Origin of the sequence: Microcoleus sp. Pol7_B2 (genome assembly GCF_036701035.1) — a bacterium.
Taxonomy (GTDB): Bacteria; Cyanobacteriota; Cyanobacteriia; order Cyanobacteriales; family Microcoleaceae; genus Microcoleus.
The window spans coordinates 1-57,671 of record NZ_JAUBQB010000021.1 but is presented as its reverse complement, the minus strand read 5'-3'; the positions used below and the strand labels follow the sequence as shown (position 1 = coordinate 57,671).

Sequence of the window (57,671 nt, the reverse complement as noted above, 5' to 3'; positions counted from 1 at the left end):
ATGCCGTTAATTTAGCTTCCCGCGTGGAAGGATTGACAAAGCTTTATGGAGTTGCTATTGTAGCTAGCGTCCAAACCCTTTGCCGGATAGACGATCCTCAACATTACAAGTGCCGATTTCTCGATCGCGTTCAAGTCAAAGGCAAACAAACACCTGTTGCTGTATTTGAAATTTACGATGGCGACTCGGCGGCAATGATCGAACTAAAAGCACAAACTCAAACTTATTTTGAACAGGGGATTTTTTTTCACTACCAGCAGCAATTCGCGCAAGCAAGGCAAATGTTTCTGCGCGTTTTGCAAATCAACAAGTATGATAAGGCAGCAGCTTTTTATGCAGAACGCTGCGAGATGTTGATGAAGAATGCAGTCATTATGACTCTGGAAGGAATTGAAATTTAGCTAATTGGTAATGGGGCATTGGGCATTGGGCATTGGGCATTGGGCATTGGGCATTGGGCATTGGGCATTGGGCATTGGGCGGAAAAGAATTAGGAAATGGGCATCCGCTAAGATAGTGAACAGTGAACAGTGAACAGTGAACAAATAACTTAATTTATGCGCTTCAAATCCCTTGATGTTTTTCGCGGAATTGCGATCGCCTCGATGATTCTAGTCAACAACCCCGGCAGTTGGGAACAGGTGTATCCACCGCTAAAACACGCAGAATGGCACGGCTGCACCCCGACAGACTTAATATTTCCGTTTTTCTTGTTCATCGTTGGCTGCGCGATGTCTTTCTCGCTGTCTAAATATATTCAAAATTATGCAAAAACTGGTAGAGAAACCTCAAAAATTACACAAACAAAGGAAAAATCAGAATCCGCCAAAAATCCTCTTCCTTCTTCCTTATTCCTTCTTCTCTCTTCAAATATTTACTGGCGAATTGCCCGCCGCGCCGCGATTCTATTTATATTAGGATTGCTGCTAAATACATCTTCGATCGCCCTTGACGTACTTCTCAACAGCGCCCCGCTTGAAAACTTCGGTAAAATCCGCATCATGGGAGTATTGCAGCGCATCGGCTTAGCTTATTTCATCAGTGCGATCGCCATTCTCAACCTTTCCCCCCGCCATCAAAAACTGCTCGCGGTTGCCGTGCTTTTGGGCTATTGGGCTGCATTAACCGTAGTGCCTTTAGGGGGGTACACTGCCGGCGAACTCACGCCAGAAGGAAATTTAGCAGGATATGTCGATCGGCTAATTCTTGGCAGCCAGCATCTTTACAAAGGCGGCCCCTTCGATCCAGAAGGACTGTTGAGCACCTTACCCGCAGTTGTAACAGTCCTGATCGGCTACTTTACCGGAGAATGGCTGCGTGTGCAGCCAATCAAAACCCGCACCAGTATCAACTTAGCCATCTGCGGCCTCAGTTGCGTGGTAATCGGCCACTTGTGGGGATTGTTATTTCCGATCAACAAACAACTTTGGACAAGTTCTTATGTAGTTTTTACTGCTGGCTGGGCCTTGCTATTGCTAGCAGCTTGCTACGAAACAATTGAAGTGCGGGATTGGAAATGGGGGAGGCCGTTTGAAATCATGGGATTGAATGCAATTTTCCTGTTTGTTGCTTCCGGTATAGTTGCCAGAATTATCTTAAAAACTCATATCGGTACTGGTGCAAATGCTCCAACCACTTACACTTGGATTTATAAAAACTGGTTTGTGCCGTGGGCGGGGTCGCTGAATGGTTCTCTAGCGTTTGCCGTGACTGCGGTATTATTTTGGTGGTTAATTTTGTATGGAATGTACCGCCGTGGTTGGGTGATAAAAATTTGAGTCAAACAGTTGAGTAATACCAAATTCGGGTTGGATCTCCCCTCAGCCATTAACATAGCTTGCGATATAGCTTAAGCGGGCGAAGTTTCTGGGAACCATCATAAATGGGGTAAATAAGCCGGGTTTGGTATAACAAGTAGGTGGTTGGCAAGTAATGAGTAACAAAACTTAACCCTCAAAGGCTCTTGATTATAATACTGTTTATAATACATTTATAGAAATTATGCAAAAACAACGTATTTCTGTCATTACGAGCCAAGGGAAGTAATCGGAACCGTTTGTTTTGAGCCTGATAGTGCGTAAGTCCTGATTTACTTACATCTTTGTTGATATCAATTCCCTGTTATTGGAGCAGGGGTTGCAATCCGAGGATGTGAGTTAATTAATAGTACGTATACTATCGCAGGAAGATAAATAGCCTCTATTAGTTAATAAATTAGTTCAACAGCTTGGCGTAAAAAGCCTAACCTTTTCACTTGATATAATGGTTTCATGTTTTTTCCGCAAGCCCTACCTAGACGTTAACTACGCTACGAACGGCTGAAGAAATAGAGCGTATATACATAGATGGGGAATGTTTGCTGTCTTCAGGGTGCGTAATTTGTTAGACTCTTTGAAGTATACCGCCAATTGTACTATTAGTCTTTGTGTGACGAATTATGCCTACTTTTGTTGAAAACCTTGCCAGTTTTTTACCGATTCGTGTCTTAAATTGTTTTGCTGCAGATCCTACTCCTCTTGCTTCTCCGGCTAGTGGGTCTTTTGAGGCAGCAGTGTTATTTGTTGACATCTCTGGTTTTACTGCTCTTACTGAACGTCTTGCTCAAAAAGGTTCTATTGGAGTTGAAGAATTAACGACTCATTTAAATGCTTATTTTGGTCAATTAATTGAATTAATAATAGCACATAAAGGAGATATTATTAAGTTTGCTGGCGATGCTATGTTGGCGATTTGGCCGGCGGAAAGTTTGTCTTTAGATCTAGCGACTTATTGTGCGGCGCAATGTGCTTTGGCGATTTTAAATGATTTGGGTGAATATCAAGCAGCCAATGCCCAGTTGCGATTGCATATTGGTATTGGGGCGGGTAACTTAAAAGAGTTTTACATCGGCGGAACGAATGGCCGATGGGAGTATCTTGTGGCGGGGGAACCTATTGCTCAAGTGGCGCTTGCAGAAACTGCTGCGGGTATAGGTGAAGCTTGTTTGTCCCTGACGGCTTGGGAGTTAATCAAAGACCAGTTTGTGGGAGAATTATTAGCTTCAAATGTGGTGCGTCTGGAGGGATTTAATCTTTTAAAGTCTGTTGCGGATAGAAGGTTTCTAAATCTAGTTGAGTCGGCTCAGTTCGCGATTTATGATGAGATGCAAGAACGACTGGAAAGATATGTAAGTTTGGGGGTTTTGCAGCGTTTAAAAGTAGGTCAAACTGATTGGTTAGGCGATTTGCGACGAGTGAGTGTGATGTTTTTAAATTTGCCTGAGATGGATTATGATGCGGAGGGGGCTTTAGATTTTATTTCAACTACACTTAATGCTATCCAAAATATTTTGCAAGTTTATGAGGGGACGTTAAATAAGTTTTTGGTGGATGATAAAGGTAGTACATTGGTGATTGGTTTTGGTTTGCCGCCGTTTGCCCATGAGGATGATTCGGTGCGTTGTGTGATGGCGGGAATGGCGTTATTAGAAAACTTAAGAAGTTTAGGATTGCAACCGAATATAGGGATCGCGACTGGTACTTGTTATAGTGGTGTAATTGGCAGCGAGCAACGTCGAGAATACACGATTATCGGGGCGGTTGTGAATTTAGCGGCGCGATTGATGCAGGCGGCGAAAGACGGAATTTTGTGTGATAAAGGGACGTTTGAGTTGGCCAAAGAAAAAATACAGTTTGAATCGTTAACTCCGATTAAAGTTAAAGGTATAGAAGAAGTCGTTCAAGTATTTTGTCCGCTTGGGGATGTGCGTAAAGATTTGCCTTGGTGGATGGCAGGAAAAACGGAAAAGTCGATTGTGGGGCGGGAAAAAGAACGGTTGTTGTTAGGAAATAAATTAGAGCAGTTGAAAGCGGGTATTTCTGGGGTGGTTATGATTTGTGGGGATGCAGGAATTGGGAAGTCTTGCTTGATAGAAAATTTGCTTTTGCAGGCGCAAGAATTGGGGGTCGGAAGTTTGGTTGGTGCGGGGGATGCGATCGCTCGATCGAAGCCTTATCATGCTTGGAACGAGGTATTTAGTCACTTGTGGGATTTGTCTTTTTTACCCGATTTAGAGGCGAAAAAACGTCAGGTTTTAGATTTATTGGAGGATGAACCGCAATGGTTGGAAAAAGCGCCACTTTTAAATGGGGTTTTGGGTTTAGATTTGCCGGATACAGAGGTATCGGCTGGGTTGGTGGGGCAGCAACGGGCGGAAGCGACGCGGGATTTGTTGGTGCAATTGTTGCAGGATTCGGTCAATCGCTCTCCTAAGTTGCTTGTTTTCGAGGATGCCCATTGGTTGGATTCGTCAAGTTGGGCGCTGATTTTGGCGGTGGCGCAGAAGGTGAAGCGCTTGTTATTGGTGATAGGGACGAGACCAATGGGTGAGCCGATGCCGGAGGAATACGATCGAGTGCTGATGATAGAAGGGGTAGAACAGTTGCATTTGGAAGCAATGCCGGCTACAGATACGCGACTGTTTTTGTCTCAGCGTTTGGGGGTAAAAAGTTTGCCCGATCGCGTGGTGGAGTTAATTGAGAAAAAAACAGAAGGAAATCCGTTTTTTAGTGAGGAATTGGCTTATGGTTTGCGCGAGGCGGGGGTGATAGAAATTCATGATGGGGAGTGTCGGATTGCTGCGGGGGTTGGTAATTTGAGTGAGCTAAAGTTTCCTGCTACGGTGCAGGGGGTGATTGCTTCGCGGATCGATCGGCTTTCTCCTAGTGAACAGCTTACATTGAAAGTGGCGAGCGTGATTGGTAGGTCTTTTGGATTTCAGTTGTTGCGAGATATTCATCCTATTGAGGAGGATAAGCCTGAGTTGCCTAATTATTTGATGAAGTTACAGCGGTTCGATCTTACCCCGATGGAGACGCCAGAGCCGGATTTGGGGTATATGTTTAAGCATATTATTACTCAGGAAGTGGCTTATGGTTTGATGTTGTACTCGCAGCGCCGGCAAGTTCATGAATTTTTGGCGTTGTGGTATGAAAGAAGTGATGAAGAGTTGTCGGGGTTTTATGCGATTTTGGCACATCATTGGAGTAAAGCGGGGGTTGCAGAAAAGGCGATTTTTTATTTAGAAAAGGCGGGGGAGCAGGCGGTGCGGGCGCACGCTTTGCGGGAGGCGCTGGGGTTGTTTACAGAGGCGTTGCAGTGGTTAGAAACCTTGCCGGGTACGGTGGAGAGAAAAGAGCAAGAATTGCGGTTGCACATAGCTTTGGGTGCGCCGCTAACGGCAATTAAAGGTTATGGTTCGCCTGAATTAATTAAAACTTTTACCAGAGCGCGGGAATTGGCGCAAGAACTCGGAGAAACAGCGAATTTTTTTCCGATGTTGTGGGGGTTATTTGCAGCCCATATTGGGCAAGGAGATACAAAAACCGCCGGAGAATTAGCACAACAACTTCTTTGTCTAGCCGACAATTCCCAAGATTCGGCAATGCAGGTAACTGCTCATCATTCTATGGGTGCGAACTTGCTTTATATGGGAGATTTAGTTCAGGCTCAATTTCACCTAGAACGGTCTTTATTCTATTACGATGATCAAAAACATTCTTCCCTTGCTTTTATTTATGGACAAGATTCGGGGGTAGCGAATTTTGCTCTTCTATCAATATGCTTGTGGTTACGTGGTTATGGTCGGCAAGCTCTTGAGAAAAAGGAACAATCCTTGAGTTTAGCTAGAAAGATAGGACACCCGTTTTCTTTGGCCCTTGCTTATTTCTATGAAACTCAGATTTATCACTACTTACAAAATCTACCTAGTACCCAAAAATATGGGAAAATGACAATTAATTTCTGCATGGAAAACGAGTTTTATTTCTGGGGGACTTTGACGAGTATTGTCGTGGGTTCGGCAAACCAGCAGTCAGGACAAATCGAGTTAGGTTTGACACAAATGCAGCAAAATTTAACAGCTTATTTAAGCCTGGGGACAAGATTAGGACAAATTTATTATATGATGTTGACGGCTATCGGTTATCTGAATGCTGGTTTGGTGGAAGAATGTGTAAGCTTGATTGATAAAGGTTTGGAATTAGCAGACCCAACGGGCGCTTATTGGAAAGCCGAACTCTACCGGATCAAAGGTGAAGCGTTAATTATGCAATCAAAAGATGCAGAGGCGGAAATTTGTTTTCATAAAGCGCTTGAAGTTGCTCGCTCTCAGGGTGCCGTGTCTTTGGAACGACGGGCGATTATAAGTTTAAGCGAATTTTTACACCGCTGTGGCAAAACCGAATCTGCACGGCTATCTATGACACAGCTCGATCTAAATGCTGAAGAATTTGACCCAGTGGATCGTAAAAAGGGGATGACATTGCTTGCAGCGATCGGTTATTGTTGAGCTATGCAGCCAGATGGCTGCTTAAACTATAGTTTTCCCATCTTTTCACTAGAATTATAACCATGACTCAACCCACTCTCAAAGCGACTGAAAGTTTAGATAATGTTTCTAGTCAGTCGGATAAATCACATTTTCCGCAGGCGATGTTGTCTGTGAGTCGAGAAGAATTTGATGCTTTGCAATTGACGGTAAAACAAGGGCTAACAGAAATCTCTACTGAACTGCCACCAGATTTAACAGGATATGTCTTTATTGTGGGACCGGCAGGTTCGGTTGATTCGCCCCCCAAAAAACCCAATTCTCCACACATTGTTGACCCCAGTACAAATGGCTGGACTCCTCTATATAACGGCGATGGAATGCTTTACCGCATTGGGTTTGAAAATGGCAAGGCTCATTTGAAAACACGCATTGCCAAACCCCTTAGTTATTGGGCAGATAAATATACTTATGAAAATTCCAACTATGCAAATTTAGGCTTTAAAGATTTTGGCATTGCCCGTGCTTCTCTAGCTTTGGGGGTTACTTCCCAACTCAGTGTTACATTAACGCCTTTTAAAAAATACCAAGCCGATCCTTATCGTTTGTTAATTACTGTGGATATGGGCCGCTCTTACGAAGTTGACCCAAACACTATGGAAGTGGTACAGCCAATAGGTTTAATTAAAGATTGGAAAGCTGTGAACCCGCTGTTTCCCAAGCAACCTTTTCCGCTGAGTATGAGTTGCGCTCATCCGTGTTTTGACTATAGCACGGGAGAGTTATTTACAATTAATTTAGGTCGCTCAATCTCTTCATTTTTACCAACTTTGCGACAATTTCTTTACCAGCTACGGATTTTAACGAAACCTTTGAAGAAATCTTTAGGGTCAAAGAAGACAACCAGTCCTCTGGATGGGTTCATAGAATGGCTGAGCAACTTATACAAAAATATCCTCAAAGCGTTTTTAAGTTTAGGCAAAGCGATTTATCAACTCCTCGAAAAAATATACAAAACTGTCCTGCAAATATTGAACGCCTTTGCTAAGGATGATTTTGTTGAATTAGTGTGTTGGCGGGGAGAAGAAAACTTTGACAGGTGGAAAGTCGTTTTACCCAATGGCAAGCCGATTAAAGTCAAACAAACCTTGCACCAGATGGGTCTGACTAAAAATTACATTGTTTTGGCAGATACAGCGTTTAAAATTGCTTTAGAAGAACTTTTATTTGCTGAACATTGGGAATTAATTGAAGAAATAGAATTTTTGATTCGAGAGTTAACAGACATTCCCCAATTAGCAGATACAAAAGTGTGGATTGTTCCTCGGGAAAAATTAATACCTGGAGAGAAAACAGTCACAGCGCACGAAGTTATTATCCCTCGCGAAATTGCTCATTATGTCGTTGAATATGAAGATGCAGATGGCATTGTTATACATACGGTTCATAGTTGTGCTTGTGATGCGGCGGAGACAATTCGCCGTTTTGATAAGTCAGTCTATAGCGATGTCGAAATCAATAACCGAATGCGAAGTTTACCCGGCGTTTTAGTGAGTGGAATGGACGTGGGTATCATTGGATGTCATGTTATTGACCCTGCAAAACTCCCTAGTTCTGATGCTGTGAGATCCTGTTTAATTGAACGTGATTTTAGTTGGGGAGATCCGGTGTATGCCTATAGGGAAATGACGCTGAAGCAGCCCGAAAAAATTGATGATATTTACTGGATCTTTTTTGGAGCCTGGGAAGAACTGTTGCCGCAGTTTGTTGGGGATATTTATAAGGATTATAAATATCGTAAATTCCCCATCAGTAAAGTGAAAGCCATCAGCCAAGAAGGCAGAGCAAGTACGTTATGTCGGGTTCATGTTGAGCGCAAAAAGAATGGTCAGCAAGGCTTAGAAATTGAACTGACCACGCCAGATTATTATGAGTTTCCAGCAGGCCACTTTGCCAACTCTCCCCAGTTTGTGCCGCGTCAGGGAGGGGATAGCAGTTCAACAGATGGTTATCTGATTTGTGTGGTTCTTTCGGATCGTAATGATGGCTCTAATAACAGTGAACTTTGGCTGTTTGATGCCGCAAATTTAAAGAGTGGCCCCAAATACAGGCTGTGTAGTGAACAAATCAATATTGGGTTTACAATTCACACAACTTGGTTGCCAGAAGTAGTTTCGCCGCCAAAGTCAGATTACAATGTGCGAGAGGATTATGAGCCTATGGTGCTGGAAGTTGTGAATAAATATTTGCAGTCAAGGAATCTAGAAACAAAGAAAATGGGTGAGGATATTCGAGCGTTGTTTGATGAAATTTACCAGCGATTTGAGGGCAAATAAAAATCTTTAAATTCAGCAATTTTTGCGAATTTTTTTTCTGGTAATTTTCGGGGTAGGGTTGGGTTTTCACACGGTAAACCCAGCCTAATCTGTACACCACTACAAGTTTTTATGTGACCATGAATACTCAAATGAACCCTGCTTTTTCAGAGATGACGAAAAACTACCCTCTGTATGTACCACAAGCAGTAATGGTGGCGAAGCGGTGTGAATTAACCGAGCTTGAGCTAAATATTATTGAGGGAAAATTACCGGAGGATTTGCAAGGTCATGTGTTTATTGTGGCACCGGCCGGCTCGGTTGATTCTCGTGGTTTACCCTATCCTGATGGAACTCCAATTTTCAACGGCGATGGCATGATTTATCGCATTGATTTTAATACTCAACAACCAGCAAAAATCACGACACGAATTGCAAAAACTCCCTGTTATTATGCCGATGAAGCAACAAAACGCCGAAGCGAATATCACAAATATGGGTTTCAAAATCACGGACTCACTCGTTTTTCTATGGCCTTGGGAGTTCGCAATCAATTAAACACGGCATTTGTAAAATTTAAAACCTCTGAAGATACAAATGACCGGCTGTTAGTTACTTATGATGCCGGTCGTCCTTATGAAATTGATACGGAAACTTTGGAAGTTGTAACGCCGGTGGGTGCTAATGCAGAGTGGCGGCCTGAAGTTTCTTTATCTATGCCATTTGGGCCAGTCTTGAGTACGGCGCATCCTTTTTTTGATGCGGAAACCCAGGAAATGTTTACGGTGAATTATGGCAGATCAATGGGGAATTTCATGCAAGCAATTCCGTTTATTTATGAGGCAGAAAAGCTACCTCATGCCATCAAAAAACTTTTAGAATTGATTTTCAATTTTCTCAATACCCTAAACGTTATTAAGTTTTTACTTAACTGGATTGCTAAAATTATTTGGGAGGCTTTTAAGTTAATTAGTAGCATTTTTGAAAATGTTTTCAAATTTAAAATGCAAAATTTCGTTTATTTAATGCGCTGGAATGGTAGCGGCCATATTGAACGATGGAAATTGGTTTTGCAGGATCGTTCCCCGGTGGTTATCCACCAAAGTCTGCATCAAATAGCTGTGACTCGTAACTATGTGATTTTGATGGATACAGCGTTTGGTGTTGGGATAGCGGAAATTTTTACTAACCCACTTCCCAACAGAAAACAAACAGAAAAATTTCTGAGAGATATTTTATCGCGTCCACTTTCTCCCGATTCTTATGTGTACATTGTCCGCCGCGAACGACTGATAGGAGGACAGCAACCGGCTTATTCTAAACAAGAAGTTGAAGTTGTGGCAAAACAAGTAGTAATTCCTCTTGAAGCCTTTCATTTTGCGGCTGATTATGACGATTCAAACGGAAAAATAACGCTCCATATAGGACATATTTGTGCTGCGGATTCGGGGGAGTGGTTGCGTATTTTTGACTCTGGGGCTGATAGCGCAAAAACACCTGTACCGTCACGCTTGTATGGAATGCTCAGTGGTGAGGCAGATATTAGCCGGCTGGGACGTTATGTTATTGATGTAGAAAGTGGACAAGTGGTTGAATCAAATGTCATTTCAGATGATAAGTTAACGTGGGGTATGGCGCTGAACACCTATTGCGATACATTGCCATCTGGTAAAACTGCTGAAAAAATAAAAAATATATACTGGAATTCGGATGGATTCTGGCCTGAATTGCTAACAAAATTTATTTTAAACTTGTATAAAGACTATAAATATCGAGTGGTGTCAAATGAGGATTTGCTAAAACTTTTAGATCGACAGGAAGGAAAGCCCGCTTGTTTGTTGCGCCTCGACACTCAAGAAATGAAAATAGCTGATGCGTTTGTGTTTATGCCAGAAATTGAAGCCGATAATAAAGCCCAAGGATACATGATAAACTCCCCGCAATTTGTCCCGCGTGCAGGGGGAAATGGAGATTCGACAGATGGCTATATTGTCTGTACAATTTACTTGAAAAACTCGTCAGAAATTTGGGTTTTTGATGCAAAAAACTTGGTCGGGGGGCCGATTTGTAAGTTAGGTCATCCTGAATTAAAATTTGGGTTTACGCTACACACAGCTTGGTTACCAAAAATTGCTAAACGCACAGCAAGTTACAATATTTCTGTTGAGGAAGATTATAAAGATGTAGTTGCACAGCAGCCGGCAGAAATTCAAGAATTATTTGAGAAGGAAATTTACCCGCATTTTAAATCGAAAAACCCCTCAGTTTGAAGTCTGATAAGGACAGATTGACATCCTCCCCCGCGTCAGCCCACGGGGATTCCTAAGAATCGCTTACTTAGGTTTCTGCTTCGTAATAGATCGCCCTTGGATCGGAAATCCGATCGCACCCCCGCCACAATTTCCCCAAATGACCGCCCCAATCCCTTCCAACTAAAGGATTTTGCCGATTTCTCGATCGCGCGCCACCCCTCCCTAACTATAAATGAACCCAAATCGCTAAAATTAAAAAAAGATACGTAATAGGCAGGCCCGGTCAATGATCCCAACCGTTATAGAACAATCCGGTCGCGGCGAACGCGCCTTTGACATTTACTCGCGACTCCTGCGCGATCGCATCGTCTTCTTGGGCCAACAGGTTGACTCAGACTTAGCCAACCTGATCGTTGCCCAATTGCTATTTTTAGACGCCGAAGACCCGGAGAAAGATATTTACCTCTATATCAACTCCCCAGGGGGTTCGGTAACAGCAGGTATGGGCATTTTTGACACCATGAACCACATCCGCCCCGACATTTGCACTATTTGTCTCGGTTTGGCCGCCAGCATGGGCGCTTTTCTGTTGAGTGCCGGCGCTAAAGGCAAGCGGATGAGTTTGCCTCACTCCCGGATTATGATCCACCAACCTCTAGGCGGAGCTCAAGGACAAGCAACCGATATTGAAATTCAGGCCAAAGAAATTTTGTACCACAAGCGCCGCCTGAATGAACATCTTGCCAACCATACCGATCAGCCCCTTTCCCGCATTGAAGAAGATACCGAACGGGATTTCTTCATGTCGGCTGAAGAAGCAAAGGACTACGGATTAGTCGATCAAGTGATCGATCGCCGTCCTTCCGCCAGCCGCCCGATCGCCGCTGTCGTCTAAATGAAAAATTAAAAATCAAAAATGAGGGAATATTCTTCATTTTTGATTTTTAATTTTTAACGGTCATATAGCAGTTTTCAGTAGAGTGAATTACAGATGCTGGGGTGCATGATACGGCGTCATAATTAAGTCCTTACTGTATTTCATACAATTGAAAACTGCTATATGTAGCTTTTTCTAAAAAAACATCACACCTAGAAACCCTACATAATTACTAGGGCAAAGATTCGAGATATTGTAGGAAGTCGAGCAATTCTACTTGATTTAAGAAATGGCGCGCTTCTTTGCCATAACCTTGTTTGAGATAATCTTTTCCTTGGTTGGGAGTCCAGCCCAACCGCTTGATTTCCTCAGTGGTTCTGCTGTAGATTTCCAGATATTCTAGAAAATCTACTAACTGTTCGCTAGAAAGCTCTCTCTGGGACGACTTGCCGTAATTTTGTTCGAGACAGTCGCTTTCCTGTTTTTTCTTCCATTGCAGGCGTTTGAGGATGGCGTCTATTTCGGCGATCGTATCAGAATTATCCTCGATCGCATCGCTGGGGATTCCCACTGCGATCGGTTGCAATTCCCTGACTTCGGCCGCACCCTGTAGCAGTTCACTTTGGCTAGAAGTCGGCACCTCCAGTTCCTGAAGTGGTTCGCCGTAGCTAGAAGAAAGCCAAGCATCCGAGTCTAACTGCTTTGGTACAAATCCAGTAGCCTCCGCGCGATCGACCGTTGGCGGCAACGGTTCCGGTACAGGTGCGATCGGCTCTTCATTTAATTTCGCTTCAGTCTTGACAAAATTGCTTTGATCTGTTGGCGGCAACTTGTCAGCAACAGGCATTTCTAGAACCGGGAGAGCAACACTTGTGGGCCCAACAGGAACCGGAACAGCAGCAGGAGGGGGAGGGGGAACAGCAGCAACCGGGGAAACAGCAGCAGGAGGGGGAACAGCAGCAACCGGGGAAACAGCAGCAGGAGGGGGAACAGCAGCAGCAACCGGAGCCGGATCAACACTCGCGATCGCACGCTCGGGCGCAGCAAATCCGAGGACAGCGATCGCTCGCAACCGGGCGCGGTCTTCCGCATCCTCAACAGACTCAGCAGCCGACATAGCAGTAGCAAGAGTTTTGCCGTCAACCTGAACCAGACAGCGAACAACAAACTTACCGTTATGAACAGTCAGCAACTCACAGATTAACTGTCCAGCGGGATAAAGGGCGCGAAATTCAGCAAACATAATTTTTTGACCCCGAAACCAGAAGGGGCTTATGACTTAAGTGTAGTACAGCCCAAAGAAAACAATTTTCTGAAAGCACCTATTCAACATACAATAAATTAAAGGTGAGTCATCCGCGCAACCTTTCACGCCACTAAACCCCATCCCACATCCGGCAGTTTAAGCTAACAAGCACCGGGCGTCATTTCTACCTATAGGAGATGGCACAGCAACTAAGCAAAAGTAGTAAAAGTCTCCGGTTTTGTGTACCTTGCACTTTCTACAGCACAGATTGCTCCCGACTCGCTCGTTGCACCTCGGTCCGCAAGGACAGATCGCGTGCAAAAAAACAAGGGCATCGCAGCAGCGAGCTACTAGCAATTTTGCCTTAAAGATCCGGTAAATTCTTTGCTAAAGCAAGAAGCAAGAGGCACTTCAAAAGGAAGAAGGAACAAGGCAGAAGGAAGAAGGCAGAAGGAAGAAATGCAAATTTTATCCCTCTCCATCCCTCCATCGGCTCATCCTCGACTCAAGCCGTCGCTTTCAGTATCGAGCCATCTTTTAAGAACCGACAGGGGCTTTCTAATTTGCGAAGTGCTCGGCGCTGTTGACCTAAAAGCAAACAAACCAACGCTAAAAAATTGTATTGGGGAATAGCGTGCGGGACATTTGTCTGCACCGTCAGCAGTCAGTTCAAGACAGACAGCAGACAATTAGCACGAAGCCGGTGTCGGGAGAGAATCTCAAAAAAACGTCGCGATCAAACAAGGTGGCTGTGCTCGCGTCTCCACCTATCAACCCGCGCATTTGTTGGGAAGCAGGCACTGCGAGGGCCCGAGGGAGTGCGGCTGATTTCGCCAAAATTAGACTAATTGCTGGAAACAAGAGGATCGATCGCTACATGGAATTTTCTATCGCTGCACTGCTGGCAAATTTTACAGAAGACAAATTAGTGGCCCCTAAAGCATTGGAGAAAAAACTCGACTGCAACGACGCCACCAGTCAACTCAAACTTCAAATCGCATTAGAAGCTCTAGAGAAAATTGGCATATTAGTCAAAGACAAAGGCCGCTATCGCCGAGTAGCTGAAGACGACGTAGTAGAAGCAAAACTGCGCTGTTCGAGCAAAGGATTTTGCTTTGCAATTCAAGACGCCGAAGGCTCAGAAGACGTTTATGTGCGGGAAAGTCACCTCTCGACAGCTTGGAATGGCGATCGAGTCTTAGTCAAAATCATCAAAGAAGGTAGCCGCCGCCGATCGCCCGAAGGCGAAGTCATGCTCATCCTCGAACGCGCCAACCCCTCGGTACTGGCACGAGTCAAGCAAACCGCCACCCCCACCGGCCGCGTCAGCTACAGAGCAATCCCCCTGGACGATCGCCTGTTGTTTGAACTAGACTTGCTCGCAAATGGCACAAATCTTCAAGAGGCGATCGACCACCTAGTACACGTCGAAGTCAAGCGCTACCCCCTCGGCACGCACCGCCCAGTCGGCAAAGTAGTACAGGTACTCGGTTCCGACGCCGAAGCCGCTGACGACCTCGACATCGTATGCTGCAAACACGACTTGCCGCGATCGTTCCCCGCCGCCGTCATCAAAGCAGCCGAAAATTTGCCCAGCAAAGTCAAAAAAACCGACATCAAAAAACGGCTAGATTTGCGTAACATTCTGACTGTTAGCTTCAGCAAAAACGTACCGGGAACAACCAACAGCGAAAACAATGTTCCTCAAGCCCAGGAGGAAAATCTCTCCGAAGGAGGAGCCGAAAACGAGTTTGATCCGACCTCATTCCTCTCCGATCCACCAGTGGAACGCGCTTTGTCGATCGAAACCCTGAAGCCCGGCCGCTGGCAAATAGGAATCCACATCAGCGACGCCGCCGAGTACGTGCAGCCAGAAACCCCGATCGACCGCGAAGCCCGCAAGCGAGGCACCGCCGCCCATCTGGGAGAAAAAATCATCGCCGTACTGCCAGAAACCCTCAACGAGCGCTGTTCTCTGCTGCCAGACACAGAACGGCTGGCATTTAGCATACTGCTAACCCTAGACGAATCAGGAGAACTCCTAGAATACGAAATTCAAACCAGCGTCATTCAAATTGACTACCACCTCACCTACGAGCAAGCTCAAGCAATTCTCGAACCAGGCGATGCCGAAGAGCACCCTTTATCCTCCGCCCTCCGTCCTTTCCTCGATCAAATCGGTGCCGCCTCACAGGCTGCCAGACAGACAAGGCTCAAGCGAGGAGCTTTTGAACTAAATTTGCCCGACGCTAACTCTCACTTCGACGACGAAGGCGAATTAGGAGCTTTTGCAGTCGCTACCCCTGCTCAGTCGGCTGTCTCCGAGTTAGTCGTACTCGCCAACCAAGCTGTCGCCACCCACCTGCAAGCCTTGGGAGTCCCAGCAATTTACCGCGTCCAGCCGATGCCAGATCCGGCAGACATTCAAGAGTTCATCAAACTCTCCAACAACCTCGGAGGCGAACTGTATCTCGAAACCGAAGAAGAAGTTTTACCCTTGGACTTTCAGCGATTTACCCAGCAGTTTGCCGGCCTTAAGTCCGAAAGAGTTCTCACCTACCTGCTAGAAGACACCATGAAGCCCGCTGTTTACAGCACAACTCCCAAGCCGCACTTCGGTTTGGCGTTGTCAGAGGGTTACACGCGCTGCACTTCGCCGCTTTCCCGCTACGCCGATTTGTTGATACTGCGGGTGTTGCAAGCGGTGTTCGAGCAAGGCCGCAGCAGCCGCACAACACGGGCTAAGGAAAAAGTTGACTTGCACCATTCCTCCTGTCACGGTCAAATTACTTGGAATGTTCTCCCCCCAGATTTGCACCACGAATTTGAAACAGAGTTTGCATCGGCCGTGGTACACCTGACGGAACGCGAAAGGGTTGCTGAGGATGCCGAAAGCGATTTGCAGGGATTGAAGAAAACCGGATTGATGAAAGAACGCACTGGCCAAACTTTTCAGGGTTTGATTACAGGTGTACAGTCTTACGGTTTCTTTGTGGAAATTGAGGTGCGGCCGCCGGAGAGCGACATCTTGCGTGTTGAAGGATTGGTGCACGTTTCTTCGCTAAAGGATGACTGGTACGAGTATCGATCGCGCCAGCAAACTCTAGTGGGTCGCAAAAACCGCAACCAGTACCGTTTGGGCGATCGGGTAGAAGTTCAAGTCAAGAGTGTTGACTACTACCGCCAGCAAATTGATTTAGTTGCAGTTGGCGGCGGCAGTCAAGCTTTTGATGATGATGAATAATCAGTTGACAGTTGACTGTTGACTGTTGATTTTCCTCAATACTTAGTTGTCATTGTCTAGCAACTAAGTATTTAGAGGGGGGCGGCAAACTATACTCAGCAATCATCAATAAATAATTAATGACTAATATCAAATCCGATAGCATCGGATTTTTAAAATCTAGTCAATAGTTAGCAATCACGGACGGTGCAACCGGAATTTATATAATTTCTCTGCGTTAATCTGTGTTAATCTGCCTGTATCTGGGGTAAAAAAAGATAATTTATTAACTGCAGATGACAAGGGATGGAGGCTGATTCACGCCGATTAATAGAAGAGAGATAGGAATAATTCCGATGCTAAGAGATTTGATATAACAACTAATTACTAACAGTCAACAGTCAACTAACAAATAACTAATGACGAATAACTACCCCCTCATTGTAGGAGTTACCGGTGCATCGGGACTGATTTATGCCGTGCGAACTCTAAAGTTTCTGCTGGAAGCCGATCGCGCGATCGAACTGGTCGCTTCCAAGTCTACTTACATGGTTTGGCAAAGCGAACAGAACACCCGAATGCCTGCAGAGGCGACGCTTCAAGAGGAATTCTGGCGGGAACAAGCAGGAGTAGCCACAATGGGTAAACTTCGGTGCCATCCCTGGCAAGATGTCGGTGCTAATATTGCTAGTGGCTCCTTTCGCACCCAAGGGATGATCGTTATTCCCTGTAGCATGAGTACGCTGGGCAAATTGGCGGCTGGCTTGAGTTCGGATTTGCTCGAAAGAGCGGCCGACGTTCAGCTCAAGGAGGGGCGAAAATTGGTACTCGTGCCTCGCGAAACGCCTTTTAGCTTGATTCACCTGCGGAATTTGACTACCTTGGCGGAAGCTGGAGCTAGAATTGTACCAGCGATTCCTGCTTGGTATCACAATCCGCAAACTATTGAAGATTTGGTAGACTTTGTGGTGGCTCGCGCTTTAGACCAGTTGGGGATTGATTGCGTTCCTCTCAAACGCTGGAAGGAAGAAGAAGGGAGTTAGTTGATAGTTGACAGTTTGTTATTTGTTATTGATGATTTGTTAGTTTTAATTAGCAATTACCAATTAGCAATTACCAATTAGCAATTACCAATTAGCAATTACCAATTACCAATTACCAATTACCAATATTTTTAATATGCGACCTGTATTTTTGCTAGTAATTGTGGTGGGGTTAACTATTTTTGCCCTGCAAAATGTGGAGCCGGCATTATCGCTGGTGTTTTTGGGAGTTCGATCGCCTGCTTTACCTTTATCTATCTGGATTCTGCTGAGCATGGTGGTGGGAGCTCTCACATCTTTATTGATTTCTGGTTTGCTGGCTTTTTCAAATTACCTATCTGCAACGCGAGTCCGCACCGGCCGCGACAGTCGCAGTCGTCCCGATACTTTCCCCGAAGACGGGAGGACACCTTACACGCCACCTCCCCCTCCTAGAAAACAGGGAATTGACCCGGATCTGAATAGGGAAAATAGCCAAACTCAGGCTCCTGGTTCCTACCGAACAGAGTACGGCACATCGTCTGGTTACAGTGCCCGGACTTTCCAGCAAGAAACTCCAAACCCCGATGGGGCGAAGGATTACGCTCAACCGGGGACTTATGCAGCAGCAGACGATGAGGACGATTGGGTCTCAGATAGCTCAAAATCAGGCTCTCAAGGGGGTGATGACGATTGGGGGGACGATCGCGGTTTTCCCGATCGACCGCAGGTAAATGATGTTCCAGCGGCAAATCCGAGGGCTTACGAAGCTCAGCAGGAACCGAAAAGCAAATCTTGGGCTGGCTCAGTATATTCTTACGGCTATAGAGATCCGAGCCAGTCTGGGGTGGGGCAAACTGAGTCGGTATACGATGCGGAGTATCGAGTGCTGGTTCCTCCGGGAGGGGAGATTCCTAAACCCGCTGATGAAGCACCAATAAATCCTCTTGCAGAAGCAGAGGAGGATTGGGGACTGGATGAGGGTGATGAGTTTGATGACGAGGATAGCCCCAGTGGCGGCTCGATTAACCTGAAAAAATAGAAAAATATCGGAGGATTTGGCCGTGGAGGGGTTGAGGGGAGTAAATATCTATCTTGTCGGGATGATGGGTGCGGGGAAAACAACGGTAGGGCGGATTTTGGCAAAAAAATTAAAATACCGTTTTTTTGATACTGATGAACTAATTGTTCGAGTTGCTAATCAGTCAATTGCTGAGATTTTCGATCGAGAAGGGGAAGAGGCTTTTCGGGAACTAGAAACTAAAGTGCTCGGCGAATTGTCTGCGTATCAAAATTCGGTCGTGGCTACGGGCGGCGGCATTGTGACCCGATCGATGAATTGGGGTTACTTGCACTACGGTGTAGTAGTGTGGCTGGATGTGCCTGTAGATCAATTGTACGATCGACTGCGTTCGGACACCGCTCGACCCCTACTGCAGGAGGGCGAGATCAAATCTAAGCTGCAAAGCCTTTTGAAAGAGCGAGAGCGTTTCTACACTCAAGCAGATGTCCGAGTCTATGCTGGTGTGGGGGAAAGGCCTGAAGCAGTGGCGACTAGGGCGATCGAGGAAATCCAAAAAGTTATCAAACCAGAAACCGGGCCTGATCTCAATTGATACATTCAGAAACCGGGTTTCTAAGAAAATAACAGGTTTCTGAGGACTTTTGATACCAGTTAAAAAAATAATGCAACTATACGCAACCTCCAAACCACAAGCTTCATCAGTCATTCCCAAAATCTAAAATCTAAAATCTAAAATGGTATGACTTCGGTGAAAATACTGGTTTTTGTCACAGTGTGTCCGTTTAACCACCCCATATTCTGAAATCCACCGGGTTTGAGTGGATGTGAGGCGTAACTTTTATAAGTATGAGGATGTGGCGATCCGGAAATTTTATACAAGAACTAATGGCAGACTCATCTGATGCGCTAAATTCGGCTATTGAGTTCTCCCTAAAAATAAAAGGGCCCCACCGCTGAAGGGCTGTAGGGCGCAAGGACAGTTAAACGCTAACTTGATTGTCGGGAAATTTAACATCAATGCTATCCTCCTATGTGACGATTTTACGATCGTCCATTCACTCATTAACTCTCCCGTATCAAAAAATGTAACCCAGCACCGATCGAATTCCACCTGCCCTATTCTAAAAACAATACCTCATGCATTCTGACTAGCAGCTCCCTAAAGCTGCTTTTTTATTGCGATAAGTTTTTGGGTGCGGGACTTGCGGGATCTTGGCAATAACATTTTGAGCAAAAGTCGCTACAGTTCAATACTGCCCTGGGGGTTTTCAGTTCCACCCCAGGTTTGTCGGTAATTGGTAATTAGTAATTAGTAATTGGGAATTAGTAACCCGCAACGGGGAATCGGCAATTGAGATGCTGTACCTCACCAGGCTTGAAAACTGCTATGATTACGGCGCGGAACGGGGAATTAATCTGGTGGGGGATTGAAAAAAAATAAGCTGTATTTATTGATGGGCGATCTGATAGTTTGCGGCTAAATATCCGTTGCGAGTTATAGAATTTGGTTGGATGAATTTCCCGTTCCTCATTAAGAGAATACGAGCCTGCCTGTCCTTGACCAAAACTCGATCGCTCCGCCCAACCCCACACCTGTTAAAGAAATGGTAGCTAATACCGCAAAAGCCCGCCAATTCTTCCAACCAGACATTTGAATATCGAGTCTTGCCAAAGCTCCCGCTGAAATCAAGAGTAAACAAGTAGCAAAAAGGTGCATCCAGGCAAAAACTACCACTGCCACAAAAGCTCCTACAATAATAGAAAGAAAAGCACCGATATCACTCGAAAACCACCGCAAAATTAAGGCCTTTATGCCTCTCAGAGGGAACGCCAAGGCGACAGCCAAAACTAAAATTGAAGCGATGGCTAGAAACCAAGTCAGGTGCGGTGGAACATCAAACTCCGATAATTTCCAGCCTAAAGTGAAATAAGTAACAAAAAGTAGAGTTAGGGAAACCCAAGAGTTTTTTTTCATCCAATGGCACAATTAGGAGAACCAGGCAAAAAAAAGATGATGATCCCGATGAGTTTGTACAGTGTCTAGAGGTTAGTAGAAATAGCTTGCACCGGACAAGTGGGGATGCACTGCTCGCAAACGATACACCGCGATCGAGCAAAACTTAGTTTAAGGCTTTCTGGGTCAAGGGTCAAGGCTTCTGTCGGGCAAACTCCCGTACACAAACCGCAGTGAACGCAGATATCTTCGTCTATGAGTATTTCCCGACTGGCTAGGGAAACGCCGATATTTTGCGATCGCATCCAGTCGATCGCCGCTTCTAGTTGGTCGATGTCCCCTGATAACTCTAGCACCAGTTTGCCCACTTGATTCGGAGCCACCTGAGCACGGATAATGTTGGCTGCAACATTAAAATCCTTTGCCAGTCGATAGGTGACAGGCATTTGGATCGATCGTTGGGGAAACGTCAGTGTTACCCGTTTTTTCACCCTGCAAGTCCTCGGTAATTTACAAACAATCTTAGTTATCTTATGTTTTAGCGCACTTAATCTAATTACTGCCTTTAGCAGAAATTTTTATGAGATGGGTCTGATTATCTCAAAATGTGCTATAATCTGAATCTATTATTTAAAATAAAAACATAGAAATCAAACCGCAATTTATTTTATGACCCAGAATTCCCCCCAGTCAACTGTCGCCCCCGCCACCAAAAATCCCGAAACAAAAGTCGCCACGCGCCTCAGAAACTTATTGATCGTGTTAACCGCGATCGCCCTTTCAATATCCATTTTCTTCGGGCTGCAAACCCAAACGCCGTCAAGCAGTCTCACCGACATGGCAAAAGCTTCAACGCCATTAGAAACAGCTTTGGTAAATGGCAAACCGACACTCATGGAATTTTATGCTAATTGGTGCGGTAGCTGTCAGGCAATGGCTAAAGATCTGAGCGAAATAAAACAGAAATACGCCGAACCGATGAATTTTGTGATGCTGAATGTAGACAATGACAAATGGCTGCCAGAAATCACAAAATATCGAGTAGATGGCATTCCGCACTTTGTCTATTTGAACGATAAAGGCAGCCCCGTTGCGGAAACGATGGGTGAAATGCCGCGCAGTATTATGGAAGCTAACTTAGAAGCTTTAATTGCAGGAAAACCTCTGCCACACGTCCAAGCAGGCGGTCAAGTTTCTAATTTTACTCCCCCCACAGGGCCTGTGAAAACAAGTAGCTCTGACCCCCGCGCCCACGGCTCTCAAGTACAGTAAAAGAAGTCATTAGTCAGTAGTCAGTAGGAATAAGAGGCGTTGCTGATTTACGGTATGAAAGGCTAAATATGCCAGTCATAGAAACCAGTATCGACAAAGCTTGGGGATTTTTAACTGGTTTTTTTCATACCCTGATTAAGCAACGCCAAAACGAGAGCGATCGCACCTCGGTTCAGGAAGGGCGATCACTCTTGGGGATGTGATTTAAAAAATGGTGATCGCCTAGTTAAAACTCAATACGTCGTTTTCTTGGGTTGTGGTTGTTTGCCACGAGAACCGCTGGTTTTTTTTACAAACATTCTCCCTGGGTATCCCAAGGAATGTTGGCGAAAAAAACCCTGAGTTTCTCCAGATTTATGATAATCTCTTCAATTCGTTCTTTTGACTGGGTATCAGGTGAAGTAATTTCATGCAGATGCTTAAGAGACTCTTTACATTTTATTTTTTTATACCCTGATTAAGCAACGCCAAAATGAGAGCGATCGCACCTCGGTTCAGGAAGGGCGATCACTCTTGGGTATGTGATTTAAAAAATGGTGATCGCCTAGTTAAAACTCAATACATCGTTTTCTTGGGTTGTGGTTGTTTGCCACGAGAACCGCTGGTTTTTTTTACAAACATTCTCCCTGGGTATCCCAAGGAATGTTGGCGAAAAAAACCCTGAGTTTCTCCAGATTTATGATAATCTCTTCAATTCGTTCTTTTGACTGGGTATCAGGTGAAGTAATTTCATGCAGATGCTTAAGAGACTCTTTACATTTTGCTTCAACTGCATCCGCACCTTGATCAAAGGCTGTGGCTGTCTCTTGCCAATACTGGTCGATTCCTCCTAAGAATTTATCAACAACACCCTGTTTTTTGAATTGTTGGTGAATTTCTTTTGCTAACCGCTTCTGCCAAGCTTCCCCAAATAAATTCCACACCAAAGAAGCCAGTCCAGCAGCTAAACCGATCCCTAGAACTATGGGGCCACCAATCGCAGCTACGAAAGAAATTACTGTTGCCGTGCCACCACCGATACTAATACCAAGTGCTGACAAAAGACTGACTAATTTCGCTACTAAGATATAGCTGCCAAGATTGCCAAGGCCTGCTGCCCAAGCGGCTAAGGCACCATAAGTACCTAAACCTGCTATCCCACCAAGAAAAGCTCCTTTTGTATCGAAGGGAATAGATACTACTATTCCATCTTTGTTGGGAAGTTGAGGCACTGGGTATTTTTCTAGAAAAGCGTCAATCTCAGCCTTGAGTTTTTCAGAATTGACACTAATCCGACTTTCTAAATGACTTTGCAGCAGATCGACTAAATAACCGGGAGCGTATTCTTGAGCCTCTTTCTTTTTGTCGTATCTCTGGCGAATCATTTGTTCTATAAACTCTACATCGATCTTTTTGGCCGCATAGGTCTGAAATGATTGGCGGGTATCTTTCTCTAATTCCTTAATTTGTTTGCTCACTTGACTGCGTTTTTGCCGCATTTCTCGCTGACGTTCAGGTTCATTTTTCTCCGCTTTGTCAAGCTCCTTTCGATACTCCTCTATTTGGGAAACAGTTGTTTGATATTGCTCAATCGAGTTAGCGTATTCTTGGTTTTTGTCCTTTTTGACCGCATTAATTTCGCGGTCTATACGAGATATGACTGGTTTAGGAAGAGTCTCGCAGAGGAGGTGAGTTAAATCATCAAAGAGACGCTGACAGCGCTCCGGCTTTTCTGACCAGAAAGTAAACAAACGCTTTTGCACATCTTCCTTGGTAATATCCCGCTTTGTTAGCTTCCGACGAAACTCTATAGCAGTTTCATCAAGTTCTTTATACAGTCTCGCTGAAGCTTTATTGAGAATTTTGGGAAGCTCATCGTCAGGGATACTCGGATCTGCGTGTGTCGCCACAATAAAGAAATTTCCTAGCGTCGGAAAGTCGTTGCACTCATTCTCTGGGGCCGGCAACAAACGCAGCAAATTCCGAAGTCGCACCATATCTTGACCATTGATGTGACCCTTGGCAGGAGAAGCATAAAGCAAGACATTAGCAATCTTGGTGGCACTATTAGCTTTCTCAACATCCTTTGATACTTCATCTTGTTTATCAGAGTAACCGGGAAGGTCAATCAGGTTACACGCTCTTAACAAAAGAGCATCTACATAAACTATAGCTGTATGTCCGCCGTCATTGCTGTCGTCAGAGTCATCATATTGGTGTACGCCATATTTTTCTAGCAGATCAAAGGAGCCAAATTGCAAAAAATGCTTCTGACAACGCTCCCGATCCTCTAAATATAGGAAGTCAAAATTTAGCTGACCCTTTTCATCTTGCCAAAATTTCTCATCAATAATTCCCACGTTTCCATCAAACCATTCGGGGCGACTTTCCACATGACAAACAATGGTAATGACTCTTGTTGCAGGCTGATAGCCTGTTGGCAATACTTTTTGACCTAAAAGAGTATTAGCAAGATAGGATTTACCAGAATCAAAGGCTCCTGTCAAGACAACATTTGGTTTTTGGTAATACTGGTTAATTTGTTCTTGCAGAGCGTTAGGTTTACGTAGTTCCGTTGGCAATTCTAGCCAAGGTAAAAAAGAATTTTCATCGATATACTGATTAAGTAAATTTAGCCGGCGATAAAGTTCAGCGTAGGGACTACCGGGTTCAATTCCTGGAAGGGGAGGTATTTCGTCTGACATAGCAGTTGCAATGTCAACCCCTAATATTTGCAGCCATTTTACTGCCATGCCCATCGGAACTTTTGCAGGGAAATGCTCATAATTTTTAACCTGATCTACAGAAATGCCGATCCCGCTGGCAACTGATTCTTGACTGATACCTTTCTGTTCCCGATAGCGTCGAAAATTAATGTTCATAGCATCCTGCTACCCGCTAGTTTAACCAACAAGAAGTTATTTGTTTTTTATAATTATCTTCTGATTATGAATTTATCGTAGTAATAAAATGTCATATTTTATCAGCAATTGAGACGAGCGATATGTCAGAATTGGTCAGAAATATCAGAAAATGTCATAAAAAGTCTGATAAAATAAGAAAAACCCCTACACCACTCGACCAATGGACGTTAAAGAAGTCTTGAGATTTGCCGAAAATCTGGTTTTCGCCAAAACAGGAGAACACTTAGACGATCTGCAAGAAGCTATCTTGCGCGGTGCATGGAAAGGTCAAAGATATTCTAAAATTGCAGAAGAATCTCACTGCACTGAAGGTCATGTCAGAAATGTGGCCTCTGAATTATGGCAAGTTCTCTCTGATGTCTTAGGTGAAGAACTCAATAAATCAAATTTTAAAACAACATTAGAAAGATGTCGATTCTCCATTGTTTCATCAAATTTCGCGAAAGACTTTGGATCAATTAATAACATCAACGTTTGTGGAGACACTTTGCAACCTCCAGAAGTTACAAAAACCCGATCGCCCTCAACCCCCACCTCAGACATATCCCAACCCCAAACCAGACTAGACTTAGCAGACGCACCTCATATTTCATCATTGTGCGATTCGCCTGATGGCGATAGCTTCGCTTCACGCACATCCGAACTCGCCACCCTCGAAAAATCGATCGTTCAAGACAAGTGCAACTTTGCAGCCATATTAGGAATAAGCGGCATCGGCAAAACCGCACTTTCCCTCCACCTCATCCAAAAAATTCAGCATAACTTTGAATACGTCATCTGGCGAAGTCTCCGCCACTCCCCACCGTTAGAAACTACCCTAAAAAATCTCCTAGAATTTCTCTTAAATAAACCAGAAATTGAACTCCCTACCAGCATTGCCGATCGCCTTTCCCTATTAATGGAATATCTGCGAAAAACCCGCTGTCTCATTATCCTCGACGACGTGCAAACCATTCTCAGCAGCGGAAAATTAGCAGGAAATTACCGCCCCGAATGCGAAAATTACAGCATCCTATTCAGACAAATCGGAGAAACAACCCACAACAGTTGCTTAATCCTCAACAGTTGGGAACCACCCAGAGAAATTACCGCGTTAAAAGGTGAAAATTCACAAGTTCGCAGCTTACAACTCAAAGGCATTGGTACAGCAGCAGCCGAAATTTTCAGACAAAAAAGTTTACTCAATCCCGAAACATGGGAAAACCTAATTAACACCTACCGAGGCAATCCATTGTGGTTAAAAATAGTCCCCACTACCATTCAAGAAATATTCCGAGGTAGGGTTGCAGAATTTTTAAAATATGATATGCTATTTTTAGGGGAAGAATTGGCTGCAAACTTGCACCCGCAGATAAATCGTTTGTCAGAATTAGAGAAAAACCTCATCTCCCGCCTCAGCCGCGAAGCAAATTCAGTTTCAATAGAGCAATTACTACAAGATGCCGATTTATCGCCCTCTGAGTTATTCAACGGGCTGCAATCTTTGGGGAGGCGATCGTTAGTTGAAATAGAAGAAGTGGAGAATGAAACGCTATTCAGCGTTTGTCCTGTGGTGAGACAATATGTAATATCAAATCTAGTTAATTAGCCACGAGCTCTGTAGGAAGACGGCAATGCCGTGTCCTCAAAATGGGAGACACGGCATTGCCGTCTTCCTAGCCGCAGCTATGATTTAATATGAAATTATGAATACTGCTGAACCTTCATTAACTAAAACCGAATTAAGAAAATCGCTCCTCAACACTCGCAAATCCCTATCAGCACAAGAATGGAGACAAAAGAGCGATCGCATCTGCAATCATCTCCAAAACTCGCCCCTATTCACCCAAGCAAAAACAATCCTCGCCTATTTCAGTTGTCGCCAAGAACCAGATTTAAGTCCCCTATTTGTAACTCCCCGCAAATGGGGATTTTCCCGCTGTGTAGGCAAAGAGCTATCCTGGCACATCTGGCAGCCCGGAGAGGCTTTACATACTGGAGCTTATGGCATACTCCAACCCCTGCCGGATGCTCCTAAAATAGACCACTCAGAAGTAGATTTAATGCTCGTACCCTCAGTAGGCTGCGATGTGCGTGGCTATCGCTTGGGCTACGGCGGTGGCTATTACGATCGAATGCTTAGTTTAGCTGAGTGGGAATCAAAAGTTACGATCGGCATTATCTTTGAATTTGCCTTGATCGCCCAGCTACCAGTTGACTCCTGGGACAAAGCGCTGCACGGAATTTGCACGGAAAGCCATTTGACAATCGTACAGCAAAAATCAAGAAGGTCGATCGAGCAATAAATTTTCAGAAATTATCCCTAGATCCATGTTTATATATATTCTATTTAGGACTTGCACAAGTCTTTTTGAATCTAGAATCTAAAACCTAAAATCTAAAATACTATGGCCCAGCGCTACGTTCGAGTTAAAACAACACAAGGACACATCCATTACGGTTTACTGCAACTAAGCCACAGCGTTCAAGTATTTGATGCACCGCCCTGGTTAAAAGGACAACCAACCGATTTGGAACTTTCACCAGATACTTACCAAATTCTCGCCCCGTGCTCTCCCTCAAAAATTGTAGCCGTAGGCAAAAATTATGTCGATCACGCCGCCGAGATGGGAACCCCAGTACCCGAAGAACCCCTGTTGTTTTTCAAGCCTCCGAGTGCCGTCATCCCAGCAGGTGCAGAGATTCGTTATCCGCAGCAGTCGGAAAGGGTAGACTACGAGGGAGAATTAGCCCTGGTAATTGGCGAACATTGTACCAACTGTACTCCCGAACAAGCACACAGCAAAATTTGGGGCTATACTATCGCCAATGACGTAACAGCTAGAGATTTGCAAAAGCGGGACAACCAGTGGGCCAGGGCAAAAGGGTTCGATACATTTTGTCCCTTGGGGCCTTGGATTGTCCGCGAACTGAGTCCTGCAGCACAGTTGCAGACTTTTATCAATGAGAGCGAGCGACCGGTACAGTCATCCCAGATCGATCGCATGGTTTTTTCCCCAGACTTTCTCGTCTCCTACATCAGTCAAATAATGACCCTAATTCCCGGCGATGTGATACTGACTGGAACGCCACAAGGAGTAGGGCCGCTACAAATAGGCGATCGAGTCCGCATCGAAATTGAAGGCATCGGCAGTCTTGAAAATACAGTAGTTATTAGTAATGGGTAAGTGGTAATTATCACCAACAACTGTCAAGTGCCAACAGCCAACTGCCCATTGACTAACGTACCTGCATATAAACAGCATCCGAAAGCGGAGGAATCTCTGCATAGCGTCCCAAGAGCGACTGCACGACTGCATAGACAAATGCAGCAAAAGCGCCCAAAAACACCATGTTATAAAGAGTTTCCGCAATAAATGCGACTTGGACGCCGTTAGAAAAAATCGGCAAAACCAGGCCGCACAGCATCAAAACAATGTCTAAAAGAATCGCCTGCATCGCATTAAAACGAATGAAGTGACTGATGTTTTCGTTTCTAACTACTCCTAAATACAGGGCAAAGAAGATAATCAAGCTAGCAAAGGGCAAACTATAAATTTGCATCAATGGAGCTAGCGGTATCAACAACAGTTGCAGGACAGGAAACTGTGTAAATAGAAACCTGCCAAAGGCAAGCCCGTCAATCAGCGGGAGCAAATAAGGCAAAGAAGCAAAAATCCGGTCTCGAACAGTTGTAGACCCGCGCCAAGTCATAATGAACTCTCCTGAGTCGATCGATTAACTATGAATTTCATTAAACTCAGGATAACGCAGCAGCAGGGTTTGTGTTTCGACTCTGCCGGAACTTGCTTTTCACTCATCAGGGAGCAGCCTCAACTACCAACGGCAGGCTTTCTTATTTAATATTGGCAATGACGAAGCCCATTTGACACTCGTACCGATCGGGCAAATTTTCCGTAGGTTTAGCAACTGGATGTCCGCAGCGAAGCTCTCCACCGCTCCAGCGCGGTTGGCCAGTGCGATCTGCCAGCAAACAACTTTGGCAAACACACTGAGGGGCAAGCATCTGATTTTCCATTAAAATGACTAACATTTGATACCTCCGGCAGGTTTCACACCAGTAATTTCATTGTATGTCAGGAGTTGGGGACAAACCGCTTAACCTGAACACAACGTAATATTTATGTCAATGGTGCGAAATCCGTAGTACGGTATAAGATCCCCAATTCCCAATCCCAAAACTGTCAAGAGGTTGATTATTGTGACGGACACTAACTTAGAATTCCTTTCCAAAACCGATCCGCTCATTGCCGATTTAATCGGGCAAGAGCTGCAGCGGCAGCGAGACCACCTAGAACTCATCGCCAGCGAAAACTTTACCTCCGCAGCGGTAATGGCAGCTCAAGGCTCAGTGCTGACAAATAAATACGCCGAAGGCCTGCCAGCGAAACGGTACTACGGCGGCTGCGAATTTATTGACGGCATCGAGCAAATAGCGATCGATCGCGCCAAACAGCTATTTGGAGCAGCTCACGCCAACGTCCAGCCCCACTCCGGCGCTCAAGCCAACTTTGCAGTATTTTTGAGCTTGCTGGAACCCGGAGACGGAATTATGGGCATGGATTTGTCCCACGGCGGACACTTGACCCACGGTTCGCCGGTCAACGTATCCGGCAAATGGTTCAAAGCTTTTCACTACGGCGTCAGCCAAGAAACAGAACAGCTCGACTATGACGAAATTTTGGCACTGGCCAAAGAAAACCGACCGAAATTGCTAATTTGTGGCTATTCAGCATATTCGCGAATTATCGACTTTGAGAAGTTTAGAGCGATCGCCGACGAAATCGGAGCCTACCTGCTCGCCGACATCGCCCACATCGCCGGGTTAGTCGCCACAGGACATCACCCCAACCCCCTCCCCCACTGTCACGCAGTCACCACCACCACTCACAAAACCCTGCGTGGCCCCCGTGGTGGCTTGATTATGACCAATGACCCGGAATTAGGTAAAAAGTTTGACAAAGCAGTTTTCCCCGGCACTCAAGGTGGCCCCTTAGAACACGTCATTGCGGGCAAAGCAGTAGCTTTCGGCGAAGCCTTAAAGCCTGAATTTAAAACTTATTCCGGTCAAGTAATTGAAAATGCACGCGCATTAGCTGCACAGTTGCAGCAGCGGGGTTTAAAACTCGTTTCCGGCGGCACGGACAATCACTTAATGCTAGTTGATTTGCGATCGGTAAACATGACAGGCAAACAAGCCGACCAATTAGTCAGCGGTGTGAATATTACTGCTAATAAAAATACCGTGCCTTTCGATCCGGCATCGCCCTTTGTCACCAGCGGTTTGAGACTCGGTTCGCCGGCGATGACCACCAGGGGAATGGGAACAGCAGAATTTACCGAGATTGGCAATATTATTGCCGATCGCCTGCTAAATCCAGATGATGAAAGCGTCGCAGCCGACTGCCTGCGTCGAGTAGCAGCACTGTGCGATCGCTTCCCCTTATATCCCCACTTGTACTTAAAAGTGCCGGCATTAGCTTAATTTTCCTGATCGGCAATGGGAAATTGGTAGTTGGAAGTGTACGGGTAAAAGGGTAAAAGAGCAGGAAAAGATTGAGAGTTGCCGGTAGCGATATTGACAAGCGGTTTTCACCAAAAATATCGACCGCCAATACGGTTTTTAGTAAAGATATTTGTCGGGCGGGGCTGGTTTGACTAACGGTATTTGTCGGTTGTGAAAGATACCGCTCAACTGGGCCCGCTCGCCAAATATCGACTTTTTTGCTCGCGAAAAAGTCGATATTTCAAATCGTTAATTCGAGAGTTATGAATGAACAACCTGACAATTCGCCCCAGGGCAACTGCCATTGTGGCAAATCTCCGACTCCCAAACCCCCAGTCGCTCTTCAAGATGTTTCCTTGTTATAAGCCATCTGAAATGTAGTAGACTCTGCCTGACAGCCTAATTGCCCCGCACTATTTAAAATTGATTTCAGATGCCGTACCAGTATCTGTACCACATACTCGCTTTTCTGGTTTCTGCGATCATCGTCCTCTGGAGTACGCCAATAGTCAAAAAAATTGGTCTCAAAAGCGGGCGAGTCGATCGACCAGGCGAGCGAAAAGTCCACAAGCGCCCTATGGTGCGCTTGGGAGGAGTGTCCATCTTTCTCGGCACTATCACTGCCCTCTTATTTGTCTGGCTCTCAGGAGGCTTCATTGATGCTAACGGACAAGTTCTCAATCCCAAAGACGAATACGAAATTTGGGGAGTAACCCTCGGCGGCATCGGATTCTTCCTCATCGGTTTAGCAGACGACCTATTTTCACTCTCGGCATTAAAACGCTTGCTCATGCAAATTGGCGTATCCAGCATCGTTTGGATGGCAGGCGTACAGATTGAGTTTCTGACAGTTCCCTCCTTGGGACTGACTAATATTGGCTGGCTGAGCTTGCCAATTACCGTGATTTGGCTCGTCGGCATGGCGAATGCCATCAACTGGATTGACGGTTTGGACGGTTTAGCGGCCGGAGTTTCAGGGATTGCAGCAGTTGTGATGCTGATTGTCAGTCTGGCGATGCACCAACCGGCGGCGGCCCTGATTGCAGCGGCTTTAGCTGGCGGGGCCTTGGGATTTCTGCGCTACAACTTCAATCCGGCTCAAATCTTTATGGGAGATGGCGGGGCTTATTTTATCGGGTTTACTCTCGCGGGAGTGGGAGTAATTGGGTTAGTTAAAACTACGGCTGTTACTTCTGTGTTGCTGCCATATTTAATTTTAGCTGTACCGATTTTAGATATGTCGGCGGTGATTCTCGATCGACTTCGCAACGGCAAGTCACCGTTTATTGCTGACAAGCGCCATCTCCACCACCGACTTCTAGAAGCCGGACTATCCCATCGATTTGCGGTTTTATTTATTTACTCACTGACACTGTGGGTGGGAAGTTTAGCCCTAGCTTTTTCGCTTCCGAGCGGCGTAATTTACGCTATGGGTGCAACAAGTTTGCTGGGATATGCTAGCTGGAAAGTTTGGAGACACGCTCGATAGTTAGTTGAGGGTTGACGGTTGACTGTTGACTGTTGTCATTCCCCAATTAATTCCCCAATCTAAAATCCAAAATCTAAAATCTAAAATTGAATGGTTGCTGAAATTATTTGTGTTGGCACTGAATTGCTGTTAGGCGATATTCTTAATAGCAATGCCCAGTTTTTAGCCAAAGAATTAGCAAGTCTGGGAATCCCTCACTACTATCAAACAGTGGTGGGGGACAATCCAGAACGTATCAAACAAGTGTTAGAAATCGCCGTCAGTCGATCGCAGCTTTTAATCTTCACCGGAGGCCTCGGGCCCACACCAGACGACCTCACAGTCGAAACGATCGCCGATTTTTTTGGGGTTCCCCTCATCGAAAAGCCGGAAATTATCGCAGATATCGAATACAAATTTGCCCAGCGGGGACGCACCATGAGTCCCAGCAATCGCAAACAAGCTTTAATTCCAGAAACTGCGGACATTCTGCCGAACCGCAGCGGTTCTGCACCGGGCATTATTTGGCAGCCGGTTTCTGACGTGACAGTAATGACATTCCCCGGCGTACCGGCGGAAATGCACTTGATGTGGCAAGAAACCGCCGTTCCTTATCTGAAAAATGGCGGCTGGTGCAGCGCCACTATTTACAGCCGCACATTGAAATTTTGGGGGATTGCTGAGTCGGCATTGGCCGAAAAAGTAGATAGTTTTCTGAATTTAACTAATCCTACTGTGGCTCCCTACGCCAATCACGGCGAAGTCAAACTGCGAATTTCGGCCCGCGCGGAGTCGTCCTTAGCTGCGAAAAACTTGATTGAGCCGATCGAACAACAGTTGCTGCAGATTGCTGGCCTAGACTGTTACGGTGCCGATACCGATACCCTAGCCTCGACTGTCGGTAAATTGCTGCTGTTGGCTGGCGAAACTCTTAGCGTGGCTGAATCCTGCACGGGAGGCGGGTTAGGAGCGATGCTGACCGGTGTTGCCGGGAGTTCGAGGTACTTTTTGGGTGGGATTATTTCTTACGACAATCGGGTTAAGGAAGGATTATTAGGTGTTAATCCGCAAGATTTAGCCGAATTTGGTGCAGTCAGCCACCAAGTGGCAAAACAAATGGCTGCGGGAGTGCAATCTCGCCTCCACACCAGTTGGGGATTGAGCATTACAGGCATCGCCGGGCCCGGAGGCGGCACAGACGGTAAACCTGTCGGACTGGTTTATATCGGTTTAGCGGGCCCCCGCGGCGACGCAGAAAGTTTTGAATACCGCTTTGGCGATGCCAGAGGCCGCGATTGGATTCGGAATCTGAGTAGCTGTACGGCGCTCGATCGGCTGCGGCGTAAATTATTGTTGGCAAAAGCTTAGAAAAAATCCTACGATTGGTCAATTGTCAACAGTCAACCGTAACCTTAAGCTTTATTTAACACTCTATACTCCGATATAATTCGGCAATTTTCCTTTTGCCTCTTGATTATCTGTAAAGATTCGTTATGATAATAAGATAGGACTGATTGGCCAAGATACTGACTCTCTCCATTGCTCAAAACAACCAGCAAGTGAGAAAGCAAGTTTGACCTTTGGTTTCAAAGTCGTGCTTGCTTATTTTCAGATATTTAGCCGTCGGTTTAGCAATCTAGACTATAAAAAAAGGAGCTATCCGTTCAATGGAAGACATTGAAAAGGTGCTGGAACAAATTAAAGAATGGGTTCGCAAGCTGATAGAAGGACTGCTGAGTCCCGAACCTGAACCGGAACTCGAACCGATTCGTATTCCTGTCAACCAACCTAGGAATCGCAGGTAGTCGGGACTGAATTAGAAGTTTGAGGTTTAAGGTTTGACGTTTGAGGTGGCAGACTCGTTCTAAATCCCATGTCAAAACTCTCATAATTTTTGTTGCACTGGAAATTTTAAAATTGTTAAATATCCTGGTACTTCACGGCCCTAATCTGAATCTATTGGGTCAGCGAGAACCTGGAGTTTATGGTTCTGCGACTTTAAATGATATCAACAAGTTGCTAGAACTAGAAGCGCAAGCCCTCCAGGTGCAAGTCTCAATTCAGCAGTCGAATCATGAAGGGGTATTGGTGGATGCAATTCACTCAATGTTAGGACAGCACCAAGGCTTATTGATTAATGCTGGAGCTTATACTCATACGAGTGTGGCAATTAGAGACGCGATCGCCGCGGTGAATATCCCTGCGGTAGAAGTTCATCTGAGCAATATTTACCGGCGGGAAGCTTTTCGGCACCACTCGTTTATCGCAGCAGTGGCGATCGGGCAAATCAGCGGTTTTGGCTCAGAAAGTTATCGGCTGGGGTTGCAAGCTCTAGTTAGTTACCTGATTAAAAATTAAAAATTTACCGATTATAGCGATCGGATGAGGGCAGGTTTTAGATGGAAAACCAGCCCTTATATGTTTGAGTTGAATTCCAATTAATCACAAGAGTTAGGCAAAGAAGGAAACCAGGAAGAATTCTAAATTACCAATTACTAAAAACTTGAGTTAAATTCAAATGCGGCATTCCCTGTTGAACAAGTTTCAAGGAACCATCCTGGGGGCAGTTTTAGGAGACTCTATAGGCCTGCAATACCAGAGGCAACTCGTGGGTATTTCCCCCCAAACAGAAGACTTGCAGCCGATTTTACAACTGACGAAACACCAACAATTGACCGTAAGTGGCGCAACATTGGGGTTGCATTATGTCAACAGTAAAATCCCAACTGGCAAAGACTCATCGGCATCCGGGAGACTTGCGGTAGCGTGCGCTCAAAGTTTAATTAGGTGTAGAGGTTTAGATTTAAAAGATTGGCGCGATACTTGGGAAGCATTTGCCAAGTCGGAAATCTACCATCCCCGCAACAGTGAGTTTCAAACCCTGCTTAACCCTGGTGAAGCTGCCGTGGCTGCGCTGCCATCCGCGATGTTTTTTCACGAAAATAAAGCCAAGCTGCGAGAAAAAATCATGCTGGCGATAGAGGTGTGGCACAACGAAAACCAGCCAGAATGGGAAACAGCAATTTTAGCAGTAGCATATACGATCGCCAGAGCTCTTAAAGAAAGACTTGACCCGGGGACAGCGATCGAGCAAACACTTGCTTACCTGAAAACAGATAATGCCTTAACAGAGTTGCTGCTCCAAGTGCAAATACTACTAGAAAAGGGAGCCGATTTAGAAACAGCCGCCACTCATCTGTGCAAAAGCGCCACAGCTTTGCGAGAAAGACAGGGCGAAGGTGAAAAAAAATTACAAACCGAGTCAATTGTCAACCCTGGAAATTTCATTCCCATTGCCTTAGCTTTCTACTGCTTTTTGAACACCCCAGAAGACTTGCGGTTGTCCGTGGTGCGGGCCGCCCGCTGTGGCATAGCCGGACAAATAACCTGCGCTTTGACGGGAGCTTTGTCTGGAGCCTATAACGGCGTTGCTGCGATTCCTGTAGAATGGCGACAGGTATCTTCGGCTGAGCTTAAATCCCATCAGCTAGCCGACGGCCAAGAACCTTCGCTCTGGCGAACTGGCAGCGATGTAAAAATTGTAGAGTTAGCAAATAACCTGTTTGCTGTTTGGGCAGGAGTTTACAGCCCAGATGCCCGACTGGATTCCGCAGCGCTAGCCCGAGCGGTGGCTGCACCTTATGTCATTAGACCTCGTAAAGTATAAAGTTTGGAGCTTTTGACGGTAAGGGGAAACCAGAAATTAGCAATTAGAAATTAACAAGTCAAAAGCAAAAGTGGAAGGAGAGCGACAATTAAAGATTAAAAAGTGAAAAATTAAATCGGACACGCCTGCCCCAACAAGCCAGGTTTAAACGAGAATACGGGGTTGGAAAACGAAGAATCTACGGAGAAACAAGGTTTTTAGCCCTCGCGCGCGAGTTCTGTTCAAGACAGACAAGGGAAGCAAAGAAGCTACTTGCGTTGTTGGCCACCGTCAGGAAAGTCAACTACTGGCGATAGTCAGGCAAAGTAGCCTGGAGGGTTGAATATTCAGCCACGGTAGTTCGGATAAAATCAATCAAGATGCATAGTCAGAAATTCTGACAGAGCTGCTGGATAACAGTGATATATCTTCGACACAAATGAATACGCTCTCCTCATTGATGCGGCAGATTGAGCAGCTAGGGGCTGCGCGCTCACTGCGCCAACACATTGCTAAAGTGCAAAATGGCAGCAGCAAAGCAGATACCTCACGCGCTGGCGGGCCTCTCCTGAGCCGTTTGTCGCGCCAGAAATGGCTTCTTCCCGAGACTTTTACTACTAAATTTACAAGTAAAACCTCCAAATCAAGCCTCAAAAATCAAGCTCGTTCCCCTATGTTGGCGCTGGTAGCGGTAGTTTCCCTAAGCAGCACTCTGGGCCACCGCTTCTACAACCAGCCGAAACTGGATGTGGGGACGAAAGCTCCTCAGACGATTAAGGCTCCTGCTACTGCTAGCATCCCCGATTACAAAACTACTGAAGAACAGCGGAAAGCAGCGCGGAGCGGGGCTGTAGCGATATTAATGCTGGATTCTGCAGTCGATAGACAAATTTATCGAGAATTACAACAATTTTTGCAGCAGGGAAGCGAGCTGCGGGAGGCGGTAGGACCGTTTCCGTTTGCAAGTCCCTCGGTGCTCTCAAATGCTGCTCAGGTTTACTTGCGGGGCTGTCCCGAGTGGGAGTGGCGATCTATTGTGGCGCAAGCGGGGGACAAAAGTGCAACTTCCGAGCGATTGAGTTTGGATTCCGCCGCAATTGCTGCGGCAAAAGATAACAAGTCTCAGCAAGATGCTATAGCTCAACTGCAAGCTTACAGCCGATCGGTCCGGGCAGCAGAGTTTCAAAGCCTGACAGAAAGTATTTCCTCTGCTCGCCGCCGCTATCTCAATGCTGTGGAGGCGCTGGGACAACCCTCGGTTTTGGGGCTGCCACAGATTTACGATACTTCGCTGTTTGATTTGTCGGATGCAGCTTGGCAGAAAACCCAAACCGGTATGAGTCGGGCGGCAAAAAGGATGGTGGCTCAAGGTATCCCGCAGGGGTTGCCAAAAGAGATTTTGAAAGAAGCTGTGAAGCTGCAAGTGGCTGATGAAGTGCCGTTAGAATCCCAAGCTTTGGCGGTGGAGGGTTTAACAGCGATTTTGCAGCCAAATCTGGTGAGAGATCGCGAGGAAACCAAACAGCTAGCTGAATTAGCGGCGCAAAAGGTGAAACCCGTCATGATCGCAGTAGATCAGGGCGAAATAATTGTTGTGCAAGGAAAAGAGATCTCGCAGGAAGATTTCGTGTTGCTGGACTATTTTGGTTTAAGCCGGCGGGGGGTGAATTGGCTGGGGCTGACGGGTTTTGTTTGTTTAGTCGCGGGGGCAATTGCGATCGTACTGCTGGTGGAAAGGCACTACCGGTTGCGCCGGAGAGATCATTTGCTATTGCTGCTGCTGACTTTGAGCGCGCCGGTGCTGGTGAGTTTGGGGCTGCCTTGGACGAGTTTGCCCGCGATCGGGATTTTAGCGGGTGGCTTCTACGGTTCGGCGGTAGGAGTGACTGTGGTGGGGCTGCTGTCGGTGCTGCTGCCCGTTGGCTTAAATGTGGAGTTGATTCATTTAGTCGCTAGCGGGGCGGGGGGATTGCTAGGCGCTTTTATGGCCGGGCGGCTGCGATCGCGCGAGGAATTGGCTCTTTTGGGCTTGGCTCTTGGGTTGACTCAGGGCACGGTTTATCTGGTGGGGACTTTGATTGCCAGCGCCGCTGTCGGTGCGATTTGGTACGTCGTGCTCGGTACTGTGGGCGCGCAAAGTTTGGCCGGTTTGGCTTGGAGCGTTGTGGCGATCGGCATCAGCCCTTATTTGGAACACGTTTTTGACTTGATTACGCCGACTCGGCTGGCCGAACTTGCCAATCCCAACCGCCCGCTGTTGAAGAAATTGGCTGCCGAAGCTCCGGGGACTTTTCAGCACACGCTGTTTGTGGCTAGTTTGGCGGAGGCTGCGGCCCGGGAACTCGGCTGCAATGTTGAGCTGGTCAGAGCTGGAACATTATACCACGATATTGGAAAAATGCACGACCCGCTCGGATTTTGTGAAAATCAAATGGGCGGGGCCAACAAACACGATGAAATTAATAACCCTTGGACGAGCGCGGACATTATTAAAAAGCACGTTACCGAGGGGTTGGTGATGGCGCGGAAGCATCGATTGCCGAAGGCAATTCAGGCGTTTATTCCCGAGCACCAAGGTACGATGTTAATTGCTTATTTCTACCACCAAGCGCAGCAAATTGCGGCAAAAGAAATAGAAGATTTAAAGAGTGCTTTGCCCGATGCGGATAATTCAAAGTTAACAATCGCAAGTCGCCAAGTGAGGGAGGAGGATTTTCGCTACGATGGGCCGATTCCGCAGTCGCGGGAAACCGGGATTTTGATGCTGGCGGATTCTTGCGAGGCTGCTTTGCGATCGCTCAAGGATGCTACTCATGAAGAGGCTTTGAATATGGTTAATCGGATTTTGAGGGCTCGCTGGCAGGATAATCAGTTGATTGATTCGGATTTAACGCGGGAGGATATGTCTCTAATTGCCGAGATTTTTGTGCGGGTTTGGGAACAGTTCAATCACAAGCGCATTGCTTACCCCAGTGCAGTTTTCACTCCCAGGTAGCAGGAAGTTTTTAGTTATGAAAAATCAGTTCACATTTCAGTTGTGAATCAGATTTCCTTGCGATTTGCCCGGTAAAGCGCCATGCACTTCAGGATTGTGGCTGACAATTACCACAGTTTTTTTGATTCCTCAAAATTCCGAAGAGTTGATATCTCTTTCGCCAGCTAAGTGCGATCGCAATTTTTGCCAGTCTTGGGCATCGATCGCATTTGCAAAAGCGATGAGAGTATCTAGGATCTACAACCGCAGCGCGATCCATAATCCAGCGGATATATGGCAGTTCGTACAGAAAAAATAAATTTTGTGAGTTTTGAGTTCAAAAGATTTTAATTTTTAACCGCAGATGAACGCGGATAAACGCGGATTTTTTATCTTAATTCTATCCCTTGACTCCCGCAGCAGTTTCTGTTGGCACAATGTATTTTTGCAACAGTAAGAATAGCCCTAAAACAGGAACAATAGAAATAATAGAACCCGCCGCAACTAAACGCCAATCTAAAGAAAATGTCCCGGCTAAATTGGCTACCCCTAGAGGCAAAGTGTAATATTCCGGTCTGTCTAAAACTAGCAGTGGCCAGAGAAAGTCGCTCCAAGAACCGATAAATACGAAAATTCCTAGAGTGACTAAGGCTGGCTTAATTGCCGGAATCATGACGTGCCACCAAATGCCCAATTCACTGCAGCCGTCGATGCGGGCGGCTTCTTCTAGTTCTTTGGGAACTGCTAGGAATGCTTGTCGTAATAAAAATATGCCGAAGGCTGAGGCTAGTCCGGGAAAGATTACGCCTAAATAACTATTTTTTAGTCCGAGTTGTACTGTCAATATGTATAGGGGAATCATGACTATTTGGAAGGGAATCATGATTGTGGAAATGATTGTGATTAAGATGGCTTCGCGGCCGCGAAATTTGAGTCGGGCTAAGGGGTAAGCGGCGAGGGCGCAAAAAAGGACGTTGATGCTCACTGTCAGGCCGGCTATTAGGGTGCTGTTGAACAGGTAGCGGCCGAAGGGGTTGGTTTGCCAAACTTTGATGAAGTTTTCGAGGGTTGGCTGTTGTGGCCACAGTTGCGGGGGAAATTGAAAAATGTTTTCGTTGGGGGATTTGAGGGAGGTACTGAGCAGCCACAGCAAGGGAAACAGCATTAAAAGTGCGATCGCGCCCATGATGCTGTAGATCCACAGGGTGTTCCACGGCGAGCGAGTGTTGTTTGGGGAATTTGGTTTTTTAGTTTTGAGATTGTTCATTGTTGGGATATGATAATAAGTCCTTGCTTCGTGAGAAGCCTTGTTGTCCATAAGGGGATTATTGCCATGAAACCGTTTATTTACGAAACTATGTACATTCTGCGCCCTGATTTGGGTGAAGAAATGACAGACCAGGCGATCGCTAAATATCAAACTATTTTGCGCGATCAAGGTGCTGAAAACATCGAAACTCAGCACCGTGGCAAGCGCCGTTTGGCTTACGAAATCGGCAAGCACCGGGACGGAGTATACGTTCAAATGAACTATACAGCTCCGGGCGCTGCAATTTTTACCCTGGAGCGCGCGATGCGTCTGAGCGAAGAAGTGATTCGCTATTTGACAATCAAGCAAGATGTGCCAGATGCACCTGAAGCTGAAGCTGAAGCTGAAGTCGCCGAGTAGGACTCGTGTCAACTTAAAATCTGATGTAGTACCCGTCTACTGTTTGACGGTTAGGGCAGCTTATTCCCCGGCACGCCTTTCTTAAGGGCTACCCTGTACACACAAGTTGAAAAACTAACGTCAGAGCCTTTCGCTCCCCCTGGCATCCTCCTGAAAAAGAGGCTAGGGGGAGCTCTGTAATTGTGGGTACAGCATAGTTTCTTAAGGGCGGGACTTGATGTTGATTGAAATTATAGATAAATGGGCGATTGTTTTTCTAGGGAAGGATGATCGCTCTTTTTTGTGGGGAGGCGGCGGGGACTTAATCTATTTTTATCAACAAAGAAAGTTCGCTTTTTGAGGATGGCGATGGCGATTCACTTAGCCCAACTCTACTATATAGTTGACTACAAAAAACTTGATTGTGCTTGAGCAGAGCGGCTTAATCATTGTAAATCTAATTGTGATTCGCTACTTATTAAATTTACTGCTAACTAAGGCACATTCGACTTCCTTGAGAGGCAAAATTCTGCATCTATAGCTCTGAACCAAACTATAAAGTTATTTTTGCCCTTGGCAATTAGGTAGCCGCTAAAATGTGGCTCTTAGAAGAGGAATATTGTCAAATTTTGCCAACTGCTGCTTGAGGTTGGGGCTGAATCAACTAGGCCAAGCTTGATCGCACTCCCTGCACCTTCGATCTAGATTCTCGCCCCATAGCCCAATTGTAAAGTTTTGTGACAATTTTAATTTGGTAGCTTTAGATACAGAATTGTCTGTTATAGTGATAGAAGAGAAGAAAAAACCAGCTCAACATTAATCTAAAGAATACGGAGGAACCCCCTATGTCTACCGAAAATCAAGCTCGCTCTCTGATGATGCGCCACCACCAACTGGTGAAGAACCGCCAGCAATCCATGCTCAACCGCACCGCCACCGAAGTCGGGATGGAAGATACGCACTACTGGGGTCACATTCAAGGCAAACCGCAGCCCAGCTTTCAAGCCAGTTACGATCGCAGCAACGCCACCATGAGCTAGGGCAAGCTCAATTTCGACAATTGTCTACGAAGTTATTACCTATAATTTGGAGAAATCAGTTATGTCAACTCAAGAACAAGCCCGCAACCTGATGATGCGCCATCAACACGTAGTCAAAAACCGTCAGGAATCCATGCTGAGCCGTGTGGCTGCTGAAGTGGGTTTAGATGCTGGTTCTCCAGCGAATATTGATCGCAAATAACTCCTTTTTTCAACGGCGAGATAGTTGAATCGAGTTTGTTGTTTGCCAGCTAAAAATTAATAATGTCAATTACAAAACCGTCGCGACTTCTTCTTGAGTTCTAACTCTAGATTGGAAGCCGCGATTAGTTTTATGGGGAATTGGGAATTGGGAATTGGTAATATCTCGCTCGTACTGCTTGTATAGAGAGCCGTTTGAGCAAAGGGTGAGCTAAACCAGAGTGGGATAGCCTCAAAAGTATACATCACAAACCATAAAAGACGTTTGTGCCGAGAAACTTGATATAATCCCCTTTCAGCAGATTGAAGGCTAGTAGGGAGGTCATCATGTCGGACTGGAAAGAAATTGACGGCGGAGTTACAGCACCCAGAGGGTATCGAGCCTCGGGAATTACAGCGGGCTTGAAGCCTTCAGGCTTGCCAGATTTAAGTTTAATTTTGTCAGAGGTAGACGCGATCGCCGCCGGAGTCTTCACCACATCGACTGTCCGGGCCGCTTGCGTGGACTACTGCCGCCAGCGTTTGCAAGCTAAACCGAGCGCCAAAGCAATTTTGTGCAATGCGGGACAAGCTAATGCTGCTACTGGCGAACAAGGTTTGGCAGATGCCCTCGAAAGTGCCAAATTGTTGGGAGAAGCGCTGAATATTCCTCCAGAATCTATTCTTTTGGCATCCACTGGCGTCATCGGACAGCGGATAAAAATGGAGCCGCTGAGGGCGGGAATTCCCCGATTAGTTGCTGAGGCATCGGAAACTGGTTCCGATGCGGCGGCTAAGGCTATTTGTACGACTGATTTAGTGCCGAAAACGATCGCCCTGGAAACCATGTTTGGCGATCGACCCGTCCGCATCGGCGGCATCTGCAAAGGTTCGGGAATGATTCACCCGAATATGGCAACAATGCTGGCATTTGTAACTTGCGATGCAGCAGTGTCATCGCATTTGTGGCAAGAAATGCTGAGTCGGGCGGCTAACAGAAGTTTCAATCAAATTACTGTTGACGGCGATACCAGTACCAACGATTCGTTAATTGCTTTGGCAAACGGTCAATCCCGCACACCGGCAATTACGGAAATGGGGGCAGATGCTGAAAAATTAGAGGCGATGCTGACAGAAGTTTGCGTACATTTAGCAAAGGCGATCGCCCGTGACGGCGAAGGTGCAACTTGTTTGGTAGAAGTGCAAGTTAGTGGGGCGCTGGATGAAGTTTCTGCGAGTAAAATTGCCAAAACAATTGTCGGTTCTTCTTTGGTGAAAGCTGCTATTTTCGGACGCGACCCGAATTGGGGCAGAATTGCGGCGGCGGCGGGGCGCGCTGGTGTACCTTTCGATCAAGAGAATTTGCGGATTCAATTGGGGGATTTTTTGATGATGGAAAACGGACAACCTAAAGAGTTCGATCGCGCTGCTGCGAGTAATTATATGAAAGCGGCTGCGGAGGGGGAATATTTGAAGGCTGATACCGTTGTAGTTCAGGTTAGTGTCGGGAATGGCAGCGGTTTTGCGAAAGCTTGGGGATGCGATTTGAGTTACGACTACGTGAAGATTAATGCGGAGTATACGACTTAAATAAGTCCAGGCGCTTAGAAGTCCGGCCGGTTAGAAACCGCGCCTACACAAACAAAACCAGACGACGGCGAGTTAAAGGCAAATTTCACACAATTTAAACTAAATTTCCCCCCGTGGGGGGAAATCAAAAAATCTGAAACCTTTACTCACCGACTTAATATCAGCTTTTTGGGTACTTATTTTAAAATCGCTGAAGCCCTTACAAAGATAAGCTTTTTATGATTTTAACTAAAGAGCGATAAAAATCTTATTCAGACTAAGTTTCAAGACTTTTTTAGCTTATTATTAATAAGTCTAATATAAAGTTTGAAAACACGCCCTAACCAAAACTATCGGAGACAAACACATAGCCGCCGCCATATCCAACATTATCATCCACTAATATTAAGCCCTCGTTACCCTGCGGAGCGCCACTCTGAGCAAGTCCATAATTCACCACGCGCAACAACCGCTGTGGCGTAAACGATTCTAATTCCACAAAATTGCCTGCCTCCAGCCATGCTAGTTCTTCTGCTGTTAAACTTTGCCTTACAGCCTCGGGTAATTGACGGGATCTTTGTGCCATTGTTTGAGATTGCTGCACAAACATATCACTGGTTGCTAAGATTTGACGGGGAGAAATTCCCAAATCAAAAATTGTCACCGCTTGATTCGCAAACCACTCTGGATTAGTCCGCAGTTGATTTACCAAACCAACGCCACCCGGACTCGCATTGTGGAGTGCATAGACTTTTAAATCGGCATTGCGCCGCAGCATTTCGATTACGGTGTTGAAGATGCTTTGGGGATAGCCACTGATGCTTAGAATGGCGCAGTTGTTTTCAAAATGGACGTTGTTGGCAATTAGGAATTGAGCTATTTCGTCAGTGTCACAGATAATTGCGCGATCGAAGCTGTAGGCGCTAACTTCGGGATCGATGCTGGCGCGTAAAGCTTCTTGGCGAGGTGCAGGCAGCAGTTTTTCTAGTGTACCGTTCACTCTTTGCCAGCGTTGTAGCCACTCATCACTCTGCGCTGCATTGACAATAAATACTTCACTAATTTCGTGTAGGCGATTTTTTTGTGAAATGCCGAGCCAGTAGGAAAATAGCCCTAGTGTAATCGCTACGATGTATCCTGAAAAATAATCCAATATCAGGCTTCCTGAAATGCCCATAACTAAAATAATTTCCCCTAAAATCTGGAGGAGTTTAGCATTATTTCTTCTGCCGCGAATACCTTGAGCAGGAGATTTGCTGTCGTAGAAAACTCGCCATATCCAAATCAAATTGTATAGAGCGAAGGGAATAACCACTGCGAATTGTGACGGAAAAATAGCAGTAGCCCAGGTAAGGGCGAAAAGGCCCACAACTCCGCTATAAAAGAAGTATAAAACAATCCAAGTGGTTGGTGGGATGCGATATTTAAGCTTTTGGTCAATAAAATACAAAAACTGTTTGTGTGTAAAAAACAACATATTTTGGCTGGAAATCTTTTCGATCGCATTCTTGAAAAACGGATCGGTAAATGCTAATTTTTGATCGGTGACAGCGGTTGGTTCAAACACAAACGGATGGTTGCACTGTTTGCAGCGACCTGAGTTCCTGGTACGATCGCTCAAAATGTTGTCGGTATTACACTGGACGCATTTCATTCCCATTTCGCTTACTCCTGATTAATTTAATGGATTTATATTATTGACGGTTGTTTTGGGAGGTTTTTACCGCAGAGGGCGCAGAGGGCGCCGAGGAAGAGAAGAGAGATAATAAGTAGAAGGAAGAAGGAAGAAACTATGCCCAATGCCCAATGCCCAATGCCCAATGCCCTCTTAAAAGATTTGCCCGTTCAACAAGATAGAATAGTCTTCTCGCTGTCGAATTAATCGATCGCCCTTAGCATCAATCAACACCTCAGCAGGGCGGGGGCGGTGCAGAAAATGCGACGACATCGCATAGCCGTAAGCCCCGCTATCCAAAATCAGGATCGCATCTCCAATTTTGAGTTTCGTTAGCCAGCAGTTGCGCCCCAAATAATCCCGCGAATAAGTCGTGTTGCCGCAAATATCCGTTTCATGTCGCAATACATCGTCGGTTTCCCAAGTTGCGATCGCCCGGTAGCCCCCGTGCACCGCAGGCACCGATAGATTTGATACAGTCGTATCCACACCGACAATTTGCCGATAGCCCAACCACTTCACCGACACAACTTTCGCAAGCAAAACGCCACAACCTGCGATCGCCGATCGTCCCGGTTCAATCACCAACTCGATCGGGCGAGATAGCGCACTCAATCGTTCAGTAATCGCCGCACCAAACTCCCGCCAGTCAAACACCGCACCGCCTCGATAGGGATAGCCAAAACCACCGCCAAAATCGAGGGTTTTCCAATCGGGCAACAGTTGGGCGATCGCAATTAGGCGATCGATCGCCTGCGTAAAAGCACTCGTGGCGTTTGTTCCTGTCCCCCGATAAAAATGCAACCCGGTAATCCTCAACCCCTGCTGCTGCGCGATTTCGTTGGCTTTCTCGAATTCGGCGGGACGTACTCCAATCCGACTGTCTCCCGTCAATTCCGGTGAGTTGAGGCGCAGTCCGATTTCGGCACCGCTCGATCGCGGCTGACTGCGCGAATATTCGCAAAAATCCTGGAGTTGCGACAGACTATCGAAATTGAATCGATCGATCTTCCATTCAATCAATTGCTTAATATCCGCCCTGTTGAGGTTACTGCCGGTGTAGACAATGCGATCGCTCGTAAAACCCGCTTTCAGTCCTAAAAAAACATCCCCTGGTGTATTCGCGTGTAGCCCCCAACCAGCCTGCTGAATCAATTGCAACAGAGCAATATTGCCGTTGGTGACGTTAGCAAAATGAAACTGAACGTGCGGATAGTCGATCGATCGCGTAATATGCTCAAGAGTCTGACTGAGGATCTCGGCCTGATACACATATAAGGGCGAACCATAAGTTGACAAAAGTCGCTTGGCTAATGCTTCCGAGAACGGCGGCGAATGTATTTTGGTTTCATTCTGTAGCAAAGATTCAGTCATATAGAAGAAGGAAGATGGAAGAAGGAAGATGGAAGATTGAAGATTGTAAAATCGAGTGAAAAGCAGTCAACAGTCAACAGTCAACAATCAACAGTCAACCTCCTTCGATATTTCCAAATGCGCTGCCCGATCGCCGGTGGCAACCAAAACACATGATCCAGCGATCGCTTGCTCGGAATTTCGCCTAAAATCTCGGTTCGCCATGCCTGCCACATCAGCAGCAGCCAGAGATTATTGCCAATATAGCGATCGCGCATAGCAACTCCGAGTTGTCCCGATAACATCGCGTCGGCCAAATGGGGCTGCCAGCAATTTTCCGATCGCAACACATTCGGATTCAGCCGATCGCCGATCGCAGCCCAAAACTCCCGGTAATACCAAACCTTCAGCGGCACACCCATCCCGCGCTTTTCCCGCCAGACAATTTCCGGCGGCAACCAGCGTTCAGAGGCTTTTTTGAGGATGTATTTTTCGCACGCACCTTGCAGCAGCAGCTCGCCAGGGAGTTGAAACGTCCATGCTGTGAGGTCGGGGTCGCAGAAGGGCGATCGCACCCACAAACCGCAAGCAAACGCCAATGCCGTTGCCCTCGGCTGAATATTTTGGGCACCTTTGAGCATCAGCGAAGCGCGCCGCAGCCTCGCTAGCAGGGAAGGACAGGTTTCCGGATCGATCGCGTCTTGCAGGTAAACGCTCAAATCGTGAGACTGGATGCGATCGAGCATTTCTGGCGAAAAAATCTGTTTTTCATAACCATAAAATCGCTGAAACGTCCGCAAATACTGCTGTTCAAAAGTTTCTCCTCCGGCGGGATGTTCCGCACTGTAAACTCCGTTTGCGATCAAAGGCTTGTTCGTCCATCCAGCAAATAGCTGATCGCCATTCTCGCCATTGAATACAACTCGCACGTCTTCCGCCGCCGCCTGTTTGAGCAAAAACAGCGGGGCTGTTGTGCCATCTCCATAGGGTAAATCGAGGGCTTTGGCGGTTGGCCCGATCGCCTGCAGCACTGCATCGCCCGTCGCCGCCACTCGGATCAGCGGAATCTGGAAAAAGTCCGCCACCTGTTGGGCGTAGGGCAGTTCGGAATAAGCTTCGACACCAAAATCGAGGGCATAGGCGCGCACCTGCAAGCCTGCTTTCACTAGCAGCGCCGTCACCAGGGAAGAATCGATGCCACCGGAGAGTAAAACGCCCACGGGTTCGTCGATCGGCAAATCTGCCACTTGTCGATCGATCGCCTGTTGCAACAGCCATTGCAATTGTGCGATCGCCTCATCCTCACGGCGCAGTAATTGGGGCGCTTCTTGCCAAGCCGATTGCAGCGATTCCCTAGAGGATAGCTTCGTCGCGCGTACTTTCGGCCGATCGTTAACATCGGCGATTTCCCAAATCATCTCGCTTCCGGCTGCTACGGATGCAATTTGCTCGATCGGAGTTAACGGCGCGGGCACGTAGGAAAAGCAAGCATAGCTGTGTAGCGCGATCGGGCTAATTTGAGGGGAAGCAATCAGCGGTAGCAGCAATTGCATCCGCGTCGAAAACCAAATCGTTTCTCCCAACTGCATCCAGTAAAGCGGCACTCGCCCAAACGGATCGCGCCCCAGCCGTAGCTGTTTCGCTTCTACCGCCGCCCAAGCATCTCCCGGTAAATCGGTTGGCTGAAATCGCCCGCAAGCATTCAGCGTCACTGTGTCAGCCGTGAGTACAGATGCAGAGGCGATCGCCCACTCTGATAATTTGCCCTGCCGAATGCAGTAGTCTGGGACTAAACGGCTGAGCGTTTTTGTGCGTGAAGCGAAGCTATCCCGTAGGGAATCGTCCAGTCCCCAATAGCCGATAAAATGTGAAGGTTTGTCGATCGCACCCATCTATTTCACCGTGAAAGGTTCACTGCTGATGACGCGCCCATCCAGGGACATCCGCACTTCCCATTTGCCTGGGGCGGCAGCAGATCCGAGATCGTAATAGCAGTGGGTATTCCAAACCGCAGTATCGATCGTGCGAGTTTGATACCTGCCCTGATGCACAGTTTGACCGCTAGAATTAATCCAGTCGCATTGTAAAGACAACTCGCGACCGATCGGGGCATTTTGCAACGTCACCTGGTAGTAGATGCGGGGGTTGATTTGACGGTTGACTTGAGTGAGGCTGTCACCGCCCTTTTGAGATAGGGCAATTCGGTCTTCTCCTGCGACAATTTGAGCAGTTTGCTGTTGCTGATTTTGCCCGAACAGCACGCCTATACCGATCGCAGAGATGACAACGGCTGTCGAGGCGATAGCGAGCCAACGGTTGCGTCGCTGCTGTTTTTCTAGGACTTCGCGGCGGCGCATTTGGGCGATCGCATCTTCTAAAAGCTCATCAGGCAGATTCAACTCCCGTAAAATTTCTCTTACCTGATCCGGGGCCAATTCTAACTCGCGCTGCTGCGATAACTTGTCGATTTCAGCGACTACCTGTGCTAACTGAGTTTGAGTGAGTCGAGGTTCCATAAAGTTCACGATTAGTATCTGTAATGTTCTTTCCCACTAGAAAGTTAAATATAGCGTTCGCCTCTCTCTTCTCGAACTCACCGCCCTCTGCGCTCTCTGCGGTTAAATTACTCATATTATTCAATAAACAGCTCTCTAAGTCAATTCATAAAAATCATAACCTTAAGCTCATAAAATTCATATTTATAGTCCTGGACGCATGGGGAATCATGCGAAACCGGGTTTTTTACGAAAAGACGGGTTGCAACCCGCCGATCAGGTAAAAAAAACCTGTTTCTTTGTCGGAGTGCGGCCAGGACTGACTTATATAAAATCTAGACTAGGAAACTCTTCTACTTTTTGGGAATCAGTTAAATTCAAGTTTCCTGAATTTATTTTTTCCTGTTGGCGATTCAACCAAACTGCGTTTAATCCCGCATTTTTAGCACCACAATAATCTGCTTTGAAGCTGTCGCCGATATGCAACACATTCTCGGCAGTGCAGTTGTGCTTTTGCAAAGCAGCAGTAAAAATTTGAGAGTCTGGTTTTGCTGCACCAACCTCGGTAGAAATTGTCACTGATGTGAAATATTCGGATAAATTTAGTGCTTTTAATACTGGATAAATTCGGGAATCGAAATTCGAGACTACTGCTAATTCAATTCCTTGTTGCTGCCACTTATTTAATGCTGGCAATACGTCGGGATAGACGAACCAAGGTTCGGCGGTGGCAAAATGAGCGTAGAGTTCCACAAAGAATGTGGAAAAGTCGGAAAAGTGGTGGAAAATGCCTGCTATTTGGAATGCTTTTGCGGAAACTGCTTGCCACCACTCAAATTCTAATTCGGGAATTTTTGCCGTTTCTCTCCCTGGAAATGCCATCGGGCTTGCTGAGGCGAAGCTTTGGAAAAATGCTGCATTTAACTCTTCACTCTTAACTGTTACTCCAAACCTCTGGGCTATTTGTCCGTATACCTCGCCGACGCTACCGCGAACATCAAATAGTGTACCTGCGGCATCTAGAAAAATAATTTTGGTCATTTGAGAAGAAAAAGGGAAGAGGAAAGAGGACTTATCGCACATCCGGTTGCATCGGAATGATTTAACCACAGAGGACACAGAGAACACAGAGGAAAAGAAGAGAAGAGAAGAGAAGAGAAAAGAGATTTGAATAATTCCTTCTTTCTTCTTCCTTTTTCCTTCTTCCTTCTAATTAGTTGTTTGCGGATTCACCAAGCCAGAATGATTGGCAAGGTTGCCTGCAGGTTCAAATCTGCCTCCTAAATATTTGGCTAGGAATTCTTCGGCGATCGCAAAAAAGTGCAGCCGATTTTCTGGCCGCGCAAATCCGTGTCCTTCATCTGTATAAAGCACGTATTCTACAGGTTTGCCGGCTTGCTTCATGGCATTGACAATTTGCTCGCTTTCTGCTAATTTAACTCGCGGGTCGTTAGCGCCTTGGGCGATGAGTAAAGGTTTCTGAATGCGATCGACAAAAGATAAAGGCGAGATCGATTTCAAAAACTCTGGTTCTGTTTCCAAATTGCCCACGCGGTGATACAGGCTTGCTTTTCTCGGTTCCCAGTAAGGGGGAATCGTTTGCAGCAGCGTAATCAAATTGCTTGGCCCGACAATATCGACGGCGCAGGCAAAAACATCAGGACTAAAAGTCAATCCCACTAAGGCGGCATAACCACCGTAGGAACCGCCCATAATCGCAATTTTATCCTGTTGGGCAATTCCTGTTTCTACCAGCCAATTAACCCCATCTAGCAAGTCGTCGTGCATCTTAGCCGCCCATTCGCGATTGCCGGCATTGAGAAAGGCTTTGCCGTAGCCGGTGGAACCGCGAAAATTGATTTGCAAAACGGCGTAACCTCGGTTTGCCAGCCATTGGGCTTGTGGATTGTAACCCCAGGTATCGCGTGCCCAGGGGCCGCCGTGAACCAGCAAGACTGTCGGTACGGGTATTGAGACACCAACCGGTTTTGTCAGGTAGCCGTGAATGGTTAAACCATCTCTTGCGGTGTAAGAAATGGGTTCCATTGATGATAGTTGTAGCCCTTCGAGTTTGGGTTGGTTGCTGAACAGAAAGGTGAAAGTTTTGGAAGCGCGATCGTAGGTATAGTAGTAGACTGGGCCGTCGTCTGTCCTGTAAGCAATTAGCCAAGTAGTGTCGGCGAGGTTGCGACTGGTGATGGAGAATTCGCCGGGACGGAATTTGCCGAGATCCTCAAAATCCTCTGCTATGCTTTGGTCTAAAATCTGCCACTCTTGCTTGTCTTTGTAGAAGGAAACTGCTTGAATCTCTCGGTTGGTCGGGTGTATCAAAATATCGCCGACATCGTATTCTGGATCAGAGGCGATATTAGTTTCTTGTTTGGTTTCTAAGTCGAGTGCGATCGAACGTTTGGCGTTAGCATCGTGATTGCCGATGATGTAAAGAATTTTGCCGTTTTCTGAGAACATGACGGCACCGCCTTCGTCGTCGGGGCCCCAGCGTCGCAAGCTTTCCCAAGACTTATCGGCAGTTTCTCGAAATAGCAATTCTGTACTGCCGTCGGCATTTGTGGCTGTCGCCGCCCGCACTTGAAATTGGGCGTCAGCAATCCAAGTCCAACCCATGATGTTACCGGGGTTGTCGGTGTCGAGTTCAACGGCACCGTTTTGCAGGTTGATGCGGTAAACATCGTGTTTGCGGCGATCGCTGATGTTCATTTCCACTAAAATTTCATTAGGGAAGTTGCGGTCAAGGGCGATCGGATGAGCTCGAACACCTTGGAATGGTGTCAAGTCGCGAACCTGATTTGACTGGATATTGACTGAGAATAAATGCCATTGTTCATCACCATCAATATCTTGCTGATAAATGAGTTCTTCGCCACTGTAAGTCCAGAAAAAGATGCGGATGCCGCGTTTTTTATCGGCTGTTAGTTGGCGATCGTCTGCTTGACCGACGGTACGCAATTGCACTTGCAAAACGTTGTGTTCATCGGGTGCAATGTAGGCGAGATACTTGCCGTCGGGTGAAAGTTTGGGGCTAGTTTTTTCTGGGTTTCCGAACAGAATTTCCCGCTGAATTAGGGGCGGAAGTTCTGTTTTTTGGTGTTGAAATGTTAAATTTTGCATTTTTTATTTGGGCTAAGATTCTCTAGCTGATGCACTCGCCCGCCAGTCCGCCAGTCCGCCAGGGAATGAGTTCCACGGTGCTTATAGCTAAAGTCCTCTAAAAGAGGACTGAATAATTCATTAGACATCTCCCAAAATGAGGTTTTTGTCAAAATACGGCAAGGCTTCCCAAATTTTATTAGGAGATGTCTATAGTCCTCTTTTAGAGGACTTCAGCTTTGAGGCAGGGGTTGAAACCCCTGCCGGACTGACTGAGTGAGGGAAACAGCCTTAAATTGACAGGCTTTGGACTCTTGGAGTGCCCCTACGGGTATAGATCGATCGGGGGTGTACTTTATAAACGTAGAATCTGCTGTATCTATTTGAAGAAGCATTGATTAGCTTTTAAGCAACTCTTGAATCGGCTTGCTAATCCAATTAAAACCAACTTTTAGCTGATGCTCAAATGTTGGCATCCGATAGAGATAAGCTAAGCGGCGAGCAATGTGGGCTAGTTGTCCGTCGAGTTTAATTCCTAAACCGGCTAGGGTGGCGTTGTCAATTCCTAATGTCATCATTTCTCCTAGCGGCTGATAGCGGAAAGGAAGTAATGGGCGGCCGGTGAGGGAGGCCCAAATGTTCCAGGCGGTGTAGTCAGCTTGCTGGAAGGCTGTTTGGGCTGTTCCGGGGACTTTTTGACCGGTTGCATCGTAACATTCAGCTAAGTCTCCCAAGCCAAATATATCTGGATGGTCGATAATTTGCATCTGCGGATTGACGATTAATTGACCGCGCTGGTTTTGTTTGAGGGGTAGAGATCGTACTGCTTGACTAACTTGAGTTCCTACTGTCCACAGCACTATGTCTACGGGGAGAACATCTAATTGTCCTTTGTAAAGTAAGGATATTGTGTCCGCTTCGATCGCCTCTACTTCAGTTTCTAAGTCGATCCACACTTTCCGTTTTTCTAAAGCTTGGCTGGCGGCTTCGCGGTTAAACTCCGGTGATGTCCGCAGAATCATGTCGCTTTGCTCAACTAACCGCACGCGACCTTTTTCTCCGAGTCGATCGGCTAATTTACAAGCTAATTCTACTCCTGAATAACCGGCCCCGACGATCGCCACCCGAATTTTGTCGTTGTTGCTGGCTTCTAAAAACCGCAGTCTTTCTTCTAAGCGGTAGGCGTCGTCGAGGGTGCGAAACGAGTAAGCATATTCAACCGCACCCTTGACCATATCTAGAGGGGTTTTGCCGCCTAAAGCTAAAACCAGGCGATCGCACGGAATTTCTGGCCCGTCGTGCAACTGCACTCGCTTTTCCTCCACATCGATGCCGGAGACAGTGCCTTGACAAAAGCGCACGCCTGTGTTTTCCAAGAGTTCGGCAAACGGGGGGGCAATTTCCCAGGTTTGGAGTTCGCCGGTCAGGAGTTCGTACAGCAGGGGAACGAACAAAAATCGATCGCGGCGGTCAACTAGGACAATTTCGGGTTTTTCGGTTTTGGAGAAGGGTAACTGACTCAAGCGCAGGGCTGTGTAGAGTCCGCCGAAGCCTCCGCCGAGAATGCAAATCCGGGGTTGTTGTTGAGTCATGGTGTTTTGTTTGAGGGGCGATCGGTAGCAAGGAAACTTATCTTATTCTAACGAGAGTGAGGGAGTGGGGAAGGGGGAGAGTGGGGGAGTGGGAGAGTCGGAGAGTGGGAAAGTGGGAAAATCTTCGCTCTTTCCCTCGATCCTCAACATCCATTCCTTAAATCCGTTAAACTCACATCTTGCACCATTCTCACTTAACAGGCTTTCGGGCCTGTTCCACAAAGAATGAATTTCTTGTGCGGTGGGCCCTTCTAGCCCGCTCCTAAAAGGCTTATGGAGAATGGTGGAACATCTCAGTTAAATCCTTTAAATTCGTTAGAAAATTCGTTGGCGAAGTGTTTTATACATCTCTAGCCTTGATTAGCTCTACCTATTAGCCACCCTCAAGTTTTCTGAATGTTCGCAGAACTAATTTTGTACTATATTAGTTTATAACGAATTGTTACGCAAATTAAATTCACTTTTTATAGGGTCATCTACTCTCACACTTGCCCTCGCACTTACAAGTGAAAAAAAACCATGCAAATTTCTTCCAATTCTTCTAAATTTAAGAACGACGATCACAATAACGAAGACGGCTCATCTTTGTTAAAAAGCGAAGAAAAATATAAAAATTTAGTAGCTAATATTCCCGGTGCTGTCTACCGCTGTACCTGCGAGTATACGGACGCCGGGGAATTAACACGGACAACGGCGTTTTTGAGCGAGGCTGTTCAAGAAATATCAGGCTATCCCTCTTCTGATTTTATCAACGATCGCGTCCGTTCCTTGGCAAGCATTATCCATCCTCTAGACCGCAAAAATGTGGATGCTGTTGTCAAAAAAAGTGTAGAAACTCGAACTCCGTACATCCTTGAATACCGGATTGTCCGGGCTGACGGCGGCATTAGCTGGGTTTACGAAAAAGGCAAAGCTGTTTGCTGCGAGGCGGACGAGGCGAGAGGAAGACAAGAGGGACAAGGGGAAATTGAGGGCTTTTTGTCGGCTGTGGTTTCGCAGGTTTCGCCGATTTCGCCGATCGCAAATTCTCTGTGTCGGGTTGTTTATCTCGACGGAGTGATTTTGGATATTACTGAACGAAAGCGAGCTGAGGAAAAATTGCGAAACACTCAAGATTTTCTCAATGCGGTACTGCAAAATCTACCGATTAGTGTCTTTATTAAAGATGCTGTAGAGCAAAAATTTATTTATTGGAATACTGCTAGCGAAGAATTGTTTGGCTATTCCAGGGATGAAGTGCTCTTAAACAATGCTGCTGACTTGTTGGAGCCAGATCATGCCAATTACTTGCAAGCACAAGATTTAGAAGTGCTCGCAACGAGAGAAGGCGTCGATTTGCCCGAACAAACTATCGAACTTCCGCGCGGGGGAAAGCGGATTTTGCACACGAAAAAAGTTCCTTTGTTTGACGATTCGGGCGCGCCTAAGTACATTCTGGGTATTGCTGAAGATATTACGGAAAGAAAAAAAAATGAAACCGAATTGTCGCGCTTGGCTATTGTAGCTCAAAAAACGCAAAATGGTGTGATTATTACTGATGCTCAAGGCTGCATTGAATGGGTGAATGAAGGATTTACTCGCATTAGTGGTTATGTGCTGGCAGAAATGCAGGGAAAAAAACCAGGTGATGTACTGCAAGGCCCTGAAACAGACCCGCTAACTATTGCTCAACTGCGATCGGCTTTGTCTGCGGGGGTGCCGTTTAATCAGGAAATCTACAATTACAAAAAGAATGGAAGGGGTTATTGGGTGGCGCTTTCGATCGCCCCCATTTATCAAGAAAATGGTGAACTCGAAGGTTTTATTGCGGTGCAAACTGATATTACGGATCGCAAGCAAGCAGAGGCAACCGTCAGGGAAAGCGAGAGTTATTACCGCTGCATTGTCGAGACGGCTTCGGAGGGCGTTTGGATGTTTGACAGCGAAAGTATCACGACTTTTGCTAACTCTCGGATGGCCGAAATGCTGGGGTATACTGTGGAGGAAATGCTGGGGCGATCGCTATTTGAGTTTATGGACTGCGAATCTAGGGAAATAGCAGAAAGTTACGTCCAGCGCAGGCGGGAAGGCATTCGCGAACGCCACGATTTTAAGTTTACTCGGAAAGACGGATCTCACTTGTGGGCGATCGTGTCGGCGACGCCGATGTTCGACGCTGAGGGCAAATTTTCCGGGGTTTTACGAATGATTACCGATATTAGCGATCGCAAACAAGCCGAAGCAGAATTGCGCCAAACTCTCAAAGAGTTGGAATTTGAAAAATTTGCTTTGGATCAATCGGCGATTGTCTCTAATACCGACGAATTTGGATCTATTACCTATGTCAACGATCAATTTTGCGAACTATTTAAATATTCCCGAGAAGAACTGATCGGCAAAACCCACAGACTTGTTAATTCGGGTTATCACGCAGCCGATTTTTTTAAGCAACTTTGGTCAACTATCCGCCAGGGAAAGGTTTGGCGGGGAGAAATGAAAAATCAAGCTAAAGACGGTACATTATTCTGGTTGGATACTACGATTGTACCTTGCTTAAATACCAGCGGAGAACCTCATCAATATGTAGCAATTCGCAAAGATATTACCAAGCGCAAACACGCCGAAGAAGCGGTGCAGCTTTCCGAAAGTCAATTGAGGGGTAAAAATCTAGAATTGGCAAAAGCCCTACGGGACGTGCATAAAACTCAAAGCATGATGGTTCAAAATGAAAAAATGGTAAGTTTGGGGCAATTAGTCGCTGGCGTTGCTCACGAAATAAACAATCCAGTTAGCTTTATTTACGGCAACGTCATGCACGCTGACGATTACTTTAAAGACTTGCTAAAAATGCTGCAACTTTACCAGCAGGAATACCCGAACCCAACACCGGCAATTCAACAAGAGATAGATGATGTAGATTTAAATTTTCTGCTCAAAGATTTGCCGAACCTGTTAAATTCTATGAAAATGGGAGCCGAGCGAATTCGCCAAATTGTGCTGTCATTAAAGAATTTTTCGCGATTAGATGAAGCCGAACAAAAGCAGGTGGATATTCACGAAGGGATTGAAAGCACTTTGTTGATTTTGCAGCACAGGTTGAAAGAAACGGCAGGGCGTCCTAAAATTGTGCTCCTCAAAGAGTTCGGCAATTTGCCCCGCGTACAGTGTTATGCAGGACAGTTGAATCAGGTTTTTATGAATATTATTGGCAATGCAATTGATGCTTTGGAAGAGGCAATGGAGACTGGACACTGGGCAGAGGGACAACTGGCACCTATTCCTTATTGTCCTTCGCCGACGCTGCGGATTTGTACGGATGTAAAATATGAACAGGATGCTTTGATGCAGGCAGAGTCTGCTGTTTCTGATGATTCAAGGCGGCATCCTTCTCATATTGTGATTCGGATTGCTGACAACGGGCCGGGGATTCCGATAGATGTTCACAAAAGGCTGTTCGATCCGTTTTTTACTACGAAAGAACCTGGTAAAGGTACTGGTTTGGGGCTGTCTATCAGCTATCAAATTGTGGTGGAAAAACACGGCGGGCTGCTTAAGTGCGATTCTGCACCGGGTCAAGGCACGGAATTTGCGATCGAGATTCCTGTAAAAAAAATAGTTAGTTAGGTAGGTGCGCCCCTACGCACCCTACAGCTAGTAAGTAAGGTGCAATTCCTGCAATAGTTCATCCCCAATTTAGGAAGTTATCAAATGAATTACAACGTAATTTACGACGGCAATTGCAATCTGTGCGTTACCTTGGTACAGTTACTAGAAACCTTAGACCAAGGCCAGCGGTTTGAGTATATTCCCATGCAAGATTTAGAGCAATTAAATCGCTTTGGGATTACGTCTCAAGAATGCGAAATGGGGATGATTTTGATAGATGGCAACACCCCGGAACGGCGCTGGCAGGGCAGCGATGCGGCGGAGGAAATCGGGCGGATACTTCCTGCTGGGGAGGTGTTTGTGGCGGCTTACCGGGCAATGCCGGGGATGAAGTGGATGGGCGATCGTGTGTACGAACAAGTCCGCGATAACCGCTATACTTTGTTTGGCAAGCGATCGACTACTTACAAATCTGTTTATCCAGTTGGTTGTAAGTCGATCGACAATTGCGATAATAGGGACTAATACCAAATCCAGCTTATTTCTAGGAGTTACGCATTGACAAAATAACAAAATACTGAATTGATAAATATAGGTCCTCTACTTTCTAGGTATCGGACAATCAGAGAAATCACTAAATCATCCATAGCGCAACGCAATCTAGACCTATACACCTTATTTTTACTGTCAGAGCCAAAGTTGGGAGGTTGTAGCAGGTTATCAGAAATATTGGGAGAATTTTCACATTCAGGGTGTGAATCGCTTTTTATTGAGAGAGCGATATGAACCGAAAGATTTATTCAAGATAATAGAGAAAATTACAGCAAATTCCAAGTTTATGAAGTACAGTAACAGCAGCTTGTAAACCAGTTTTTAAAGTGCTTAGGATTGACAAAATAAGCGTGCAGTAGCCAGCAAAATATCAACCATCTTGGTGGTGCTTGGTGAGAACTGACGTAAAAAAGCTTTAAGTTGCGACCACCATAACTCTATAGGATTAAAATCCGGAGAATAGGGTGATAAGTTCAGTAAACTAGCACCAGCGGCTTGTATCAATGGTTCAATAGTCCCCAACTTGTGAGCAGGTAGATTATCCATAACAACTACTGCACCCTCCCATAAGTTGGGGACTAAAAAATGTTCAATAAAGACTTCAAAAGCTCTGCCATCCATTGACCCGTTGAGGGTCATTAATCCTACTACTTTTTTTAAGCTAATTGCTCCGATAACTGTGACTTTTGCCCCCCGATAAAATGGTTTTAAATCGTAGACTCTACTACCACATATTGAACGTGCATGGGTTCGCGTCAACCCCAATAAAACGCCCATTTCCTCCAAAAAAATGAGGTTGTCAGGGTCAATATTTTTCACTTTTTCCCAATATTCACACCTCAGAATTTGCACTCTTTCAGTGGCAGACTGACTACTGCGTATGGT

At 46.1% G+C, this 57,671-nt stretch carries 43 protein-coding genes and 1 pseudogene (1 of these 44 running past the window's edge); 29 read left to right on the top strand and 15 right to left on the bottom strand.

Annotated elements, in window-relative coordinates:
* The 6 genes from QUA57_RS11050 to clpP all read left to right on the top strand — a co-directional run.
* Positions 1-401, top strand: partial view of an adenylate/guanylate cyclase domain-containing protein gene (locus QUA57_RS11050; protein ID WP_333060879.1) — the 3' portion only. 1,012 nt of this gene lie to the left of the window's left edge; only the last 401 of its 1,413 coding nucleotides appear in the window; the start codon falls outside the window, past its left edge; its stop codon occupies positions 399-401.
* Between the two features lie 156 nt (positions 402-557).
* The gene (locus tag QUA57_RS11045) at positions 558-1,778 is read left to right on the top strand and encodes a heparan-alpha-glucosaminide N-acetyltransferase domain-containing protein (protein ID WP_333060878.1); all 1,221 of its coding nucleotides are present in this window, start codon (positions 558-560) and stop codon (positions 1,776-1,778) included.
* Between the two features lie 659 nt (positions 1,779-2,437).
* The gene (locus QUA57_RS11040; RefSeq protein ID WP_333060876.1) at positions 2,438-6,328 is read left to right on the top strand and encodes an adenylate/guanylate cyclase domain-containing protein; all 3,891 of its coding nucleotides are present in this window, start codon (positions 2,438-2,440) and stop codon (positions 6,326-6,328) included.
* Between the two features lie 62 nt (positions 6,329-6,390).
* Positions 6,391-8,643, top strand: a complete 2,253-nt coding sequence (locus QUA57_RS11035) for a carotenoid oxygenase family protein (RefSeq protein ID WP_333060873.1) — start codon at positions 6,391-6,393, stop codon at positions 8,641-8,643.
* Positions 8,644-8,774: 131 nt separating this feature from the next.
* Positions 8,775-10,892, top strand: coding sequence for a carotenoid oxygenase family protein (locus tag QUA57_RS11030; protein ID WP_333251097.1), 2,118 nt, complete (start codon positions 8,775-8,777; stop codon positions 10,890-10,892).
* Positions 10,893-11,136: 244 nt separating this feature from the next.
* Positions 11,137-11,769, top strand: coding sequence for an ATP-dependent Clp endopeptidase proteolytic subunit ClpP (gene clpP, locus QUA57_RS11025; RefSeq protein ID WP_333060908.1), 633 nt, complete (start codon positions 11,137-11,139; stop codon positions 11,767-11,769).
* Positions 11,770-11,983: 214 nt separating this feature from the next.
* Here the strand turns inward: clpP and QUA57_RS11020 are convergent, their stop codons facing one another.
* Positions 11,984-12,994: a hypothetical protein gene (locus QUA57_RS11020; RefSeq protein WP_333060871.1), complete on the bottom strand. Its 1,011-nt coding sequence runs from the start codon at positions 12,992-12,994 to the stop codon at positions 11,984-11,986.
* An 880-nt stretch (positions 12,995-13,874) separates the two neighbouring features.
* Here QUA57_RS11020 and QUA57_RS11015 point away from each other — a divergent pair.
* From QUA57_RS11015 to QUA57_RS11000, 4 genes are all read left to right on the top strand, one after another.
* A complete protein-coding gene (locus QUA57_RS11015) occupies positions 13,875-16,241 on the top strand; it encodes a ribonuclease R family protein (RefSeq protein WP_333060906.1) in 2,367 nt (788 codons plus the stop codon).
* Positions 16,242-16,639: 398 nt separating this feature from the next.
* The gene (locus QUA57_RS11010) at positions 16,640-17,263 is read left to right on the top strand and encodes a flavin prenyltransferase UbiX (protein WP_333060870.1); all 624 of its coding nucleotides are present in this window, start codon (positions 16,640-16,642) and stop codon (positions 17,261-17,263) included.
* Positions 17,264-17,399: 136 nt separating this feature from the next.
* The gene (locus tag QUA57_RS11005) at positions 17,400-18,284 is read left to right on the top strand and encodes a LapA family protein (RefSeq protein WP_333060868.1); all 885 of its coding nucleotides are present in this window, start codon (positions 17,400-17,402) and stop codon (positions 18,282-18,284) included.
* Between the two features lie 22 nt (positions 18,285-18,306).
* Positions 18,307-18,858: a shikimate kinase gene (locus QUA57_RS11000; protein ID WP_333060866.1), complete on the top strand. Its 552-nt coding sequence runs from the start codon at positions 18,307-18,309 to the stop codon at positions 18,856-18,858.
* Positions 18,859-19,797: 939 nt separating this feature from the next.
* On the opposite strand, the gene QUA57_RS10995 is transcribed toward QUA57_RS11000, so the two are convergent.
* On the bottom strand, positions 19,798-20,241 hold the full coding sequence (locus QUA57_RS10995) for a hypothetical protein (protein WP_333060864.1): 444 nt from the start codon (positions 20,239-20,241) through the stop codon (positions 19,798-19,800).
* A 65-nt stretch (positions 20,242-20,306) separates the two neighbouring features.
* Positions 20,307-20,711, bottom strand: a complete 405-nt coding sequence (locus QUA57_RS10990) for an NIL domain-containing protein (protein ID WP_333035090.1) — start codon at positions 20,709-20,711, stop codon at positions 20,307-20,309.
* Between the two features lie 178 nt (positions 20,712-20,889).
* Here QUA57_RS10990 and QUA57_RS10985 point away from each other — a divergent pair, with 178 nt between their 5' ends.
* Entirely contained in the window at positions 20,890-21,492 is a 603-nt protein-coding gene (locus tag QUA57_RS10985) for a thioredoxin family protein (protein WP_333060862.1), read from the top strand.
* 68 nt (positions 21,493-21,560) lie between these two features.
* The gene (locus tag QUA57_RS10980; RefSeq protein WP_333060860.1) at positions 21,561-21,695 is read left to right on the top strand and encodes a hypothetical protein; all 135 of its coding nucleotides are present in this window, start codon (positions 21,561-21,563) and stop codon (positions 21,693-21,695) included.
* Between the two features lie 408 nt (positions 21,696-22,103).
* On the opposite strand, the gene QUA57_RS10975 is transcribed toward QUA57_RS10980, so the two are convergent.
* Positions 22,104-24,353, bottom strand: a complete 2,250-nt coding sequence (locus tag QUA57_RS10975) for a dynamin family protein (RefSeq protein ID WP_333060859.1) — start codon at positions 24,351-24,353, stop codon at positions 22,104-22,106.
* 202 nt (positions 24,354-24,555) lie between these two features.
* Between QUA57_RS10975 and QUA57_RS10970 the strand changes: the two genes are divergently transcribed.
* The 3 genes from QUA57_RS10970 to QUA57_RS10960 all read left to right on the top strand — a co-directional run bounded on the left by QUA57_RS10970 (position 24,556) and on the right by QUA57_RS10960 (position 27,562).
* On the top strand, positions 24,556-25,983 hold the full coding sequence (locus tag QUA57_RS10970; protein ID WP_333060858.1) for an NB-ARC domain-containing protein: 1,428 nt from the start codon (positions 24,556-24,558) through the stop codon (positions 25,981-25,983).
* Between the two features lie 97 nt (positions 25,984-26,080).
* Positions 26,081-26,680 (top strand): 5-formyltetrahydrofolate cyclo-ligase, encoded by a 600-nt coding sequence (locus QUA57_RS10965; protein WP_333060856.1) that lies wholly within the window; start codon positions 26,081-26,083, stop codon positions 26,678-26,680.
* Positions 26,681-26,782: 102 nt separating this feature from the next.
* Positions 26,783-27,562, top strand: a complete 780-nt coding sequence (locus QUA57_RS10960; protein ID WP_333035096.1) for a fumarylacetoacetate hydrolase family protein — start codon at positions 26,783-26,785, stop codon at positions 27,560-27,562.
* Positions 27,563-27,614: 52 nt separating this feature from the next.
* Here the strand turns inward: QUA57_RS10960 and QUA57_RS10955 are convergent, their stop codons facing one another.
* The gene (locus tag QUA57_RS10955) at positions 27,615-28,088 is read right to left on the bottom strand and encodes a Tic20 family protein (RefSeq protein ID WP_333060853.1); all 474 of its coding nucleotides are present in this window, start codon (positions 28,086-28,088) and stop codon (positions 27,615-27,617) included.
* A 142-nt stretch (positions 28,089-28,230) separates the two neighbouring features.
* On the bottom strand, positions 28,231-28,428 hold the full coding sequence (locus tag QUA57_RS10950) for a hypothetical protein (protein ID WP_006631916.1): 198 nt from the start codon (positions 28,426-28,428) through the stop codon (positions 28,231-28,233).
* Between the two features lie 168 nt (positions 28,429-28,596).
* Here QUA57_RS10950 and glyA point away from each other — a divergent pair, with 168 nt between their 5' ends.
* From glyA to QUA57_RS10915, 7 genes are all read left to right on the top strand, one after another.
* Positions 28,597-29,880 (top strand): serine hydroxymethyltransferase, encoded by a 1,284-nt coding sequence (gene glyA / locus QUA57_RS10945; protein WP_333060851.1) that lies wholly within the window; start codon positions 28,597-28,599, stop codon positions 29,878-29,880.
* A 454-nt stretch (positions 29,881-30,334) separates the two neighbouring features.
* Positions 30,335-31,390 carry an MraY family glycosyltransferase gene (locus QUA57_RS10940; protein ID WP_190663118.1) on the top strand — a complete coding sequence of 352 codons (1,056 nt, stop codon included), beginning with the start codon at positions 30,335-30,337 and terminating at the stop codon, positions 31,388-31,390.
* Between the two features lie 90 nt (positions 31,391-31,480).
* Positions 31,481-32,737 carry a competence/damage-inducible protein A gene (locus tag QUA57_RS10935; RefSeq protein ID WP_333060850.1) on the top strand — a complete coding sequence of 419 codons (1,257 nt, stop codon included), beginning with the start codon at positions 31,481-31,483 and terminating at the stop codon, positions 32,735-32,737.
* 299 nt (positions 32,738-33,036) lie between these two features.
* Positions 33,037-33,174 carry a hypothetical protein gene (locus QUA57_RS10930; protein WP_006631912.1) on the top strand — a complete coding sequence of 46 codons (138 nt, stop codon included), beginning with the start codon at positions 33,037-33,039 and terminating at the stop codon, positions 33,172-33,174.
* A gap of 112 nt (positions 33,175-33,286) precedes the next feature.
* Entirely contained in the window at positions 33,287-33,727 is a 441-nt protein-coding gene (aroQ, locus tag QUA57_RS10925; protein ID WP_333060849.1) for a type II 3-dehydroquinate dehydratase, read from the top strand.
* 160 nt (positions 33,728-33,887) lie between these two features.
* Complete coding sequence (locus tag QUA57_RS10920; protein ID WP_333060846.1) at positions 33,888-35,036, top strand: ADP-ribosylglycohydrolase family protein; 1,149 nt, start codon at positions 33,888-33,890, stop codon at positions 35,034-35,036.
* 418 nt (positions 35,037-35,454) lie between these two features.
* The gene (locus QUA57_RS10915) at positions 35,455-38,010 is read left to right on the top strand and encodes an HDIG domain-containing metalloprotein (protein ID WP_333060844.1); all 2,556 of its coding nucleotides are present in this window, start codon (positions 35,455-35,457) and stop codon (positions 38,008-38,010) included.
* 379 nt (positions 38,011-38,389) lie between these two features.
* Here the strand turns inward: QUA57_RS10915 and QUA57_RS10910 are convergent, their stop codons facing one another.
* Positions 38,390-39,307, bottom strand: coding sequence for a carbohydrate ABC transporter permease (locus tag QUA57_RS10910; protein WP_333251095.1), 918 nt, complete (start codon positions 39,305-39,307; stop codon positions 38,390-38,392).
* A gap of 15 nt (positions 39,308-39,322) precedes the next feature.
* Here QUA57_RS10910 and rpsF point away from each other — a divergent pair, with 15 nt between their 5' ends.
* The 4 genes from rpsF (at position 39,323) to argJ (ending at position 42,447) form a co-directional block, all read left to right on the top strand.
* Positions 39,323-39,658: a 30S ribosomal protein S6 gene (gene rpsF / locus QUA57_RS10905; protein ID WP_015176119.1), complete on the top strand. Its 336-nt coding sequence runs from the start codon at positions 39,323-39,325 to the stop codon at positions 39,656-39,658.
* A gap of 824 nt (positions 39,659-40,482) precedes the next feature.
* Positions 40,483-40,677 (top strand): hypothetical protein, encoded by a 195-nt coding sequence (locus QUA57_RS10900; protein ID WP_006631905.1) that lies wholly within the window; start codon positions 40,483-40,485, stop codon positions 40,675-40,677.
* A 61-nt stretch (positions 40,678-40,738) separates the two neighbouring features.
* Positions 40,739-40,879 (top strand): hypothetical protein, encoded by a 141-nt coding sequence (locus tag QUA57_RS10895; protein ID WP_333035219.1) that lies wholly within the window; start codon positions 40,739-40,741, stop codon positions 40,877-40,879.
* A gap of 326 nt (positions 40,880-41,205) precedes the next feature.
* Positions 41,206-42,447: a bifunctional ornithine acetyltransferase/N-acetylglutamate synthase gene (gene argJ / locus QUA57_RS10890; protein WP_333060841.1), complete on the top strand. Its 1,242-nt coding sequence runs from the start codon at positions 41,206-41,208 to the stop codon at positions 42,445-42,447.
* A gap of 319 nt (positions 42,448-42,766) precedes the next feature.
* Here the strand turns inward: argJ and QUA57_RS10885 are convergent, their stop codons facing one another.
* The 7 genes from QUA57_RS10885 to QUA57_RS10855 form a co-directional block, all read right to left on the bottom strand.
* Positions 42,767-44,086, bottom strand: a complete 1,320-nt coding sequence (locus QUA57_RS10885) for a hypothetical protein (protein ID WP_333060838.1) — start codon at positions 44,084-44,086, stop codon at positions 42,767-42,769.
* A 168-nt stretch (positions 44,087-44,254) separates the two neighbouring features.
* The gene (locus tag QUA57_RS10880; RefSeq protein WP_333060836.1) at positions 44,255-45,475 is read right to left on the bottom strand and encodes a decarboxylase; all 1,221 of its coding nucleotides are present in this window, start codon (positions 45,473-45,475) and stop codon (positions 44,255-44,257) included.
* 80 nt (positions 45,476-45,555) lie between these two features.
* Complete coding sequence (locus QUA57_RS10875; RefSeq protein ID WP_333060834.1) at positions 45,556-47,346, bottom strand: asparagine synthetase B family protein; 1,791 nt, start codon at positions 47,344-47,346, stop codon at positions 45,556-45,558.
* Positions 47,347-47,970 (bottom strand): DUF3859 domain-containing protein, encoded by a 624-nt coding sequence (locus QUA57_RS10870; RefSeq protein WP_333060833.1) that lies wholly within the window; start codon positions 47,968-47,970, stop codon positions 47,347-47,349.
* Positions 47,971-48,273: 303 nt separating this feature from the next.
* Positions 48,274-48,990, bottom strand: coding sequence for an HAD-IA family hydrolase (locus tag QUA57_RS10865; RefSeq protein WP_333060831.1), 717 nt, complete (start codon positions 48,988-48,990; stop codon positions 48,274-48,276).
* A 168-nt stretch (positions 48,991-49,158) separates the two neighbouring features.
* A complete protein-coding gene (locus QUA57_RS10860; protein WP_333060829.1) occupies positions 49,159-51,078 on the bottom strand; it encodes a S9 family peptidase in 1,920 nt (639 codons plus the stop codon).
* Positions 51,079-51,455: 377 nt separating this feature from the next.
* A complete protein-coding gene (locus QUA57_RS10855) occupies positions 51,456-52,649 on the bottom strand; it encodes an NAD(P)/FAD-dependent oxidoreductase (RefSeq protein WP_333060827.1) in 1,194 nt (397 codons plus the stop codon).
* 519 nt (positions 52,650-53,168) lie between these two features.
* On the opposite strand from QUA57_RS10855, the gene QUA57_RS10850 reads away from it, so the two are divergent.
* The 3 genes and pseudogenes from QUA57_RS10850 to QUA57_RS10840 form a co-directional block, all read left to right on the top strand.
* A complete protein-coding gene (locus tag QUA57_RS10850; RefSeq protein WP_333060826.1) occupies positions 53,169-56,252 on the top strand; it encodes a PAS domain S-box protein in 3,084 nt (1,027 codons plus the stop codon).
* Between the two features lie 84 nt (positions 56,253-56,336).
* Entirely contained in the window at positions 56,337-56,759 is a 423-nt protein-coding gene (locus tag QUA57_RS10845; RefSeq protein WP_333060823.1) for a DCC1-like thiol-disulfide oxidoreductase family protein, read from the top strand.
* 96 nt (positions 56,760-56,855) lie between these two features.
* Positions 56,856-57,054, top strand: a pseudogene (locus tag QUA57_RS10840) (IS701-like element ISAcma42 family transposase); the annotation flags it as partial.
* A 62-nt stretch (positions 57,055-57,116) separates the two neighbouring features.
* Here the strand turns inward: QUA57_RS10840 and QUA57_RS10835 are convergent.
* Positions 57,117-57,671 (bottom strand): transposase (locus tag QUA57_RS10835; protein WP_333060822.1); only part of this gene is annotated, 555 nt, incomplete at its 5' end.

What these genes read in the sequence shown, in the direction of transcription:
- QUA57_RS11045 (WP_333060878.1), top strand. Translation starts at nt 558, where the DNA reads ATGCGCTTCAAATCCCTTGATGTTTTTCGCGGAATTGCGATCGCCTCG.
- QUA57_RS11040 (WP_333060876.1), top strand. Translation starts at nt 2,438, where the DNA reads ATGCCTACTTTTGTTGAAAACCTTGCCAGTTTTTTACCGATTCGTGTC.
- QUA57_RS11035 (WP_333060873.1), top strand. Translation starts at nt 6,391, where the DNA reads ATGACTCAACCCACTCTCAAAGCGACTGAAAGTTTAGATAATGTTTCT.
- QUA57_RS11030 (WP_333251097.1), top strand. Translation starts at nt 8,775, where the DNA reads ATGAACCCTGCTTTTTCAGAGATGACGAAAAACTACCCTCTGTATGTA.
- QUA57_RS11020 (WP_333060871.1), bottom strand. Translation starts at nt 12,994, where the DNA reads ATGTTTGCTGAATTTCGCGCCCTTTATCCCGCTGGACAGTTAATCTGT.
- QUA57_RS11015 (WP_333060906.1), top strand. Translation starts at nt 13,875, where the DNA reads ATGGAATTTTCTATCGCTGCACTGCTGGCAAATTTTACAGAAGACAAA.
- QUA57_RS11010 (WP_333060870.1), top strand. Translation starts at nt 16,640, where the DNA reads ATGACGAATAACTACCCCCTCATTGTAGGAGTTACCGGTGCATCGGGA.
- QUA57_RS11005 (WP_333060868.1), top strand. Translation starts at nt 17,400, where the DNA reads ATGCGACCTGTATTTTTGCTAGTAATTGTGGTGGGGTTAACTATTTTT.
- QUA57_RS10995 (WP_333060864.1), bottom strand. Translation starts at nt 20,241, where the DNA reads ATGAAAAAAAACTCTTGGGTTTCCCTAACTCTACTTTTTGTTACTTAT.
- QUA57_RS10985 (WP_333060862.1), top strand. Translation starts at nt 20,890, where the DNA reads ATGACCCAGAATTCCCCCCAGTCAACTGTCGCCCCCGCCACCAAAAAT.
- QUA57_RS10980 (WP_333060860.1), top strand. Translation starts at nt 21,561, where the DNA reads ATGCCAGTCATAGAAACCAGTATCGACAAAGCTTGGGGATTTTTAACT.
- QUA57_RS10975 (WP_333060859.1), bottom strand. Translation starts at nt 24,353, where the DNA reads ATGAACATTAATTTTCGACGCTATCGGGAACAGAAAGGTATCAGTCAA.
- QUA57_RS10970 (WP_333060858.1), top strand. Translation starts at nt 24,556, where the DNA reads ATGGACGTTAAAGAAGTCTTGAGATTTGCCGAAAATCTGGTTTTCGCC.
- QUA57_RS10965 (WP_333060856.1), top strand. Translation starts at nt 26,081, where the DNA reads ATGAATACTGCTGAACCTTCATTAACTAAAACCGAATTAAGAAAATCG.
- QUA57_RS10960 (WP_333035096.1), top strand. Translation starts at nt 26,783, where the DNA reads ATGGCCCAGCGCTACGTTCGAGTTAAAACAACACAAGGACACATCCAT.
- QUA57_RS10955 (WP_333060853.1), bottom strand. Translation starts at nt 28,088, where the DNA reads ATGACTTGGCGCGGGTCTACAACTGTTCGAGACCGGATTTTTGCTTCT.
- QUA57_RS10950 (WP_006631916.1), bottom strand. Translation starts at nt 28,428, where the DNA reads ATGTTAGTCATTTTAATGGAAAATCAGATGCTTGCCCCTCAGTGTGTT.
- QUA57_RS10940 (WP_190663118.1), top strand. Translation starts at nt 30,335, where the DNA reads ATGCCGTACCAGTATCTGTACCACATACTCGCTTTTCTGGTTTCTGCG.
- QUA57_RS10935 (WP_333060850.1), top strand. Translation starts at nt 31,481, where the DNA reads ATGGTTGCTGAAATTATTTGTGTTGGCACTGAATTGCTGTTAGGCGAT.
- QUA57_RS10930 (WP_006631912.1), top strand. Translation starts at nt 33,037, where the DNA reads ATGGAAGACATTGAAAAGGTGCTGGAACAAATTAAAGAATGGGTTCGC.
- QUA57_RS10920 (WP_333060846.1), top strand. Translation starts at nt 33,888, where the DNA reads ATGCGGCATTCCCTGTTGAACAAGTTTCAAGGAACCATCCTGGGGGCA.
- QUA57_RS10915 (WP_333060844.1), top strand. Translation starts at nt 35,455, where the DNA reads ATGAATACGCTCTCCTCATTGATGCGGCAGATTGAGCAGCTAGGGGCT.
- QUA57_RS10910 (WP_333251095.1), bottom strand. Translation starts at nt 39,307, where the DNA reads ATGGACAACAAGGCTTCTCACGAAGCAAGGACTTATTATCATATCCCA.
- rpsF (WP_015176119.1), top strand. Translation starts at nt 39,323, where the DNA reads ATGAAACCGTTTATTTACGAAACTATGTACATTCTGCGCCCTGATTTG.
- QUA57_RS10900 (WP_006631905.1), top strand. Translation starts at nt 40,483, where the DNA reads ATGTCTACCGAAAATCAAGCTCGCTCTCTGATGATGCGCCACCACCAA.
- QUA57_RS10895 (WP_333035219.1), top strand. Translation starts at nt 40,739, where the DNA reads ATGTCAACTCAAGAACAAGCCCGCAACCTGATGATGCGCCATCAACAC.
- argJ (WP_333060841.1), top strand. Translation starts at nt 41,206, where the DNA reads ATGTCGGACTGGAAAGAAATTGACGGCGGAGTTACAGCACCCAGAGGG.
- QUA57_RS10885 (WP_333060838.1), bottom strand. Translation starts at nt 44,086, where the DNA reads ATGGGAATGAAATGCGTCCAGTGTAATACCGACAACATTTTGAGCGAT.
- QUA57_RS10880 (WP_333060836.1), bottom strand. Translation starts at nt 45,475, where the DNA reads ATGACTGAATCTTTGCTACAGAATGAAACCAAAATACATTCGCCGCCG.
- QUA57_RS10875 (WP_333060834.1), bottom strand. Translation starts at nt 47,346, where the DNA reads ATGGGTGCGATCGACAAACCTTCACATTTTATCGGCTATTGGGGACTG.
- QUA57_RS10870 (WP_333060833.1), bottom strand. Translation starts at nt 47,970, where the DNA reads ATGGAACCTCGACTCACTCAAACTCAGTTAGCACAGGTAGTCGCTGAA.
- QUA57_RS10865 (WP_333060831.1), bottom strand. Translation starts at nt 48,990, where the DNA reads ATGACCAAAATTATTTTTCTAGATGCCGCAGGTACACTATTTGATGTT.
- QUA57_RS10860 (WP_333060829.1), bottom strand. Translation starts at nt 51,078, where the DNA reads ATGCAAAATTTAACATTTCAACACCAAAAAACAGAACTTCCGCCCCTA.
- QUA57_RS10855 (WP_333060827.1), bottom strand. Translation starts at nt 52,649, where the DNA reads ATGACTCAACAACAACCCCGGATTTGCATTCTCGGCGGAGGCTTCGGC.
- QUA57_RS10850 (WP_333060826.1), top strand. Translation starts at nt 53,169, where the DNA reads ATGCAAATTTCTTCCAATTCTTCTAAATTTAAGAACGACGATCACAAT.
- QUA57_RS10845 (WP_333060823.1), top strand. Translation starts at nt 56,337, where the DNA reads ATGAATTACAACGTAATTTACGACGGCAATTGCAATCTGTGCGTTACC.